At 37.9% G+C, this 57,671-nt stretch carries 60 protein-coding genes and 4 pseudogenes (2 of these 64 running past the window's edge); 33 read left to right on the forward strand and 31 right to left on the reverse strand.

The window, feature by feature from the left end:
- Together MK805_RS01875 and MK805_RS01880 are read left to right on the forward strand one after the other, a co-directional pair.
- On the forward strand, positions 1–326 hold the final stretch of the coding sequence (locus tag MK805_RS01875) for a helix-turn-helix transcriptional regulator (protein WP_240873504.1). 637 nt of this gene lie to the left of the window's left edge; 326 of the gene's 963 nt are visible here — the last part of the coding sequence; its start codon lies beyond the left edge, outside the window; its stop codon occupies positions 324–326.
- A 201-nt stretch (positions 327–527) separates the two neighbouring features.
- The gene (locus tag MK805_RS01880) at positions 528–1,301 is read left to right on the forward strand and encodes a type 1 glutamine amidotransferase (protein WP_240873505.1); all 774 of its coding nucleotides are present in this window, start codon (positions 528–530) and stop codon (positions 1,299–1,301) included.
- 221 nt (positions 1,302–1,522) lie between these two features.
- On the opposite strand, the gene MK805_RS01885 is transcribed toward MK805_RS01880, so the two are convergent.
- Entirely contained in the window at positions 1,523–1,660 is a 138-nt protein-coding gene (locus MK805_RS01885; RefSeq protein ID WP_420833038.1) for a hypothetical protein, read from the reverse strand.
- Between the two features lie 369 nt (positions 1,661–2,029).
- Here MK805_RS01885 and MK805_RS01890 point away from each other — a divergent pair, with 369 nt between their 5' ends.
- The 10 genes and pseudogenes from MK805_RS01890 to MK805_RS01935 form a co-directional block, all read left to right on the forward strand.
- Positions 2,030–3,526, forward strand: coding sequence for a malate:quinone oxidoreductase (locus tag MK805_RS01890; RefSeq protein ID WP_240873506.1), 1,497 nt, complete (start codon positions 2,030–2,032; stop codon positions 3,524–3,526).
- Positions 3,527–3,861: 335 nt separating this feature from the next.
- Positions 3,862–4,065 (forward strand): annotated as a pseudogene (locus MK805_RS01895) (RNA polymerase subunit sigma-70); the annotation flags it as partial.
- A gap of 235 nt (positions 4,066–4,300) precedes the next feature.
- Positions 4,301–4,642, forward strand: coding sequence for a nucleotidyltransferase domain-containing protein (locus MK805_RS01900; RefSeq protein ID WP_240873507.1), 342 nt, complete (start codon positions 4,301–4,303; stop codon positions 4,640–4,642).
- Positions 4,629–4,943, forward strand: coding sequence for a HEPN domain-containing protein (locus MK805_RS01905; RefSeq protein ID WP_240873508.1), 315 nt, complete (start codon positions 4,629–4,631; stop codon positions 4,941–4,943). The genes MK805_RS01900 and MK805_RS01905 overlap by 14 nt, the downstream gene beginning before the upstream one ends.
- A gap of 319 nt (positions 4,944–5,262) precedes the next feature.
- Positions 5,263–5,445, forward strand: a complete 183-nt coding sequence (locus MK805_RS01910; RefSeq protein ID WP_240873509.1) for a hypothetical protein — start codon at positions 5,263–5,265, stop codon at positions 5,443–5,445.
- Positions 5,446–5,575: 130 nt separating this feature from the next.
- Positions 5,576–5,743, forward strand: coding sequence for a hypothetical protein (locus MK805_RS01915; RefSeq protein ID WP_240873510.1), 168 nt, complete (start codon positions 5,576–5,578; stop codon positions 5,741–5,743).
- A 312-nt stretch (positions 5,744–6,055) separates the two neighbouring features.
- On the forward strand, positions 6,056–6,412 hold the full coding sequence (locus MK805_RS01920) for an ATP-binding protein (RefSeq protein ID WP_476712901.1): 357 nt from the start codon (positions 6,056–6,058) through the stop codon (positions 6,410–6,412).
- A gap of 441 nt (positions 6,413–6,853) precedes the next feature.
- Positions 6,854–7,021, forward strand: coding sequence for a hypothetical protein (locus MK805_RS01925; RefSeq protein WP_240873511.1), 168 nt, complete (start codon positions 6,854–6,856; stop codon positions 7,019–7,021).
- Positions 7,022–7,054: 33 nt separating this feature from the next.
- The gene (locus MK805_RS17990) at positions 7,055–8,674 is read left to right on the forward strand and encodes a recombinase family protein (RefSeq protein ID WP_240873512.1); all 1,620 of its coding nucleotides are present in this window, start codon (positions 7,055–7,057) and stop codon (positions 8,672–8,674) included.
- Positions 8,661–8,819, forward strand: a pseudogene (locus MK805_RS01935) (sigma factor); the annotation flags it as partial. The gene MK805_RS17990 and the pseudogene MK805_RS01935, both read left to right, overlap by 14 nt.
- Before the next feature lie 467 nt (positions 8,820–9,286).
- Here MK805_RS01935 and MK805_RS01940 read toward each other — a convergent pair.
- From MK805_RS01940 to MK805_RS01955, 4 genes are all read right to left on the reverse strand, one after another.
- Positions 9,287–9,700 (reverse strand): hypothetical protein, encoded by a 414-nt coding sequence (locus tag MK805_RS01940; protein WP_240873513.1) that lies wholly within the window; start codon positions 9,698–9,700, stop codon positions 9,287–9,289.
- Between the two features lie 364 nt (positions 9,701–10,064).
- Positions 10,065–10,847 carry a GntR family transcriptional regulator gene (locus MK805_RS01945; RefSeq protein WP_240873514.1) on the reverse strand — a complete coding sequence of 261 codons (783 nt, stop codon included), beginning with the start codon at positions 10,845–10,847 and terminating at the stop codon, positions 10,065–10,067.
- Between the two features lie 14 nt (positions 10,848–10,861).
- Positions 10,862–11,332, reverse strand: coding sequence for an NUDIX domain-containing protein (locus MK805_RS01950; RefSeq protein ID WP_240873515.1), 471 nt, complete (start codon positions 11,330–11,332; stop codon positions 10,862–10,864).
- A gap of 135 nt (positions 11,333–11,467) precedes the next feature.
- Positions 11,468–11,704 carry a hypothetical protein gene (locus tag MK805_RS01955; protein WP_240873516.1) on the reverse strand — a complete coding sequence of 79 codons (237 nt, stop codon included), beginning with the start codon at positions 11,702–11,704 and terminating at the stop codon, positions 11,468–11,470.
- Between the two features lie 461 nt (positions 11,705–12,165).
- On the opposite strand from MK805_RS01955, the gene MK805_RS01960 reads away from it, so the two are divergent.
- Positions 12,166–12,690 (forward strand): 3'-5' exoribonuclease domain-containing protein, encoded by a 525-nt coding sequence (locus MK805_RS01960; protein ID WP_240873517.1) that lies wholly within the window; start codon positions 12,166–12,168, stop codon positions 12,688–12,690.
- 674 nt (positions 12,691–13,364) lie between these two features.
- On the forward strand, positions 13,365–14,888 hold the full coding sequence (locus tag MK805_RS01965) for a recombinase family protein (RefSeq protein WP_240873518.1): 1,524 nt from the start codon (positions 13,365–13,367) through the stop codon (positions 14,886–14,888).
- 530 nt (positions 14,889–15,418) lie between these two features.
- On the opposite strand, the gene MK805_RS01970 is transcribed toward MK805_RS01965, so the two are convergent.
- From MK805_RS01970 to MK805_RS01980, 3 genes are all read right to left on the reverse strand, one after another.
- Positions 15,419–16,000: a hypothetical protein gene (locus MK805_RS01970; RefSeq protein WP_240873519.1), complete on the reverse strand. Its 582-nt coding sequence runs from the start codon at positions 15,998–16,000 to the stop codon at positions 15,419–15,421.
- A gap of 124 nt (positions 16,001–16,124) precedes the next feature.
- A complete protein-coding gene (locus MK805_RS01975; protein ID WP_240873520.1) occupies positions 16,125–17,096 on the reverse strand; it encodes an NADP-dependent oxidoreductase in 972 nt (323 codons plus the stop codon).
- A 135-nt stretch (positions 17,097–17,231) separates the two neighbouring features.
- A complete protein-coding gene (locus MK805_RS01980; RefSeq protein WP_240873521.1) occupies positions 17,232–17,663 on the reverse strand; it encodes an RrF2 family transcriptional regulator in 432 nt (143 codons plus the stop codon).
- An 821-nt stretch (positions 17,664–18,484) separates the two neighbouring features.
- Here MK805_RS01980 and MK805_RS01985 point away from each other — a divergent pair.
- From MK805_RS01985 to MK805_RS02025, 9 genes and pseudogenes are all read left to right on the forward strand, one after another.
- Complete coding sequence (locus MK805_RS01985) at positions 18,485–18,772, forward strand: hypothetical protein (RefSeq protein WP_240873522.1); 288 nt, start codon at positions 18,485–18,487, stop codon at positions 18,770–18,772.
- 84 nt (positions 18,773–18,856) lie between these two features.
- A complete protein-coding gene (locus MK805_RS01990) occupies positions 18,857–19,399 on the forward strand; it encodes a GNAT family N-acetyltransferase (RefSeq protein ID WP_240873523.1) in 543 nt (180 codons plus the stop codon).
- A gap of 731 nt (positions 19,400–20,130) precedes the next feature.
- The gene (locus MK805_RS01995) at positions 20,131–20,823 is read left to right on the forward strand and encodes a DUF421 domain-containing protein (protein ID WP_240873524.1); all 693 of its coding nucleotides are present in this window, start codon (positions 20,131–20,133) and stop codon (positions 20,821–20,823) included.
- A gap of 423 nt (positions 20,824–21,246) precedes the next feature.
- Positions 21,247–21,786, forward strand: a pseudogene (locus MK805_RS02000) (recombinase family protein); the annotation flags it as partial.
- Between the two features lie 959 nt (positions 21,787–22,745).
- A complete protein-coding gene (locus tag MK805_RS02005; protein WP_240873525.1) occupies positions 22,746–23,330 on the forward strand; it encodes a hypothetical protein in 585 nt (194 codons plus the stop codon).
- A gap of 345 nt (positions 23,331–23,675) precedes the next feature.
- On the forward strand, positions 23,676–24,173 hold the full coding sequence (locus tag MK805_RS02010) for a DUF2975 domain-containing protein (protein ID WP_240873526.1): 498 nt from the start codon (positions 23,676–23,678) through the stop codon (positions 24,171–24,173).
- Positions 24,174–24,183: 10 nt separating this feature from the next.
- On the forward strand, positions 24,184–24,402 hold the full coding sequence (locus MK805_RS02015; RefSeq protein ID WP_240873527.1) for a helix-turn-helix domain-containing protein: 219 nt from the start codon (positions 24,184–24,186) through the stop codon (positions 24,400–24,402).
- A gap of 361 nt (positions 24,403–24,763) precedes the next feature.
- The gene (locus MK805_RS02020) at positions 24,764–25,630 is read left to right on the forward strand and encodes a metallophosphoesterase family protein (protein WP_240873528.1); all 867 of its coding nucleotides are present in this window, start codon (positions 24,764–24,766) and stop codon (positions 25,628–25,630) included.
- 338 nt (positions 25,631–25,968) lie between these two features.
- Positions 25,969–26,463 (forward strand): DinB family protein, encoded by a 495-nt coding sequence (locus tag MK805_RS02025; RefSeq protein ID WP_240873529.1) that lies wholly within the window; start codon positions 25,969–25,971, stop codon positions 26,461–26,463.
- A 264-nt stretch (positions 26,464–26,727) separates the two neighbouring features.
- Here MK805_RS02025 and MK805_RS02030 read toward each other — a convergent pair whose 3' ends face one another.
- The gene (locus MK805_RS02030; protein WP_240873530.1) at positions 26,728–28,269 is read right to left on the reverse strand and encodes a recombinase family protein; all 1,542 of its coding nucleotides are present in this window, start codon (positions 28,267–28,269) and stop codon (positions 26,728–26,730) included.
- 48 nt (positions 28,270–28,317) lie between these two features.
- Here MK805_RS02030 and MK805_RS02035 point away from each other — a divergent pair, with 48 nt between their 5' ends.
- Positions 28,318–28,524 (forward strand): hypothetical protein, encoded by a 207-nt coding sequence (locus MK805_RS02035; RefSeq protein WP_240873531.1) that lies wholly within the window; start codon positions 28,318–28,320, stop codon positions 28,522–28,524.
- Between the two features lie 543 nt (positions 28,525–29,067).
- On the opposite strand, the pseudogene MK805_RS02040 reads toward MK805_RS02035, so the two are convergent.
- Positions 29,068–29,358: pseudogene (locus tag MK805_RS02040) on the reverse strand (sigma-70 family RNA polymerase sigma factor); the annotation flags it as partial.
- A 239-nt stretch (positions 29,359–29,597) separates the two neighbouring features.
- Between MK805_RS02040 and MK805_RS18100 the strand changes: the two are divergent.
- On the forward strand, positions 29,598–29,672 hold the full coding sequence (locus tag MK805_RS18100; RefSeq protein WP_420833045.1) for a MerR family DNA-binding transcriptional regulator: 75 nt from the start codon (positions 29,598–29,600) through the stop codon (positions 29,670–29,672).
- Between the two features lie 249 nt (positions 29,673–29,921).
- On the opposite strand, the gene argH is transcribed toward MK805_RS18100, so the two are convergent.
- The 5 genes from argH to MK805_RS02065 form a co-directional block, all read right to left on the reverse strand.
- On the reverse strand, positions 29,922–31,361 hold the full coding sequence (gene argH, locus MK805_RS02045) for an argininosuccinate lyase (protein ID WP_240873532.1): 1,440 nt from the start codon (positions 31,359–31,361) through the stop codon (positions 29,922–29,924).
- A gap of 18 nt (positions 31,362–31,379) precedes the next feature.
- Positions 31,380–32,108 (reverse strand): amino acid ABC transporter ATP-binding protein, encoded by a 729-nt coding sequence (locus MK805_RS02050; protein ID WP_240873533.1) that lies wholly within the window; start codon positions 32,106–32,108, stop codon positions 31,380–31,382.
- Positions 32,109–32,122: 14 nt separating this feature from the next.
- Positions 32,123–32,782, reverse strand: coding sequence for an amino acid ABC transporter permease (locus MK805_RS02055; protein WP_240873534.1), 660 nt, complete (start codon positions 32,780–32,782; stop codon positions 32,123–32,125).
- Between the two features lie 91 nt (positions 32,783–32,873).
- The gene (locus MK805_RS02060) at positions 32,874–33,692 is read right to left on the reverse strand and encodes a transporter substrate-binding domain-containing protein (protein WP_240873535.1); all 819 of its coding nucleotides are present in this window, start codon (positions 33,690–33,692) and stop codon (positions 32,874–32,876) included.
- 30 nt (positions 33,693–33,722) lie between these two features.
- The gene (locus MK805_RS02065; protein WP_240873536.1) at positions 33,723–34,673 is read right to left on the reverse strand and encodes a dimethylarginine dimethylaminohydrolase family protein; all 951 of its coding nucleotides are present in this window, start codon (positions 34,671–34,673) and stop codon (positions 33,723–33,725) included.
- Between the two features lie 331 nt (positions 34,674–35,004).
- Here MK805_RS02065 and MK805_RS02070 point away from each other — a divergent pair, with 331 nt between their 5' ends.
- Positions 35,005–35,688, forward strand: a complete 684-nt coding sequence (locus MK805_RS02070) for a DUF421 domain-containing protein (protein ID WP_240873537.1) — start codon at positions 35,005–35,007, stop codon at positions 35,686–35,688.
- Between the two features lie 82 nt (positions 35,689–35,770).
- On the forward strand, positions 35,771–35,974 hold the full coding sequence (locus MK805_RS02075; RefSeq protein WP_240873538.1) for a DUF1657 domain-containing protein: 204 nt from the start codon (positions 35,771–35,773) through the stop codon (positions 35,972–35,974).
- Between the two features lie 43 nt (positions 35,975–36,017).
- Here MK805_RS02075 and MK805_RS02080 read toward each other — a convergent pair whose 3' ends face one another.
- The 8 genes from MK805_RS02080 to MK805_RS02115 form a co-directional block, all read right to left on the reverse strand.
- Complete coding sequence (locus tag MK805_RS02080; RefSeq protein WP_240873539.1) at positions 36,018–36,722, reverse strand: DUF421 domain-containing protein; 705 nt, start codon at positions 36,720–36,722, stop codon at positions 36,018–36,020.
- Between the two features lie 7 nt (positions 36,723–36,729).
- Complete coding sequence (gene spoVAE / locus MK805_RS02085) at positions 36,730–37,080, reverse strand: stage V sporulation protein AE (protein WP_240873540.1); 351 nt, start codon at positions 37,078–37,080, stop codon at positions 36,730–36,732.
- The gene (gene spoVAD / locus MK805_RS02090) at positions 37,077–38,096 is read right to left on the reverse strand and encodes a stage V sporulation protein AD (RefSeq protein ID WP_240873541.1); all 1,020 of its coding nucleotides are present in this window, start codon (positions 38,094–38,096) and stop codon (positions 37,077–37,079) included. The genes spoVAE and spoVAD overlap by 4 nt, the downstream gene beginning before the upstream one ends.
- Positions 38,097–38,579, reverse strand: coding sequence for a stage V sporulation protein AC (gene spoVAC, locus MK805_RS02095; RefSeq protein ID WP_240873542.1), 483 nt, complete (start codon positions 38,577–38,579; stop codon positions 38,097–38,099).
- Positions 38,580–38,598: 19 nt separating this feature from the next.
- Positions 38,599–39,453, reverse strand: a complete 855-nt coding sequence (locus MK805_RS02100) for a YetF domain-containing protein (protein ID WP_240873543.1) — start codon at positions 39,451–39,453, stop codon at positions 38,599–38,601.
- Between the two features lie 19 nt (positions 39,454–39,472).
- Positions 39,473–39,679 (reverse strand): DUF1657 domain-containing protein, encoded by a 207-nt coding sequence (locus MK805_RS02105; protein WP_240873544.1) that lies wholly within the window; start codon positions 39,677–39,679, stop codon positions 39,473–39,475.
- Positions 39,680–39,938: 259 nt separating this feature from the next.
- Positions 39,939–41,039, reverse strand: coding sequence for a GerAB/ArcD/ProY family transporter (locus MK805_RS02110; protein WP_240873545.1), 1,101 nt, complete (start codon positions 41,037–41,039; stop codon positions 39,939–39,941).
- A 179-nt stretch (positions 41,040–41,218) separates the two neighbouring features.
- On the reverse strand, positions 41,219–41,725 hold the full coding sequence (locus MK805_RS02115; protein ID WP_240873546.1) for a PadR family transcriptional regulator: 507 nt from the start codon (positions 41,723–41,725) through the stop codon (positions 41,219–41,221).
- A gap of 198 nt (positions 41,726–41,923) precedes the next feature.
- On the opposite strand from MK805_RS02115, the gene MK805_RS02120 reads away from it, so the two are divergent.
- On the forward strand, positions 41,924–42,820 hold the full coding sequence (locus tag MK805_RS02120) for a mechanosensitive ion channel family protein (RefSeq protein WP_240873547.1): 897 nt from the start codon (positions 41,924–41,926) through the stop codon (positions 42,818–42,820).
- A gap of 210 nt (positions 42,821–43,030) precedes the next feature.
- On the opposite strand, the gene MK805_RS02125 is transcribed toward MK805_RS02120, so the two are convergent.
- The 5 genes from MK805_RS02125 to MK805_RS02145 form a co-directional block, all read right to left on the reverse strand.
- Positions 43,031–43,174 (reverse strand): hypothetical protein, encoded by a 144-nt coding sequence (locus tag MK805_RS02125; protein ID WP_240873548.1) that lies wholly within the window; start codon positions 43,172–43,174, stop codon positions 43,031–43,033.
- Positions 43,175–43,306: 132 nt separating this feature from the next.
- Positions 43,307–43,933 carry an ABC transporter permease gene (locus MK805_RS02130; protein WP_240873549.1) on the reverse strand — a complete coding sequence of 209 codons (627 nt, stop codon included), beginning with the start codon at positions 43,931–43,933 and terminating at the stop codon, positions 43,307–43,309.
- Between the two features lie 11 nt (positions 43,934–43,944).
- Complete coding sequence (locus MK805_RS02135) at positions 43,945–44,835, reverse strand: glycine betaine ABC transporter substrate-binding protein (RefSeq protein ID WP_240873550.1); 891 nt, start codon at positions 44,833–44,835, stop codon at positions 43,945–43,947.
- A gap of 48 nt (positions 44,836–44,883) precedes the next feature.
- Positions 44,884–45,537: an ABC transporter permease gene (locus MK805_RS02140; protein ID WP_240873551.1), complete on the reverse strand. Its 654-nt coding sequence runs from the start codon at positions 45,535–45,537 to the stop codon at positions 44,884–44,886.
- Positions 45,538–46,674 (reverse strand): ABC transporter ATP-binding protein, encoded by a 1,137-nt coding sequence (locus tag MK805_RS02145; protein ID WP_240873552.1) that lies wholly within the window; start codon positions 46,672–46,674, stop codon positions 45,538–45,540.
- 333 nt (positions 46,675–47,007) lie between these two features.
- Between MK805_RS02145 and MK805_RS18205 the strand changes: the two genes are divergently transcribed.
- The 4 genes from MK805_RS18205 to MK805_RS02165 all read left to right on the forward strand — a co-directional run bounded on the left by MK805_RS18205 (position 47,008) and on the right by MK805_RS02165 (position 54,121).
- The gene (locus MK805_RS18205; protein ID WP_476712902.1) at positions 47,008–47,505 is read left to right on the forward strand and encodes an NfeD family protein; all 498 of its coding nucleotides are present in this window, start codon (positions 47,008–47,010) and stop codon (positions 47,503–47,505) included.
- Between the two features lie 6 nt (positions 47,506–47,511).
- Positions 47,512–48,990, forward strand: a complete 1,479-nt coding sequence (locus MK805_RS02155) for a flotillin family protein (protein ID WP_275092319.1) — start codon at positions 47,512–47,514, stop codon at positions 48,988–48,990.
- A gap of 463 nt (positions 48,991–49,453) precedes the next feature.
- Positions 49,454–51,826, forward strand: a complete 2,373-nt coding sequence (locus MK805_RS17995; protein ID WP_240873554.1) for a helicase HerA domain-containing protein — start codon at positions 49,454–49,456, stop codon at positions 51,824–51,826.
- Positions 51,827–51,853: 27 nt separating this feature from the next.
- A complete protein-coding gene (locus tag MK805_RS02165; RefSeq protein ID WP_240873555.1) occupies positions 51,854–54,121 on the forward strand; it encodes a DUF8128 domain-containing protein in 2,268 nt (755 codons plus the stop codon).
- A 62-nt stretch (positions 54,122–54,183) separates the two neighbouring features.
- Here MK805_RS02165 and MK805_RS02170 read toward each other — a convergent pair whose 3' ends face one another.
- The 3 genes from MK805_RS02170 to MK805_RS02180 form a co-directional block, all read right to left on the reverse strand.
- Positions 54,184–55,179 carry an inorganic phosphate transporter gene (locus MK805_RS02170; RefSeq protein ID WP_240873556.1) on the reverse strand — a complete coding sequence of 332 codons (996 nt, stop codon included), beginning with the start codon at positions 55,177–55,179 and terminating at the stop codon, positions 54,184–54,186.
- On the reverse strand, positions 55,172–55,792 hold the full coding sequence (locus MK805_RS02175) for a DUF47 domain-containing protein (protein WP_240873557.1): 621 nt from the start codon (positions 55,790–55,792) through the stop codon (positions 55,172–55,174). Before MK805_RS02175 ends, MK805_RS02170 begins: the two co-directional genes overlap by 8 nt.
- 104 nt (positions 55,793–55,896) lie before the next feature.
- Positions 55,897–56,460 carry a VanZ family protein gene (locus tag MK805_RS02180; RefSeq protein ID WP_240873558.1) on the reverse strand — a complete coding sequence of 188 codons (564 nt, stop codon included), beginning with the start codon at positions 56,458–56,460 and terminating at the stop codon, positions 55,897–55,899.
- Positions 56,461–56,719: 259 nt separating this feature from the next.
- Here MK805_RS02180 and MK805_RS02185 point away from each other — a divergent pair, with 259 nt between their 5' ends.
- Positions 56,720–57,671 carry the 5' portion of an Nramp family divalent metal transporter gene (locus MK805_RS02185; RefSeq protein ID WP_240873559.1) on the forward strand. Its footprint extends 401 nt past the window's final position, so 952 of the gene's 1,353 nt are visible here — the first part of the coding sequence; the start codon lies at positions 56,720–56,722; the stop codon falls past the right edge of the window.

Raw genomic sequence — 57,671 nt, forward strand, 5'->3', positions numbered from 1 at the left:
CCTGCTCGACGAAAAAAAGATTAAGTAAGAAAAAGATTTTAGAAAAACTAAGTAAAGAAGAAGAACGAACCAACTTTGTCCTTGAACTTGGTCCAAAAGCGATTGCCCAGTTCAAAAAATACCATCCTTTAAAAGTTTCACTTTCCTATACAAATCCTTTTCAAACTACAGCCATTCTAAAGACTTTTATCAATGTGAATAATTCCGAAGAATTGACTGAAATAATAAATTGGCTGCTTTTTCTAGGTGAGGATATCAAGGTTAGGGAAGTGCCGGAAGAAATCTTAGAAGATGTACAAGAGAGATTAAGGTTATACTGTCCATAACAGTTGTCAGTTACCCCTTATTTTTGTTGATTGGTATGACTTGTGCCCAAGGCTTAGGTGCACATCTGCGCTTTTGGAACGAATAATGCAACAGGCTCTTATGGAAATCTGTAAATATATTTTTTCATAGAATACCTTTCTACGGTATAATTTGGATCAGGCAAGTGAAGTAGGGAGCCAAATGGCAGCTCTAATAAAAGAATGTTAGATTACATAAAAACCGTTCTAATATTTCTTGAAAGGAGTAAAAAATTGCACATTCACTTTGTTATTCATGAATTGTTTGAGGGTCCTGGAGCATTTCAAATATGGGCTGAGACCAGAGGATACAGTATTGGTTATTCAAGAGTTTATGCTGGTGAAAAACTCCCATTATCCATAGAAGGAATTGATCTATTAATTGTTTTAGGTGGTCCCCAGAGTCCGAGTACTACGGTTGAAGAGTGTCCGCACTTTGATGCGGTTTCAGAAATAGCATTGATAAATAAATGTATAAAAGCTGGTAAGGCTGTATTAGGGGTTTGTTTGGGAGCACAGCTTATTGGGGAAGCCTTGGGAGCTAAGTACGAACATAGTCCCGAAAAAGAAATAGGCTGTTTTCCCATAACTCTAACAGAAGAAGGGAAGCGAAGTTGTAAATTTTCCCACTTCGGCAGTCCTGCTGTTGTCGGTCACTGGCACAATGATATGCCAGGGTTAACCGAAGAATGCAAGGTAATAGCCTATAGTGAAGCCTGTCCGAGGCAGATTATTGAATACCAAAACCTAGTTTATGGCTTCCAATGCCATTTGGAGTTCAATCATGAATTGATGGAGCTTCTGATTGAGAATTCAGTAGCTGAATTATCCAAATCAAGTGATCACAGGTTCGTTCAGCAACCAGAACAACTTCGAAAAAATGATTATAAAGTAATGAATGAGAACTTATTTATATTTTTAGACAAACTCGTAATGGACTATACAAAATCTGAGTAACGGATGAAATTCAACTGGGACAGAGGGAGTTATTAGCAATTGGCTCCCTGATTCACCTGTCATCTAACAAAAAACACATAATCTCTATGCGCAGAGATCATGTGTTTTTTCTATTGCTACAAGGTGATTTCTTTCTATATTTTGAATCAGGAAATGCTATTTACCCAGTTGTAAGAGTAGCTTCCAGCATAGCGACACTATCTTTTATAGGTGTACTATTTTTAGACTAATGGTTTTATTATTTCAATCTCTATCTTTCCAAATTTTTCTGGTCTTCCTCTTACTCTAGCAACAATTTTTCTTACTGCGAATCTTTCTTGAATCAAGTTTCTTTCAAATTCAGCAAAAACTGCAAACAATGGTACATAAGTTGTTCTATTTCATTGGGACTTCTTGAATACTTGCTCCTTGTTTATAAAAATTATATCGTCCATAAAGATTAGTACGCCATAGGAAATTGAACTTATTTATAGTTGTTTGTAAAATAGAAGGTGAAGTATTGATCTCGTCCAAGTTTGGAAAGTCATGAGCAACATTTTATGGAGTTAGATGCCACAACAAAGAACCTTACAGATTCAAATAATGATTTGTTTAAAGATATTTCATTCTACAAGTAATTGTAATACGCTATGATATGGTCATATGGTGACAGAAAGGTGTGTGACTACGATTAGCTTGATGTAGCAACTTCATCTTTTCTGCAAATTTCAGGTAAAAGGTTGGTAAAAATGAGTAACAGAGAAACGAAAACAGATGTGATTTTAATTGGTGCAGGAATCATGAGTGCGACTTTGGGGACACTCTTGAAAGAATTAGTACCAGAATGGAAAATTACAGTGTTTGAGAAGCTTTCAAACGCAGGACAGGAAAGCTCTAACGAATGGAATAATGCAGGAACAGGACATGCGGCATTGTGCGAGCTTAACTACACGGTCGAAAAATCGGATGGATCTGTAGATATTAGTAAAGCGATAAAAATAAATGAACAGTTTCAGCTTTCCATGCAGTTTTGGTCTTATCTTGTAAATAAAAAGCTGATAAATAATCCACATGATTTTATCATGCCCTTACCTCATATGAGTTTTGTACAGGGAGAAAAAGATGTAATGTTTTTAAAGAAACGTTTTGAAGCGTTGTCGAACAACCCCCAATACCAAGATATGGAATTTTCTGATGATCCGGAAAAACTGATGGAGTGGATCCCGCTTATCATGCAAGGTCGTGCATCGAATGAACCTATTGCCGCAACAAAAATAGATTCAGGAACAGATGTCAACTTTGGTGCTTTAACTCGCAGGTTATTTGCCCACTTAGGGAGTAAAAATGTCGATATTCACTATAAACATTGTGTGAATAATATCAAACGTACAAGCGACGGATTGTGGGAATTAAAAGTGCGGAATCTCGAAAGTGGAGATCTAGAACGTCATACTGCAAAATTTGTCTTTATAGGAGGAGGAGGAGGAAGCCTACATTTACTGCAAAAATCCGGTATTCCAGAAGGAAAGCATATTGGCGGATTTCCAGTAAGTGGAATATTTATGGTTTGCAATAATCCTGATATTATCGCTCAGCATCATGCAAAAGTATACGGCAAAGCTAAGGTTGGTGCACCACCAATGTCTGTTCCGCATCTGGATACCAGATATATCGAAAATAAAAAATCGTTACTATTTGGGCCATTTGCCGGCTTCTCACCAAAGTTTTTAAAAACAGGTTCCATGTTTGACTTAGTAACTTCCATAAAACCAAATAATGTTCTAACAATGTTGGCGGCAGGTGCAAAAGAGATGTCACTGACGAAATACCTGATTCAACAAGTGATGCAATCGAAAGAACAGCGTATGGAAGAATTACGTGAGTTTATCCCGAATGCTAAAAGCGAGGATTGGGATTTAGTAGTAGCAGGACAACGTGTACAAGTTATCAAAGATACTGCTAATGGCAAAGGAACGCTTCAATTCGGAACGGAAGTAATTACTGCCGCTGATGGTTCGATTGCAGCATTACTAGGTGCTTCTCCGGGTGCTTCTACAGCCGTTCACGTGATGCTTGAAGTCATCAAAAGGTGTTTCCCTCATCAGATGAAAGAATGGGAACCGAAAATCAAAGAAATGATTCCCTCTTATGGTATGTCTTTGGTGGAAAACCCATCACTTCTGCACGAAATTCATACTTTAACAGCGCAGGCGCTAGGTCTAAGTGAAAAAGCAGCTGGTTTTTAGCCATCTTTGGAAAAAACCAAGGGGCATGAAGATTTAGTCAGGAGTCTTCATGTGCTTTTTCCCTTTACAAACACTCCTTCTCTATGAGGATTAGGAAACAGTACACCAATTTTAGATCGGTTTAAAATTTCCCCCTAGTTGACATCTATTAGATGGACGCTTGGGGGATTGCTTATTTACTAAATAATTTGAAAAACATGATCCATGAGAGCTTTTCGTTAGGTTACTTAGGAATATGAACATAACGGTTTATACCCATATTCTGATACCTCCCTGCATAAAAATAAGGATGTCAATTATAAATGAAAACATGTACAAGAAGCAGGGAGGTAACTATGCCAGGGATCATAACTGCTTTATCTCTTCTTATCAAAGAGATGATGGTTTTTGTTTCGTTTATTAAAAGCAATGCTTTTCCACAACCATTGTCCGAGCAAGAAGAAGAACTAAACTTAAAAAAGATGGCAGAGGGAGACAGCTTTGCTCGGAATCTTTTAATTGAACACAATTTACGCTTAGTGGCTCACATTGTAAAGAGATTGGGAACATGAAACGATGTAAAAAAATTGTGATGAATGCTGGGTTTGAGCTAGTAGTTGTCCCAGCTTCGAAGAACAATGTGGTGTGGGAGAGAAGAAGATTTTAGAGGAGAGGAAACAAAGGGTTAAACTTGAGTGAAAATGGGACAAGCAGTGAGCAAATGAATAATCCAGTTTGTAGTTTTTTGGAAACATGTTAGAATGAGGATAAGTTTTAGTCGGAGGTGGTATCAAAATGTCCCTACAAATGAGCGAAACGGATCAAAAAGCAATCAGAGAACTATACTCTGCCATTAAAAATGAATTTAAAGTAACTAAAATATTGCTGTTTGGTTCTAGAGCTAGAGGAGATGCTGATGCTTACTCTGATATTGATTTACTTGTATTGACGGAAAAGCCAAGAGACATAAAAGATCGCTATAAATTATCGGATATTGCAGCAGATATCAATATTGATTATGGTGTAGCAATTAGTTGTTTATACATGAATGAACAAGATTGGGAGCAGGAACTGGATATCAATCCTCTACTAAAGAAAAATATTCAGGAAGAGGGGATTGAACTTGTCTTACAGTGATAAAGCCAAACAAGCGATGCTTCGAAAAGCAGCAGAAAAGTTAGATTCTGCCAAAGATGATTATAAATCAGCAAGGTATGATAGCTGTATCAGCAATCTATACTATTCAGCGTTCCAGACAGTTACATCTTTACTTATTGCCCGAGGAGATTTGCTGAGTAAACATACACATGTACGAGCATTTGTAAACAGAGAATTAGCAAGTAAGGGTTTGATTGATAAATCACTGGCCAAATTATACAATAAACTAATGGATCTTCGTTCTGATGCGGATTACAACAGCGATGTTTTTTTTGATTAGGAAATAGCACAAGACCTTTTGACCGGGGTAGAGAAATTCAATCAAGCAATTATGCAGATCATACAGAACCAAGGAAAATGACTGTTAGTCAAATATTACAGTGATCCTATCTTATTTTTAGGGATTGCTTTTTTATTTTGAGGAGAATATCAAACATGATATTACATGAATTGAATCAAAAGTTAGGAAATTATTATAAAATTAGAAACATGAAAAAGCACCAATTTTGTGATAAGCACATCCTAGAAGAAAAATATGTAGAATGTCAATGTGGAGGACAAGGAATTATTGAATCTGTATTTGATAGAAGGAGTTAACCATGAAACAAGTCATAATCCTTAAGGAATATTCAGAGCATGAGCTTCAAAATCAGATAAATAGCTGGATTACAGCGAATCACAAAAAGTATAGTATTTTGGATATTAAATTTGTTGGGATTGACAAAGGAAATCACTCAGATTTCGCAGCGATGATTATCTATGAGAAGAAGAATAGCAACTGAACGACGAGTCGTGATTTATCCTATAAATGGAAATAACCCTGCGGACTAGAGAGCGAACTGTCTCACTTCTCTATTATGATTACAGGAGGTTATTACTTGAAGCAAAACAAACAATTAGGTATAAAAATTAGTGGCACTATCTTTTGCAGAGGATGGACATACAAACATTAATCATGATGAATTTTTGGATAAATTTATTGAATTTGTGGAGAAAAATAATTGGTTGTTTGGAGGAGGAACAAAGCAAGTTGATAAAGATGGAGAGGCAGTAAAAAAAAGAAATATCTGTTATCCATAAACTACTGCTGACAAGATCAAAGTTAAGACCAAATCGCTTCTGTGTCATCACAGTACTAGTCAATTGCAAGCCGCCTACACTCATAATACGATCAATTGATACTCGCGCGTGAGATTACAGTGTCGATTCTATCGGTTACTCCTTTATATGGTGTAGCCTCTTTGCCATATTAGATATTATTTATCTACAGCGTTATTGATTACATCCCTATCCGTATAAAAAGAAAATTACACGTTTAAGCCAATATTAGAAAAAGTATAACTAAAAAAAACTCATCATACATTGCTGTAGAAAGCTTATTCATCTGTATTTATTGATGTAACTCAATTATTTGGTATCACAAAGAGTACATTTAAGGATGGGAACCGAAAGACAGATCAAGATTACATTGAGGCAGCAATCAAAGCAGATCTATTAACTCTAGATGAAATTGGTCTATCTGCTTTAACCGATTATGAATTTCGCATTTTGTTTCAAATTATAAATGGAAGAAAAGGTAAACTCACCAACTTTACTAGCAATCTTAATTTAGATCGGCTAGAGAGTTGGTTTTCTTATGATCGAAATGGTAAACCATTGGATGCTGATGGAAGATTGTTTGATCGATTAGTGGGAGTACATTGCCTATTGCTATTCAAACGAATTCTTATCGAAAGTATCAAGCATTAGAACGAGTAAAAGCGATGCAAAGGGATTATTGAAAAAAAGGAGTCTAGCGGGAAAAAGGACTGGTTAATTTGTTAAAGTGGTGACCTGCACCTTCGCTAGAAGGATCAAAGGTACAGGTCTGGTACCTCAGTAAGTTATTTCAGAGGGTACCTTAACCCTTAGGAGGATAAGGAGGTTGTATGGGCTTTTGTGGCATGGGCTTTGGAGAACCCGGCCTACTTGTTCCGCCCGGCTTCTTATTCACTGATAAACTCCTATGGATTCAAAGCCATCATTGGCTCGTATATTTTAGCAATACAAAACAAATTGAGCTAGTGGAAAAAAGATCCTAATTTTAGTATTAGAGTTTAATGTAAGATCATTTGGCAACAAATTTCTCAAAACATAGGACAAACGTAAAGATTCATACATTTGTATATATCAAATAAAGGCGGTGTTTGGATGAAACGAAAAACAGATCCCGTCCAATTTGTATGGGTTCAAAACCAGCATGAGAATCATTCAGCAGAGTTAAAAGAATCTCTAGAAGCAAAGAAGCGAGTGATTCAAGTATTGATGGAAATGGCACTAACAGAGCAACAAGAAAAGCCCATTCATCTGCTTGGATAAAAAAGTACTTTAAATGGAGAGGAGGGAAGAGGAGTGAAAACAGCCGTCTACGCTCGTGTATCTACAGGATTACAGGCAGTAGAAGGGACGAGTTTGGATACGCAGGTGGAGATGTGTACAGAAAAGGCACATGCATTAGGGTTATATCAGTTAGAGATTTACAGAGAATCCGGTGCATCAGGGGAAGATATCGAGCGGCCAGAGATGGACCGTCTTCGGCAGGATATCGCACAGGGGAAAATAGGTAAAGTGATATGTGTTCATCCTGACCGCTTAAGTCGTAATTTAGTGGATAAATTGATCGTATGTGGAGAGTTTGACCGTCACGAAGTAGAACTTATTTTTTGTGATGCAGAATATCAAAATACACCAGAAGGCCAGTTGTTTTTCAATATGCAATCTGCTATTGCTCAATATGAGTTATCGATGATTCGAAAGCGAACAAGCAGAGGAAGATTAAAGGCGGTCGAGAAACAAAAGAAGATTATGCCGATGCGTTCTGCTCCTTTTGGTTATGATTTGGTTGATGCGCAGCTGATGATCAATGATACAGAAGCAAAGGTTGTTCGTCAAATATACAAGTGGTATGTGTATCAGCATCTTACGTATCGAGAGATTGGCCACAAATTAGGTCAATTGGGTATATTACCAAAGCGAAAAGAGAGTAAAAATTGGAATCGATCGTCTATTTATCGAATTTTATCGAGTGAAGTATATATAGGAATCTACCGTTATAATCGCCGCAAAGTGAAGAAACTGAAAGGAGAAAAAACAAGCAATGGGAATCCAAAAAAAACATATGAATACAGGGATGCTTCCCAGTGGATTTCCGCCGAAGTTCCAGCTATTATTGATAAAACCCTATTTGAATTAGCACAGCGGCAGAAGGAAAAGAATACGACCAACAAAGGGAATAACCGATTTTCGTATTTGTTCAAAGGAATGATCCGCTGTGGTCATTGTGGACGAATGTGGAGCGGTACGACTTACTCTGGTAGAATAAATAAGCAAACAGGGAGAAAAGAGCGGTATCGCTGTTACCGATGTCCCAATAAAAACCCTCGGAAATTTGGCGCAAGTGTGGAAATATGCCCAACGAAAACGCTTCGTGCAGAAGTGATAGAAGAATATATATGGAATTTTATCATTCGTTCCATTGTTGATAAAGATGAGATTGTGAATCAGCTAAAAGAAGCATCAACTCAGCATGACCAGAGATTAGTCGATACGATAGAGGCAATGAAAAAACGGATCACCGAAAGGGAGAAAGAGCGGGAAAAAGTAAAGATTATGTTTGCCCGTGATGTGATCACCGAAGACGAAATGTTTCGTGATTTGAGTAAAATAAACAAAGATATCAACAGTTTGCAGACAGAGCTACAAAAGCTCCAGTATCATCTAAAGGTACAGCAAACAAATGAAGAAGAGAAAGAACGACTAAAATTGGTGATTGATTTCTTAGGAAGGTTAGTGGAGAAGGAAACGGATATTCCGTTTGAAAAGAAAAGGTATATCATTCAATCTTTGATCGACGAGATCATCCTAACTTTTGATGAAAATCAAAGCAACTGTGAAGTAACCTGTGTTGGACACTTGGACACATTACTCGGTCGAATTGACATCGTTTCACGTTCACAACATGAAAAAATTTGAGAATACAGGAGAAGATGCAGAAGATCTTATATCCATTGGGACGATTGGTTTAATTAAAGCGATTGAATCCTTTCAACCAAACAAAGGAACCAAGTTAGCAACCTATGCTGCTAGGTGCATTGAAAATGATATTCTAATGTCAATAGTGGTGCGTAAGCAGGGCCTAGATAAATTGATGGTTCCATGTGAATGCCTTCGACACTCACACGGAACCGAGAATCCTGCTGGACGGTCTTATGGACGAGGAGTTTGAGACGCCTCCAAATCCTTGTCGAGTTCACGGAGAACTTCTTGCCTTTGCTGTGGAGTCATCTCCCTCAAGGCTTGCTGAGTTTCCGCATACACAGCAGGATCCGGGGATAGAACCCCATCCCTCAACTTTTCCAGGAGTAAGGCACCAATTCGCACATTGAGGGGCCAATCTGGGAATTACTTATAAATCAAGTTAATGTTCAGTAAAAAAGATGTGGTCATTTAACTGTTCATTGAATATCGAACAGAGTAAATGACCACATCTTTTGTTAAAAAACGTTAATTTAAAGATCGGTTGACCATATACAAACAACCTCAGTTTTGGTTACAGAAAAAAATACAGATGTTATACTTTAAGTATTACCACATGATATAGTTAGCCAAAGATCCATCCCCATCACATTTGTTATTGTTGTTAAAACTGTACCAGTAGTTATCGTCACATTGTAGATAGAGTCGATACTGATTAGTTAAACCATAAATTTTGCCACTATAAACCCCTTGACTGGTTCGTTTTCCTCGTTTAATAATAACTCCTGTTTTTGTATCTTTTATATACCATTTCATGTCGATATTATTGTGTGTGGCAACTTGCCATACGATCATATGTTTGGAAGTCACGGATAATGCTTGTGAGTAAGCGTGATTACGTGTTTTGTAAATACTAACATAAACAGACCAGTTACCTGTGGCAGCAAGAGTGTTGGATTGAATTGTAAAGACAAATACAAGTGCTAAAACGGCAGCAGTACAAGATATCCAGAATTTTTTCATAAATGTTCCCCTTTCATAATAATCTTTTCAGATTAACGCTAATTATATACTTTTAAAATATAATTTCATATAGAATTTGTGTATTTTATTATAATTTATCTACGCTAAGACATTCTACGAAATAAATTCGCTTAACGTAGGGTTTATTACAAAATGTTGGTGATACCCCAAGTAGGAACAGCCATTCTTCATTCGGTTATGTATTTTATTTCCAGAGTGGCCCCTCAATGTGCAAATCGGTGCCTTACCCCTTCCAGGTCCATAGATTTCTCCAAGGATCGATTAGCTGGACAATTACTACTGTATCACAATATATCAGTAGTCTATGGGCTCCATGTAAAAAAGCTAACACGAAATTAAAGTGTTAGCCTACATTTTTTCTATGAATTGAGTAAGTATAGGTAAAATCGTGTAAAGATGAATTAGCAATAATTTTGCTATACTCAAAAAGTACTTTTTCGTCTTTCCCGTTGATACCCCAAATCCAGCGATCCATTTCTACCACTGGATTAGTACGAGATATATTCAGTAATGAGCATTCTTGTTCATTCGGCATTCTACAATTTAAACTTTCTGTTACTTCGGATGCATGAAGACCTTTATAATCTCTTAACCAATCAAACAAAGGAATTTTATGATCTTCTTGTCCTTCCAGCTCTTTTGTCAGTGATCCTAATAAATAAGTGGTAAGGATCCGATATGGGATACGATCAACTACTTGAATTCGATATCGTTTAAGTACTTCTTCATCCGGTTTAATATTCATTTTCTTGCCGATTTCTACCCCGGCAGGTGTGATCTTAGATGGCTCCAGATAACGAATGGATACTTCTCTTCCTTGTTCTCTAGCAAGGTGAATGAATGATCCAACCTCTTGTAGTTCAGGACCACTGTTTTTTGGAAAGGAATCAACATTACCCATTGTCATTTTTTGTACTGGAAAGCGGACGAATGCCCCGCTATTGGGAACAATATCAATAAAATTTTCTTGTTGTAACCTTTGTAAAGCAGCACGAATTGTCCCCCGACTAGCTTTTAATTCTGTTGCTAAATTTCGCTCCGAAGGTAGCTTCTGTCCTGCTATATATTGATCTTTTATTTGATTTCGTAACACAGTTACCACTTCATCAAGTTTTGCTTTCTCCATTTCCTAATCCCCCCTTATCTTATAAATGCTGTTTCTCTCGATTCTAAATAATCATTGATTCGTACTCTCTGGGCTGGATGCATTTCAAGTTCTTCTATATTATTTAGCGAAATAAACTCTACTTCTTTTGATTCTGAACTTACTTCCATTGATCCACCTATGATTTGACAAGCAAAACATATGGAGAACTGTTGTCTTATTTCCCCATCTGAATAAGCAATGACATGCTTAGGATCAGTATAGATTCCAATGCATCTTAAAACTTCTACATCATATCCTGTTTCCTCTTTTACTTCTCGAATGATTGTCTCCTCGATCGATTCACCAATTTCCATTCCTCCTCCAGGTAAAGACCACAAATTATTATCCCGTCTCTTTTGTAAGAGAATTCTATTTTTGTCGTCTATAACAACAGCGGAGGCTGCTGGAACTATTGAATTTGGTTTTGGTGAATCGGCTTCGTGATAGTAGTCTTTTCGTCCCATAATATCCCTTCTTTTTTAAGTGATTTATACCAGATAAGGAAGTGAGGCGTATTACTTGGGAAAAACAGCCCTTATTCTTGGGATAGTTATCTTTTTTGTGGCACCAATAGACAACCCTATATGAATTGGCAAGCTTTATTCCCTTGGCGTGAAAAACTTCCCTTTATCTTCTTTGGGCATTTTTAGCAGTGTTTCCAAAGGTTTTTCATTCTCATTATTGCTATATCCATGGCTTTTGGGGTTCAGTACACTCCGGGGTTCTTCTATTTCTGGGATCGCCAAAGGCCACGGCGACAAGGAAATTAGATGAACACTCATGACCACAAACCCGTGGGGGGACTGACTTAGATTCGGCTTTAGTGTTTCGCCCATAAGCGATTCTCTAGCCTGTCTGAGCGGTTCCCGGTGCTAATAATGGAATACCCATAGAAAAAACAGGAAGGTAGCTTACCTCCCTGTTTTTGTTGTTTTATTCCGCAAACAAACTCTGATGTTGCTTTTTCTTCCACACAAATTGATAAAATACATATAGCAAGAACAGCTAAGAGGATTTTATTTAACGGATGAAGCAAGAGTGTTGGAGCTGATTGATAATAAGACAATTATTTGATTGGGTCGTTTTGTTATCTAGTCTTATTTAACAGAACAATTCAAGTGGACAAATAGATTTATTGATGAAAATTCTATTGATTCGGTATAATAAATTTAATCTCTGTTTGAAGCTCAGAGAAAAAAGCCCGTAGGGCCTTGTTTAATCGCAGTAACAATCCTTAGGGAAACCCGTAGGGTATAGGCTGGCACCAGACCAGCCAAAGACCCCGAAGGATTGCATCATGATGAACATCCAGTCTATCCGCGATGGAGTGTTCTTCGACTTGGAGTTCAATGGCCTGGAGATGATCTCCATCGGCTTTGTATCTCCGACGGAGGAGTACTACGCGGTGTCGGCTGAGGTCGACCAGCAGAAACTGCTGGCCGACCAGTTCCTGGTGGACAACGTCTGGGCGCATCTCCCCACAAGGGAAGGCTCGCTTGACCTGTTGCATCCCGATGTCAAGTCGTTGGAGATCATCGCCAACGACATCGAGGCGTACTTTGAGCGGAACAAGGGTCGTGAGTTGTGGGGATGGTGCCCCGCTTACGATAAGGTGATTCTCGATGGGATCTTTGGAGGTATGTTGAACTCCAAGGCCCCGATGTACGCACATGATGTCGAAACTGTCCGGCTTCTTCTCGGTAACCCCGAGCGGCCAGAGCAGAAGGCGGGTCTCCACAATTCCCTTGAGGATGCGCGGTACCAGCGCGACCTCGGGTTGTGGCTCGCCGACCGACTGGAGGAGAAGTTCGGTTTCCGATAGTCGGTACCGGGCAGTGTTGGTGGGGCAACCCACCAGCGCTCGCCCGGAGTCAAAAATAATACAAATTAAATAGATAAAGCTACTGATATTATGCTCCGTCAGTAGCTTTTTGCTGTGTTGCTGTAGAGTTAGTACCTAATGATACGATTATTCGGCGGATAGCAAACAGGAGGCGACGAGGTTTCATCCTAGGATTGATCCGCCCGAAGATTAGGTAACATCAACTGGTGTTGTTGCAGCCTTCCGCCTGATCTCTCCGACCTTGAGGAAGCTAGGGAGGAGGAAATGCAGATTCTTTAGCGATTCCCGCACCTTATCGCCGCTTGGACGGGTGATGATCTTCTCACCCACGCCGATCTGCAGCTCCTGTCAGCTCTGTGCGGAGGGACGTTAGTTCGGCTTTTCTGAAAGGAGACGAACAATGAAGAAATCTAAGTATCAAAACGTCATCAAATCCCATCATTAGAGAAAAACTTCAGATGAGATAGTGAATAGGGTATTTAATGATGCAGTTGATAGGCATCTGGCGCTGTAGGACAAGCATCTCTCGCATACCTATATATTAGGTGGTGATGAGATGCTTGTTGTTATGGTACAAGGTGAATTAGCGGACAAACTTCGCCGGAATTGCTACAATTTCCTTATCGAGAAATACAGAAGGGAGAAGTTATGCATTGATTGGAATTTACGCACGTGTGAGTACAGAAGAACAAGCGAAGAAGGGTTTCAGTCTCCAGGATCAGATAAAGGAATGCAGGAAGAAAGCAAACAGTTCAGAGATAATTGAATATATAGATGATGGTTTTTCTGGTGAGTTTATTGATCGTCCAGCACTTACGCAATTGAGGGAAGATGCCCGTAAAGGGTTGATAAACAAGGTTATCTGTCTCGATCCAGACCGTTTATCAAGAAAACTAATGAACCAGCTTATCATTACAGATGAATTAGATAAAAAAGAAATCAAGTTGGAATTTGTAAATGGTGAATATGCGAAAACTCCGGAAGGAAATTTATTTTATAGCCTCCGAGGTGCAATATCGGAGTTTGAGAAAGCAAAGATAAAAGAGCGTACAAGTCGAGGACGTAAAGAAAAAGCGAAACAAGGAAAAGTACTTCGAGATTTTATTATATATGGATATACATACAACAAGCAGACAGAACAATTAGAAATCAATGAGGAAGAAGCAAAAGTAGTAAAACTAATCTTCGATCTATTTACTAAACCGAATGATAAGGTAAAAGGAATAAATGGTATTGCAAAACTTCTCACAGCTCAAGGCATACCAACCAAAAGAGGTGCTAAAGTTTGGCATCGACAAGTGGTGCGGCAAATCATATTAAATCCTGTTTATATGGGCGAATTTTATCAGAATAAGTGGAATACAGAAGGGATGCTGGGTAACCAATTCCGCTCCAAGGAAGAAAAGGTATCCATGAAACTACGATCAAAAGAAGAATGGATAAAAATTTCTTGTCCTCCTATAGTTGATGAAGCTACTTATCACCATGCACAAAAATTAATAAAAGATTCGAGAAGACGTTTTGCGAAAGAGAGTTTATATTCGTATTTATTAAGCGGGCTATTACGTTGTGGGAAATGCGGTAATACCCTAACTGGAAGAAAGGCAAGAAATTGGGGTAAATACGAGTTTGAGTATACGGATAAGAAAAATTATTCTGGAGCAAAACATCCAGGTTGTGGTTTTCGTATGAAGTGTGAGGAACTGGATACATATGTTTGGAAACAGTTATTAGAGTGGTTGGATCAGCCAGATGAGATTACAGCTACTATTGCAGATCGACTCACTCCAGAAGATGAAATTGCAACATTTGAACAAGTAGAAATGGAAAGATTAGAGCGAGAGATTGAAAAGACGAAAAAGGCAAGGAAAAAGGTATTAAAACTATTTGCATATGCAGATGATGAGGACATGACAGAAGAGGAAATAAAACAATCCATTCGAGAGCTGAAGGATAAAGAAAACGAATTGAAACAGAAGTTGTTGAAGTTACAGCAGAAAGTGAAACAAGATGAGGAGCATCATTATACAGCGGAAGTATTGAGGGAAGCAGCGGAGTATTATTTAAGCAAAAAGGGTGAACAAGAGTTAACACTTGAAGACAAACAACATCTAATCCGCCAAGTGGTAAGGGAAATAGTGCTGTATGATGATCGTGTAGAAATCTACACGTTTTAAATATATTTCTAACTAAGTCATATAATGAGTGGCGATGGTGTTGTGCTAAGAATCTGTTGATATTCCAGTAAAACACCACCGTTGCCTCTTGCAGCTCGGATCTCTTCTTGATCGCGGACAGTCGATGATCAATACGTTCGAGTGCCCTCGTCCGCAACTTCAGATCGTTCGACTCTTCGATTTCCTTCAACTCCTTGAGCCCGTAGTAAGCTTCTTGGAGGTTGAGACTTCACCATGGAAATAGGAAGGTTATCCTAATTTCTGTAGTAGTGCATAACTACAGTGCAGATACGAACGTTCTTTATAAGGATCAGACTGTGTTCATATATAAAACACAGTCTGAAAATACTGGATAAACTTGAATTCTGTTCTTGAGGTGATCTTTTATTACTTGAGATCATTTTTCAACAAACCAACAAAAAATTAGCTATACTTTTAACCAGTTGTAAATATCCAGATGATGGGGGATGAATTTCAAATATGTATGATTCTGATCCCCCAAGCCCATTGAACTCAACAGTATTATTAATTTACTGTGTACTATCTAAGAAGACATGGTAGGCATCCAGGTATGCTGCAAGTAATAACGGCAGTGTAGGATGGGTTTCGTGCTCCATCAGACAGTATCGTTCGCTTTCCCAGATACTAGATCTTGTCCAGGAAGCTTTGATTTTGCTTGCGATATCCTTTCGTCCAAAAAGCCGTCCTCCTAGAGAATCATTTCGCTCGGTGCGCCAAGTCCAATAACGATTTCCCTCGATAGCACCAGCGGCTCCAAGCTCTTCGATTTGATGCGCCGTTTTAGCACGATCGACGTTCAACAGGATTGTGCGGGTCATCAGTGACATTGGACTCAACGACCAGCGTTCAGCTAGCATCGGGACTACTGGTTCTTCGCATATCAGAAGCCCATCTGTAGCTGATTCCGTAAGCTCATCTTGAAAGCATACTCGGATCTGAAATCGACCATTTTGACAAACTTCAGCAGCAAATGCGTCAATCTCCTCAAACGAACGAATACTGATATGGTGTCCTTCTTTATTGATATCGATCACCTCTCGCCAGTAGGAGTCTAGTGCAATCGTTACATATAGAAGAGACTTGTTTTTCATTGGGTAATTTAATCACACCTCACGAAATATTGAATAATTTGTAAACTATTTTTTTATCAAACCTAATTTCATCCCTTTCGAAGGATTAGGCAAAAATCCGCTAATTGGTGTATGTGATTAGTATTTATGATTTATCTATTTGCAAAACAATTTTTCCGCGTACGTGTCCAGTCTCCAACAATTGGTGTGCTTGACGAACCTGTTGAAGGGGAAGCACGGTTTGAATTTGAGTAGTAAGCATTCCCAAATCCACAATCTTGGCGATCTCAATCAATTGGGATGCGTTCGGTTGAACAGAAAAAAAGTAACTTTTAATCTCTTTTTCGATCGCGAGCTTACTGTTTAATTCAGACTCCAAATTTTTTACAATAGAAACAAAAGTACCCTGTGGTTTTAATACCCTTACAGAAGGTTCTAAACTTATATCAGCGCTTGTAGTCGGAATACCATATAAAACGAGATCTACTTCATTATCACCGACTACTGCTTCTAATGATTGGCTGGTGTAATCAATAATTGTATCTACACCGAGTTTGCGCAAAAATTCAACATTATTAGCTGAAGCTGTCCCAATGACATGTGCTCCTTTCCATTTTGCCAACTGTACTGCAATATGCCCTACACCACCGGAAGCTCCATGAATAAGGATAGTTTGACCCGACTGAAGATTTCCTTTATCAAAAAGAGCTTGCCACGCTGTAAGCGCGGGCATAGGCAGTGCAGCTGTTTGTAAATGATCCATTGAAGATGGTTTTAAGGCAATTTGGCTCACGGGTGCTGTGGTAAATTCCGCATATCCTCCTCCGATATAAGGGAATCGAATCATTCCATATACTTCATCCCCTATCTTAAAATCTGAAACACCTTTCCCGATTTCTACGATTTCTCCAGAAATATCATAGCCAAGAATAATTGGGAATGGATTCGAATCCCAGATCGATTTCGCTAAGCCTTGTCTTCCACGAAAATCAGCCGGATTCACACCTGCAGCATGCACGCGGATAAGCACTTCTTCAGAATCAGGTGCTGGTTTAGGAACCTCTTCAAAATTCAATGTATCGACATCTCCATATTGATGAATCTGTATAGCTTTCATAATAAGCCCTCCCGTTGATCGCCATTCGATATAATTGTTACTATTACAATCACAGTTTAATCCGATAACTGTTACTGTGTCAAGCTCAGTAAAAAGAAAAAAATAAAAAATCCCCTTTCACAAAAGAAAGGCGGATTATACAAGATGATCGATGATCGATTCTTGTTCGTCTAACATAGAAGCGATTGTATATTGTTCTAAAATAACGAGTAGAGCCGCTTCAAATTCATCAGATATTTGATTTAATATATACTGAACTTGTCTGTTTTCTTGCAGACTATCAGTCTTTTCTGATGGATTGACTTGTTTCACTGCAAGATATACTTCAGAAAGTTTAATATGATGAGCTGGTCGTGCAAGTCGATATCCACCTGATCGCCCTTCACGAGCATTCACAATGTTAGCGGGAAGAAGCTGGGACATTACTCTACGAAGAAATGCCGCGTGTGTTTTTAGTTCTTGCGCAATTGAACTACTAGAACAGGATCCATCCGATTCGGCAATTACTACTACGGCTTGAATCGCAATACGAAACCATTTGGGAATGGTAAATAAGTTTGAGTCCATGAAATCTACCTCCAGATCCATTGTAGCCACAATAATGCTCAGATTTCAATGATGATTGAACTTTACCTATCAACTATTATCGTTAATTTTGAAAAGAACTACTCTCACATTCATCCAACAGAATCGGTACGTTGTTCATATTGTGGTTGGATCTCTATTTGATTCAGAACGCAAGAAAGAGCATGTTATTGATAATAGAGTTGATAGAATGCTTCCAAAACTCAAAAAAGGGGACACGATTCAATTGAAATGTGGTCAGTATGGAGTTGTATAGTACATCAATCGTAGAATTAAAACATTATCAAGTGATATGTAAGGATGATTATCATGAGTTGGTTCCGTTTGAGGATGTGAAAAAAACCGTCAGTTTTTCATAGATGAATTGACGGCTTTTTTTATCTATATATGGAACTTATATTGTATTCGGATCCGGGTAGCGGAGTCACATTGCTGAATGCGAAAGTCTCAACAGCTACCCGGCGCCTCCGTTTAACTAGAAGGTGGCGGAGACTGGATGGACATCAACAATTCCCTCTAAGGAACTTGGTATCTGTTCTTATTACTCAACCTTTCCTGCATGTATCTGGCACGCGGGAACGGTCTTCCCGTCTTTTTTTCCAATGGATTGGGCTGGCGTGCGACCACAGAATGCACACTTGGATCGCGTTCCGCTACCCTTTTTGACCATTGTTTAATACCCCTTAGTTGGGTTGAGAGACGGTTAGATATTTATCATAACGATCTTTGAGGGAAAAGAAAATGGATCGAAAAACATTCAGAAGAGGAAGAAATCAATAACATATAAAGGGAGAAGGATGATCATGGAATTTACAATGAGCCAATATGTTGTTAATACCGGAGTGGTAAAGGATAAGTATCTTCATCTCCGAAAATCTGTAGATCTTGATTTTATCCCACAAATAGGTATGTCCCTTGCCTTGGATGGAGATGGTTTCGAGCATGACGTTGAGCGAGTCATTTATGATGTGAAACAAAAACGTTTTACGATTGTTTTTGAAGATATTCGTGCACTCAGTTCGAACCAGTTTGATAGGTTTGTTAGTAAATTGAAAAGTAGTGGTTGGAAAGAACTTTATAAGCAACTGTGAAAAGAAAACCGATAGATGGTATCTATCTATCGGATGAATCAGCTCGAAAGGAGACGATCGAATTTGGATAATAATGACAAAACAATGAAACAATTTTGTGGACGCTCAGATGATGCTGAAAAAAACTTCAACTTTCAGCCACACTTGAAGAGCGAACTTATCGAGATCAGACCTTTAAAGGAAGATGATTTCACAGAGCTTTATGCTGTAGCATCGGATCCATTCATTTGGAAGCAGCACCCACAAAAGAATCGTTACAAAGAAGATGAATTTAGGATCTTCTTTCGTGATGCCTTGAACTCAAAAGGAGCATTGGTGGTGATTGACAATAAGACAAACCGTTTAATTGGGTCTTCCCGTTATCATGACTACAAAGAAGAGCGAAAGGAGATCGAGATAGGGTGGACATTCCTTGCCAGATCCCACTGGGGAGGCACATATAATAAAGAACTGAAACGGCTTATGTTAGCACATGCGTTCAAGTTTGTTGATACCGCCATTTTTTTGGTTGGGCCGAACAATTTCCGGTCACAACGGGCTGTAGAGAAGATAGGAGGAGTATTGTCAGGAGAGCGGCAAGACGCAAATGGATTGAAGAGTCTTATCTATCGGATTAAAAATACATAACGATCAACTGAAATCTTAGCATGATAGAGCTTTGAGAAAGTCATCAAAAGACTAGTCGAATAAGATGAAAATAGCATATATCGCTGTAGTACAAGCATCTCATTTAAGCCTATATATTAGTTGGTGATGAGATGCTTGTTGATACCGGGTGAATGAGTGATAAACTCCGTCTTATTTTCTAGTTCCTATTGCTAAACTTTGGAAGATGGTTGCTCTAATATTACCAAGATTGAGATCCAATCAACTTAAATAATCCTGAGTATCCCCGTCACTTAACATAAAACCACAGGATCTCTATGCACTTTGAGATCCTGTGGTTTTTACTGCTATTTATGGGTGTTTGTGCTAGTTTTTTTCTCGTAAAGGTTTTTCATTCTCATTATTGCTATATCCGTGGAAGTTCTCACCTTCTTTGGCCTTTGTATTGATATAAACGGGATCATTAGATCTCGTTTATATTTATATTTCGTTATTCGAACTCTAAGGAGTCAAATCCGAAAAATATAGCTCGGTAATATGATGAGAAAAAAAGAAGACTATTTTATACATAGGAGTTGATCGAATGATTCCAAAACTCAAAAAAGGGGACACCATTCAATTGAAAGATGGTCGTCGTGGAGTTGAGGAGTGTTGAAGGAGTGTTGTTTATTGAAAGTGCTGAGATGAATATGATACCAGTAAAAATGGTAAAATTAGAGAGTATCAAATACTTGTCCTTATATATGGGGTGAATGATGTCTGATTTAATAGAAACCATTATAAGAACCATATTATCTGTATTCTTACTCATAATAAGCATTCATATAATTGGAAAACAACTCATTTCCCGTATGACTTATTTACATTATATTGTTAATATCACTTTAGGTTCAATTGCAGCTAACATCGCTTTTGAAACTAAACTTAACTTTTTTAATTTAACAGTTTCTCTTACAGTCTTTGTGACCCTTTCTGTTCTGTTGTCTCATCTTGCTTTAAAAAGCCATACCTTTAAAAAATGGATTATTGGACAACCTATTACCCTTATCGATAAAGGGAAAATTCTGGAAAAAAATCTATCTAAAACCAATATGAGTTTAGAAGTATTGACTCAAAATCTAAGAAAAAAAGATATTTTTGATCTGGATGAGGTAGAATACGCAGTGCTGGAAATGGACGGTGGATTGTCAGTTTTAAAAAAAACAATGTATCTTCCATTAACTCGAAAAGACTTAGCATTCCAGAAATCTGACATTTCATTTCCAGTAGAATTGATTGTGGATGGAGAAATAATATTCAAAAATTTAATGAAAAAAAATTTAACTATGAAATGGTTAGAAAATGAATTGGCTAAACGAAAATTGGTATATAACAATGTTAACTACATGGTACTTGGTACAAATAATCAATTGTATATTGATCTATATCAAGATCATTTGAATTAGTATTGGGGCATGAGAGCAGCATCCGAACGATGAATCCCAATTTGCAAAAGACTGATGTGTTTTTGGAAGATAAATAAAAAGGTGGAATTCCCGCCTTTGCATTTTGTGATATCTCATATCAAATCACCGTTCTTCTCGTTCATATTTCTTTTGTAATGATTTGGGTTCTCTTCTGAAATACTCTGGAAGACCGTCTTCTATTATCTTCTGGCGTTGTAGTAACTGTTTTAAAAAGACACGTGGAAAGTCTAGAAGAAGACAAAAAATAGCATATGTCGCTGTAGTACAAGCATCTCTCGCATACCTATATATCAGGTGGTGATGAGATGCTTGTTGTTTTGATACAAGGTGAATTGGGGAATAAGCTCCGTCGGAATTGTTATAATTTTCTTATCGAAAAGTACAGAAAGGAGAAGTTATGCGTTGATTGGAATTTACTCACGAGTGAGTACAGAAGAACAAGCGAAGAAGGGGTTCAGTCTCCAGGATCAGATAAAGGAATGCAGGAAGAAAGCCAACAGTGCAGAGATAATTGAATATATAGATGACGGGTTTTCTGGTGAATTTATTGATAGATCAGCCCTTACGCAATTGAGAGACGATGCGCGTAAAGAGTTGATCAACTAAGTCATTTGCCTCGATCCAGACCGTTTATCAAGAAAACTAATGAATCACCTTATCATTACGGATGAGCTAGACAAAAAAGAAATCAAGTTGGAATTTGTAAATGGTGAATATGCGAAAACCCCAGAAGGGAATTTGTTTTATAGCCTGCGTGGTGCAATATCGGAGTTTGAGAAAGCAAAGATTAAAGAGCGTACAAGTCGAGGACGTAAAGAAAAAGCGAAACAAGGAAAAGTACTTCGAGATTTTATTATATATGGATATACATTCAACAAGCAGACAGAACAATTAGAAATCAATGAGGAAGAAGCAATAGATGTAGTACAGCTGTCAACCGATCAGGTTGGCTGTTTTAATTTAAGATAACTAAGCGCTTTTACTTGCAGATGTTTCTCTAAATGTTGTCAGGATAGATTAAAAGCGTGATGATTAAAGAAGAATAGTGAAGCTTTTGTGTAGCAACATGTAAAAACAAAAACAACTCCCGTCGATTGCTCTGAACGAAATATTAAGGATCGCCCTATCAACTATAGACATTAGAATAGTTATTTTTATTTCTAAAGATAAACACTGTTCTTTATGTAGCAGTAGTTTTGTATTTTTTCCAAGAGTTTTTTTAGAGTTAGAAAACTAACCAACATTTTGCTTTCTTCTCTGGCATCTGGCAAGCGCAGTTTTATGTAACTTAATTTCTTCCTGATTTTAGTCTTCCCTCAAAAATCGATAAATTCTGGAAAAAACAGCAGATCATGAGTTGTTGTTTCTTTCTAGATATTTTGGCACTCCTTCAGAGCGAGTGTTCGAACGGTGGCTTTGAGATTATGGAGATTGTAAAAGTAGACTACTGAGGACGATGCAAAATGTCCTCTATATTAGAGAACATTTTATAGTGGGAGAGGTGATGTAAATAGATGGTTTCAGTTCATGACAGGCTAGTATATCAACATAACATCATTAAATGAAACCTTTGCCAAATCCAAAACGAGGTAAAATGAATTTAAGGGCAATTAAAAATAAGAAGATTAGCATCGAATCACCTCCTCCTATCAGTATCAATAGCTATATATCTTATGTGGAAAGTTTTAATTTTGTAAAGGTATATAACCTGCTTTATTGTTATAAATTTAATTTTGGAGTTGAGATATGCACACGGGTGGTATATTCATTTTGGAGAGGTACGGAAATATGCTAGAAACCAGCCTCCGACGCTTGAGGAGTAACGTAACCATATAAGTGGTATGTGAACGATTCGAGGCATGAGGGCCGATCTATAAGTGATCAATGTAAGGGGATTTTTGATGCAAAAAAAACCAACAGCATATGAGATAGAAGCAGCAGCAAAGCGTGTACAGGAGTTAATAAGGAAATACCGAGCAGAGAAACTGGATGAGGATGAAAGAAAGGTGATAAACGAAGACTACCAGGTGGGAGATATCTTGCGGATAGCGTGCACTCCAGCTACCGCACAGGTTGTAGATATTTCACCCCATTATATGTGGGTGGACTGGCCATGGGAGAAGAAGATTGATTCCGACTCAAAGTATGGATGGATTGGACTAGAGGCATTTCCTATCGATCCAGATTCGGATGAGTGGTTGGAAGGGCTGTTTTACACATATCCTGCACCTCATCATCTGACAGTAGGTGACACATGTCTTGTCAGTATTCCGGAGACTTTTGTAGCAGTAATCAATATCATTTACCATGATCCACCACTAGATATCGGTCGGCTGCCTCGACCACATACCACTCTTGTTGTGCGACGGATCGATAATCTGGAGCCGATTATCAGAGATGATGATGTTGAAGAAGACAGTGGTATTCCAATCGAACTGGATTCAGCGGCTCCGATTTCGTTGGAAGTTGTGTTTCGAGCTAATTGACATTACACCCTAATGATAAGGTAAAAGGAATAAATGATATTGCAAAACTTCTCCAGCTCAGCTGCATCTTAGCACTTAACTTTCATGCACCACTATTGACATTAGTATAGAAATTCTAATGCACTTACGTTCGTTAAAAAAAGCACGGAAAGATGTATCCTTACATGATCCGATCGGAACGGATAAAGAAGGAAATGAGATACCTTTGACCTTATGTATGTGATCGAAGGTATAAGAGTTCCTTTGACCTTATGGTAACTGGCAATAACAATAATAATATAATAAAAAACAATACAAATTTATTGTAAAACGATAAATTAATGCTAAAATTATATTGCCTTTTAAATGAGTGAGGTGTTTATTTTGAGGGAAGTCACAACGTTGTTTTTAAAAATAACTGTTTTTATTATAGGACTACTTGTTCTTGCTTTATGTATATTTTTAGTGCCCCATATGGCGAATTTTGCAGCAAAATTGTATCCAAATATTGCCCCAATGAAATATCTCGTTTTCATGGTGATGTATGGAGCGGCTGTGCCTTTTTATCTTGCTCTCTATCATGCTTTCAACCTTTTACGGTACATTGACGAGAGCACAGCGTTCTCAGACTTATCTGTAAAGGCGTTAAAGAACATAAAGTACTGTGCGATTACAATCAGTGGTTTGTATGTATTAGGCTTGCCACTCTTTCATTTTATAGCGAAGAAAGTTGACCCTCCTATTGGATTATTGGGACTCATCATCATTTTTGCTTCGTTGGTTATCGCCGTTTTTGCTGCTATCCTCCAACGGCTTCTACAAGAAGCGATTAACATAAAATCAGAAAATGATTTGACGATCTGAGGTCGAGGATATGACGATTATTATTAACATTGATGTGATGTTAGCAAAACGTAAAATGAGCGTAACGGAGCTTTCGAAGAGGGTTGGAATTACTATGGCAAACCTTTCTGTTCTGAAAAATGGGAAAGCAAAAGCGGTTCGTTTTTCAACATTAGAAGCGATATGTAAGACTTTGGATTGTCAGCCAGGTGATATTTTGGAGTACAAAAGCGACGAAGACACTCAATAAAAAAATTTATTTAATGGGGGGTCGATAGAGGATTTTAAGGAATCCTGCATTTCTAAATAACTTTCTTACTATTTGGCCCAGTGACAGGGTTCCCACCATAGACCGCAAAGTAGCATGAAGATGTAAATGATTCTTTCAATTCGAATGATCTTCTTTTATGAGTAATCAATTAGAATCAAAAATAGTTATTCAGATTGGAGGAAGAGCCTATTGAAGGGGAATTGGAGTCCGGATGAGTTACTAGAACATTAGAATCAAGTGGATTTAATTTGTTACATAAATTGGTAACTATCTGACTGACTAGAGGAGCAACCCTGTCACTAGGCGTAATTTGTAAAGAATACATGAAAGAGGTGTTAGCTTGAAGATTGCATTTGTAGGAGATATTCATGGGAGGGTATTTCACACATTAGCTGTTTTAGCAACTTTACAACAAAAGACAAATCACCAACTCGATATGATTATTCAAGTTGGTGATTTGGGAGCATATCCTTTTCCTACTCAAGAAATGAGAAACGAAAAGTTTATTTTAGAGGATCCAACTGAACTTGATTTTAGTAAGCTTATTCATGCAAAAGGAGAATTACTTGATAATCTATATTTGCTAAAAGAAGAATTGCATACACCTATATATTTCATTAGAGGAAATCACGAAGACTTTCATTGGTTAAATGAAATAAGTAAGAGTAACATCACAAGCGTTGACAAAACTGGTTTCTTCTCTTATGTAGTTGATGGTACTACGATGAAAATTAATGATTATCACATCTCCTTCTTAGGTGGAATTGAGACGGAACAAGAAGATGAAACATCCATAAATGAAGAGGTATATGACAAGTTATTACATAGCCCAGTCGGAGAATTAGATATTCTAGTGACTCATGATGCTCCATATGGAATAGGGATTAGTTTTACAGGACAGGTACAAGGCTCAAGAAAAATATCGACTCTTATTGAAAGAATAAAACCAAAATACCTTATTTCAGGTCATTACCATCACTTAAATGGTCCTAAAGTATACAGTAAAACAACATATTTAGGTTTAAATATATTGGTTCCACCTATTCGTAGGGATAGGTCAAGAAGAGTCCAATCTGACAGTATTGCGATTTTAGATACATCGTTGAACACGATGGAGGTTCTACAAGAAGAATGGATTTCTCAGTTCTCTACTATGAACTTCGACTTCAACCAATTTGTTCAACAATTTAAAGCAAATCTTCTCTAAGATTCTTATTGTCACTTCGGTTTAATTTGATTTCTCATAAATAGAACATTCAAATTGGAAGAATGATCTATGCTACTTTGCGGTTAATGGTAGGAACCCTGTCACTGGGCCTATTTCTTAAAGATGTTGTAAAAGTAAGCACATCAAATAAACCCTTTTAGGTTTATTTTTTAACTACGTTGCAAGATGAGTAGAAGTGTTATAATCATAATCAACATCCATTCAAGACCATTTTTCTCTTATATCGCTGGGTGCTTCTTCTGACCGCATATGATACTAAGTTCTAATTATCAATTTAGTTTTTAGTCATTACATATTTTCATTTAAGGAGGACTCGTATGGACAAGAAGGCATTTTTATTGCACGGATGGGAAATTGGTTACGACAAAGAAGACTGGTATCCGCCGTTGGCCGAGGTGCTCAAAGGCGTTACGGCGGAGCAAGCGAATTGGAAGCCTGAAGACGCTTCGATCAATACGATCTGGGAGAATGTTCACCATTTGACGTTTTACAAGGAACGGTTCCTGAAGCGTCTAACGGGTGAAGAAGCCGAGAATCCTCAAGGTGTGACAAACAACGACACATTTGCAGTCACTTCCGTGGAACCGTCAGCTTGGGAAGAATCTGTTAAGAAACTGGACGACCTACATCAATCGATTCGCAATATCATTGCTGGGTACAGCGATTATGACTTAGAGCGCGAAGTTCCGGACCCTGTCGACATGTGGTTATACAGTCTCATTCTTCACGATGCGTATCACACCGGACAAATTATACAAATCTGCAAACTTCAAGGATCTTGGCCGGCTAAGCGGTCATTTGGACAATCCTGAAATAAATTCACGCGATAAATAGAATCCAGAGACAATAATCCCAGTAGAGGAATAGTAAAGACACTGATGGGATGCCTTGCATCTGACCCCATATTTCGCTTTTGGTTGCTTAATCCCATCGGCTCAAGCCATAGTCATAACATCAGAAAAAACGCTATTCTTTCTATTGGAAAGGATGGCGTTTCGCAATGAATAAACCAATTTCTCCAAGTCTGAATAAGAATATAGTAATTAACTAACCAATAAGGAAATATTGCAAAGGTATTAAAGTTTTGGATAGATATCAAGTGTGAAATCGTTGCCTGCTTGCCATTTTTCTTTGTTGTAGATGCACTTATCCAGAACAGATTTGAGCAGGTTGTTTTTTACTTTGGGATCAGAAGTGTTTTTGTATAAATCCATGACGTTCTCAATCTGGGGGATGATTTTTACTTTTGCAACCATTCGATCGTTTTCAAGTGAGAGTTCATTTTCAATTTGATTGATTTTCTTTTTTGTTTCTGCGAGCTTGTCTGTAATATAGTTGGACCGCTCGATATAAGTATCATCATCATAAATGCCACGTTCCAATAGATCATGCAACCGTCCCTTTTGATCGTTTAAATTTTTCCACTCTTGTTCCAGATTCTTGAGGCTTGTCTGATAAACTTGGATTTTATTTTGAGAGGGTTCATCTATACTTCCTTGTTCCCACTGCAACTTATACTGACTGAGCCATTCTTTTAAATGAAGCATTAGTGTCTGCTCTACATATTCAAACCGAGTACTTTTGTTATTGCAAATCGTGTCTTGACAGATGAGATGAGGTTTTTGTTTATTGGTTGGTCGTAAAACCATGGATGAATTACATTTCGCACATCGGACCAATCCTGCTAAGGGATTTGTTATCTTGTTATTTGCTCGATAAGGAACATGGGATTTATTTTTTAAAATACCTTGAGCTTTCTGATACAATTCTTCGGATATCAGAGGTTCATGTTTTCCTTGCGCTTCTATCCACTCGGATTGTGGGCGCATTTTTGCTTCTCTTCGTTTCTCTGGGTCTTTTGATTTTTTGTATGCGGTTTTCTTCCACTGCACTTTACCCGTATAGACTGCATTTTTAATGATAACAAGCACACTAGACCCTTTCCATGGGATGCCTGTATAACTTCGATATCCTAGTTCATTGAGTTTATTTGCGATTTTCTTTGTGCCCATCCGTTCACTGGGATCATCAGAGGTATACCATTCAAAAATCATTTTGACTACTGGAGCTTGTTCCGGATGTGGTATAAGAAATCGACTTCTGCCTTCTTCTTTAATTTCATATCCATAGGGAGGGCGAGTTCCAATATAGTTGCCCTCCTCAACAGAGCGAACCCGTCCACCCTGTAATCGACGAGTAATAATTTTTAACTCTTTACGAGCCATAAAAGCTTCAAACTCGCTATATTCTTCATCCCATTCATCATGCAGATCATACGTTTTCCGAGGGGTAATAATCTTTGTATCTGCTTCTTTAAATGTTTCTAATATTAATCCCTGTTCCTTCATGTTTCCGCGACCAAGACGGTCCATGTCCATGACAAGTACAGCATCATACTTTTTTGCTTCTACTTCTCGCAACAGTTCCATCATTTCTGGACGATGAATAAGACTTTCCCCAGATACAATTTCTTGCCTGATTTTAATGATGTTTAGGTTTTGTTGTTTCGCAGCTTTTAATAATGCTTTCTTGTGTTTTTCCAGCGTTTCGCCTTCGCCTCTTTTTTCTGCTTCCACGTCTTCACGTGATTTTCGTAAATAGATACAAGTTCTATTCATAGGGTTGTCCTCCAACCTCTTTCGCATAGGATGAAACGAGGTGATCCTGTGCCACCAAAAGTAAATATCATTCCGCCAGTGATGAGTAATCAAGAACGGTTTCAAAAGTGGGAAGAAATCAATCTGATAATCTGTCAAATATGGAATATGATAGAAAATAAACACAAATTATGTATTATTCATAACTATAACACCGATAAAGAAGGACATCAAAAAATAGATAAGGAGGGTAAAGATAAAAAGTGTATCAAATGAGACCATGACAGGTTTCTCAGCTTATTTTTACACCTATGGTATTGGATTCAAAATTATTTTATGGATAGAACTTGGTTAGACAAAGAGATTGTTCTCCATTGTGATTGAAAATGGAGAACAAAAAATGTAACATGGAGCGAACTGATCACTTTTGTAACCTTGCTTGTGGGGGGTTGCTGGATTGCCAATCCTGATAGCCTCATTTGTTATCTTCATTTTTAATAAATAAGGGAAGCCTTTGGGCTGCCCTTATTTATTTCTTAGAAATGTTGAGTCATGCTGCGTCTATATGTGGTGCTGTATTTTCTTTGCTTCAACTATTCAAATAGCAGATAGAGTAGGAGGGAGTGACTAACTACCGACTTTCACACCACCGTATGTACTGTTCGGTATACGGCGGTTCATCTATGTCGAACGATGTAAGTAGTAATGTTGTATCACACTTTTAAATCCTAGAGATTCCCAGTAGGCATTCCCTAGAGCTCGATGTAGCACTGGATTTCCAGATGTTCGCAAGCTGCATAGAAAAAACAGCAGTGTTTATCACTGCTGTTTTTTCCATGGCTTCCGATAAAATTCATGAAATAACTTAATTAACGCCCGCTTCTCAATACGTGATACATAGGACCGAGATATTCCTAATTCTTTTGCTATCTCCCTTTGTGTTCTTTCCTCTAAACCATCCAATCCAAACCGATTCCGAATTACCTCTTGCTCCCGATCATCCAAAATGTGCAGATGGTTCATGATTCGTTTCTTTTCAATTTTCATTTGAACAAGGTCTACAATCTCATCTCGCTCTGTACCCAAAATATCCAATAAGGTTATTTCATTAACCTTATCCTTATATAAATGATGGCTTTATATAGGAGAGAGAAGAATAGCGTGGGTAGCAAAGATTGAAAAACGATTTTGTTCATACAGTTTACACGTAAATAACCATTCCTAATGTCACTAACGTTGAAAATTTATATTAGGATAAAATAAACCACTAATCAAATCACTTGACCTTGACATTGATGTCAAGGTTTATAATAAGTACAACAAATAGATAAAAGGAGGCTTTTAAACCTTTGCGTATTGGTGAACTCGCTCAGCTAACAAAAGTAAGTCCTCGGGTATTACGATATTACGAAAAAAAGAAGTAAATTGCACCAACACGATTGATTAATGGTTATTGGGAATATAACTCCATGGCAATTCAACAAGTCAAAATAATTCAAGTTTACTTAAGTCTAGGATTTACTACAGACCAGATCTCCCCTTTTTTTGATCCTATGTATCACGAATTGTGAAGCGGGCATTGATCAAGTTATTATAAAAAGTTATGAAAAAACAGCAGGGATGAATCACTGCTGTTTTTATAGGACTTGGTTATTTTAGAAAGAAGATATCAATTAAGAATGTCTTGGTAACCAATTGCTTAACTGAGTTTGTTTTTTGTGTTTATGGACCCAATCTTTGTTTGTTTCTATCCATTTTTGAAGTATATCTAATTGGAGTTCCACTTGATTTCGAGCAGTTCCACCTAAGACATTTCGTGCATTCACAACGGTTTCTACTTCAAGAGCATGATATACATTTGATTCGATCAATGGGGAAAATTGTTTGAATTCCTCTATAGAAAGATCTGATAAGAATTTGTTTTTTGTGATGCAATAGAGAACAGCTTTCCCTACGATCTCGTGAGCCTCACGAAAGGGGATATTGATTCGGACTAGATAATCAGCTAAGTCAGTTGCATTGGCAAAATCATGTGTAACTGCTTTTTTCATTTCCGCTTGATTGACATGCATACTCTCTATCATTGGTGCAAGTATTGTTAGTGCTCCTTTTAAAGTGGTGAGGGTATCAAACATACCTTCTTTATCATCTTGCATATCTTTGTTATACGTAAGTGGTAACCCTTTTAAAATAGTCAGCATACCCATAAGATGTCCATAAACTCGTCCTGTTTTACCGCGAATCAATTCAGCAACATCTGGATTCTTTTTTTGTGGCATAATGCTGGAACCTGTACAATATGCATCATCCAGTTCAATAAAAGAGAATTCTTGGCTACTCCAAATAACGAGTTCTTCGCAAAGACGGGAAAGATGCATCGCTTGTAGGGAAGCTTGAAATAGAAATTCTGCAAGGAAGTCTCGGTCACTCACTGCATCCATGCTGTTGCGGTAAACGTCATCAAAATGAAGTATACCAGCAACGTATTCTCGATCAATTGGAAAGGTGGTACCTGCTAATGCGCCTGCTCCAAGTGGGAGTATATTGATTCGTTTCCAATTATCTTGGATACGTTCAAAATCTCTTTGAAGCATATTTACATAAGCGAGTAAATGATGACTTAGGAGAACAGGTTGTGCTCGTTGCATATGAGTATAGCCTGGCATAACGGTATCCAGATGATTTTTTGCTTGGTTTAGAAGTGCAGTTTGAAGCAGAAGCGTTTGCTCTGCGACTTCAAGTGTTTTTCTTCGCAAATATAAATGTAAATCTAATGCTACTTGGTCATTCCTACTGCGTCCAGTGTGCAGTTTTCCAGCTAGAGGACCGATTTCTTCTCTTAACATTTTTTCGATATTCATATGAATATCTTCGTTTTCAATGGTGAAAGTATATTTTTCCTCTTGGATTCCCTCATATACTTGATGTAATCCGTCTATGATTTGTTTCACTTCATTGTTATCAATGATTCCACATTTCCCTAACATTTGAATGTGAGCCAGACTTCCTACGATGTCTTCTTCCCATAATTGATAATCAAATGGAATAGAAGCTGTAAATTCTTCTACTAATTCATTGGTTTGTTTAGTAAAGCGTCCTCCCCAAAGTTTCATCGCTTTCACCTCTCTTTACTAATGATTTAGTACTTTATTTAAGAAGTCTTTACCGCGATCACTTTGTGGCTGGGTGAAGAATTGTTCAGGCGGGGCTACTTCAACGACTTTCCCATCAGCCATAAACACGATTTGGTTACAGATCTCACGAGCAAATCCCATTTCATGGGTAACGACTACCATGGTCATTCCTGTTGTCGCTAACTTTCGAATTGCATCTAATACTTCTTTAATCATTTCTGGATCAAGCGCAGAAGTAGGTTCATCAAATAACATAATTTTTGGATCCATAGCTAGTGCCCGGGCAATGGCTACCCGTTGTTGTTGCCCACCGGACAACTGTCCGGGAAAGGAATCTACTTTGTTTCCAAGTCCTAACGAAGATAACAATTCTTTAGCACGTGTTTCTGCTTCTTTTTTAGAGACTTTTTTCACATAGATGGGAGAGTAGGATACATTTTGAAGTGCAGTGAGATGCGGATATAAATGAAAATTTTGGAAAACGAACCCTATTTCAGATCGTAATGTGTTGATATCTGTTTTTTTATCATGTACAGAGATCCCATCGACTAGAATTTGTCCTTCCTGAATTTCTTCTAATGCATTTATCGTTCGGATCAATGTACTTTTTCCAGCACCACTTGGCCCGATTAAAGCAAAAATTTGTGACTTAGGTATTTCTAATTCTATATTATGGAGTACTTGATGCTTGCCATAGTATTTATTGACGTTTTGTATGTTGATCATTGCATATCCTCCATTTATTCTGCTACCTTGTATTTTTTCTCTAAAAATCGAATCACTTGGGAAATGATAAAGGTCATTGCAAAATAAAGCAAAGCGATAAATGTCCATACTTCCAAGGAACGAAAGGTGGTACCTACAATATTTTTTCCGGCTAAGGTTAGATCAGCTACCGATATGACAGAAACCAAGGAGGAATCTTTAATCAAGATAATAAACTGTGAAGCCATCGGCGGTAAGACTTTACGAAATGCTTGTGGAAGGATGATCAGTCTCATTGCGGTTATATAACTCATTCCTGATGATCTTGCAGCTTCCATTTGTCCTCGTGGAACAGACTCAATTCCAGCACGAACAATTTCAGCGATAAACGAACCAGAAAAGAAAGCGAGGCCGACAATTGCGGACCAATAAGCACCTAAATGCAGAAACTGGTTAAGTACAAAATAAATCCAAAGCAGTAAGACCAAAAGAGGTACTCCACGAATAAATTCAATATAAGTAGTAGCTAGAAAAGAGATGAAATGATTTCGAGATATTCGCAGCAAACCAGCAAGGATGCCGATAGGGATACTAATTAATAGAGCTAGTGCAGAAATTTGAAGCGTTAACCAAAGTCCCTCGAGTATCGCATCCATATTCTGGGGGATGACGCTCCAATCCAAGTTATAGTCCATAACTTCAGGTCCTCCTAATATAAGTTAATTCATAGAATAGGAAGAGTATAGTTTCCCAGACTCTTCCTATTTAAAAGTGGCGAAAGGGGTATTATTTCTTTTTCTCTATTTGATTCATCCAATCAGTAGATTTAAACCATTTGTTAATGGATGCTAAATCGTCAGGACTATTTCGGTAGGATTCAAGGAATGAATTTAACCATTGAACTGTTTTTAAATCATTTAATTTGACACCAATTCCTAAATTCTCGGAAGATATTAATCCACTTACTTGTTTTACTTTATTCGGATTCATATTGATAAACATTTTAACCGCAGGTTCATCGTAGATAATTCCATCTGCTTGTCCTTGTGTCATTGCCATACCAGCAGATGGGAAATCGGGATAGTCAACGACTTTTGCTTTTTTGAAAATTTGTTTTGCTAGTAGCGCACCTGTTGTTCCTTGAGAAACAGCAATCGTTTTTCCTGCTTGATCCAGCTGTTGATAGTTTGTTGTGGTAGAATCACTTGTTGGTACCATCAAAGCTTGTCCAGTTGCATAGTAAGGATTCGAAAAACTAACACTTAACGCGCGATCTCCACGAATGGTCATACCAGCGAGAATCATATCAATATCGCCAGTTTGTAATGCTGGAATTAGTCCGCTGAATTCATATTGCTTAAACTCTACTTTTACATTTAGTGCTTTGCCAATAGCTCTAGCTAAATCCATATCGTAACCGACGAAATTTCCTTTTTTATCTTTCATATCAAAGGGTAAGTATCCAGGGGCAGTACCGATCACCAGTGTCTTTTTCTTCACTATGTTATCAATTGTCGATGCTTCATTAGAGCTGCCGTTTCCTCCGCTACAAGCTGTGAGCAAAACTAGAAAAAGAGAAATAATAAGTACGAGATACTTTTTCATTTTTTACAACAATCCTCTCTTTTGTTTTGATTAAATGGAAAGGGGATTTCGCTTTAATGGGGCTGTCATACAGTGAATCGCTCCCCAGCCTTTCATAATCTCATCCATTTTGACTTCGATTACTTTTATTCCGGCTTCTTCCATTTTCGCCTTTGTTTCAGGACTTCCTGTGGGTATAACTACTTTACCTGGTTCTAAAGCTACGAAATTCACAGAAAAATTCGACTTTACTTCTTCTATGTTGGTAGCTTCCACAATCGTAAAATCTCGATCTAATAACGCTTTCACAACATCATAGGGAACTTGCCAAGGAAATAATACGGCTGTTTTTTTATCAGCGATATTTAAAAGTCCATCGATATGTGCATGGCCATATGGGATTGGGAAGTGAATAAAATCGGTTACACCAATGTTTCTCAATTCACTTTCTACTTGTTTTGCCCCGGACTCATTAGCACGGGCCCCTGTTCCAATGATGACTGTATGACGGTCCACCCACATCAAACAAGCACCATCAAAAATACCATCACCATTTATGGTTTTAATAATGGGAACACCTAGCCTGCTCAATGCCGTAGCAGCGTATCGTTCTTCCCCGCGTCGAGCTTTGATTCCTGGTCGACAAACAATTGCCCCTTCTGGTGTCATAATGACTAAATCACGCATATATAGTGCATTTGGTCGATCATTTCGCATCTCTTCTGCATAATGAACTTCGATGCCATTATCTCGATATATTTGGGCTAAGGCATCTTGTTCTTTTCGCGCATTCTCTGGGTTCATAGAAGCTTTCCAGCGGAAATCTTGGTAGTTCTCATTTGTTACAATTTCAATTTCGCTGCCAGGTCGTCTTAGTAAAACAGATCGTAAGCGTCCTACTTCTGAGTCACAATACCAATCTCCCCATAATTCTTTTTTTTCATCGAAAAAAGAATTTTCAGGTGGAAACCATCGCTCGCCTTGAACATGAAATTTTGCCAAGTACTTTCCTCCTAAAATTATTTTTAGAATTTTATATTTAAATGATTGTATATAATTATCATGGAAGAAGGTGCTTTTTGTCAATAATAATAAATATTCATAGATAATTTTACCAAAACGGATGGTGGAATTAATTGATTTGCGGTACTAAGAGGAGATATATTTAAATATTTATTTATAAATCGATAAAATGAAATGGGTTTCATGAATAAACATCCAATTAAAAAGATAAAAATATATAAAATGAAATATTTTATAAGGACATTTACATAGAAGAATATTTTTGGTAATTTAAGCAACACTAAATTCAGGTGATGATATGGACAAATACATGATGCAATTATTTTGGGAAGTACCCATTATCTTTATCGCATTATTGCTGTTAACAAGACTCCAAGGGAAAAAAGCAATCTCACAACTTACTTATTTTGATTATATTACGGGGATTATTTTAGGGGATATTGCAGCAGTTCCTTTAGTGGATGAGGGTGTTCCAGTAACTAGAGCCTTGCTTTCTTTAGCATTATTTGGAGGTCTTTCGATTCTGGCTTCTTACTTAGGTACAAAATTTCGGAATGTCCGTCTCTTAGCTGAAGGAGAACCTGTGACAATTATTAAAGATGGTAAAATTCTCGAAAAAAATATAGAGAGAATTCGTTTGGACCTTGATAATCTTCGCATGTTATTACGGAAAAAAGATGTTTTTTCCGTCGCGGATGTTGAATTTGCAGTGATGGAGACAGATGGATGTTTATCGGTTCTTAAAAAAACAGCACAAGGTACTCCAACTCGAAAGGATTTAGGTTTAAAAACAAAACAGGAAAAGCCGGGGATAGAAATTATTATTGATGGAGTATTCGATGAACAGAAATTAAAAGAAGCAAAGTTAACAAAAAAAGATGTACAAAATATATTAAAACAGCACAAGATCAAAGACATAAAAGAGGTAAGTTATATGGAGATTACCGGGGATGGAAAAGTGTATTTAGATCGCTATCATGATCAGCTTCACTAGATCACACTATTACATGGAATATTTTTCACGTCTTTGCAAAAAATAATGATAGAAATTAAATTTTAAATAAAGGGTGAGCTTCATGACAGTAGGAACAAAGATTCAACAAACCATTGCAAGTGCAGAGTCAATCGCTGCAAGCTTAAAAGGATTTGCATTAGATACAGACAATCAACAAGCGAAACAAACCTATCAACAGCTATCTCAGCAAATGGAAACAGTAGTTCAAGAGTTAAAAACACGTGAACAACAAATCATGAGTGAAGAGCCACAGTATAATCAATAACTTTCCAAAAGTCGTCTATCTGAGGATAGTCGACTTTTACCTTTTAATTTGTATAATTATTTTTGGTTTTGGGATGATGACCTTTTCCACTGTCCACATAAATACTTGATTCATAGTCCATTATGGATGCATATGTAACTTGACTTATATCAAGAAATCCTTTTTTTTGTAATTCTTGTTTTAGCCAATCTACATCTTTTTTAATTAATGACAAATTATGATGCTGTATCTTTCCGTCTATAACCAAAGAAAGCGCTAATCCATGATAATTTGCTTCTATCTTTAAATCGTTACGTGTTACAGGATAGTATTTTTCCCATGGAAACACACTCACTGCACCTGTAGGTTCCAAAATGGCATATTGAATGGAGCGTATATCCGAGTATCCTTTAGAGCGAATGGTAGATAACAGTTCAGATAAAGAAAATTGACAACGCTGAAGATTTTCTTTCACGATTTTCCCATGCTTGATCAGAATGGTTGGTTCTCCTAGAATGAATTGATTTGTTCGCTGATAGAGTGTCAACTTTCTAAATATCACATGTATAATGACAATCAAAGCAATGGCCAGTATGGTGCTAAATAAATCATCTACGATAATGGGTTGTGTTGCTAATGCAGCAATAATGACAATAGCCATCAAATCATGGGGAGCAAGTTGACTTAATGTTGCTTTGCCCATTAACCGGATTGCTGCAATTGCAATGGTAAATAAGATAATAACCTTAACAATATATAGCAAGTCCATAACCATCTTATCCTTTTGATTTGAATAGTAATGAAGCTAAGAAAGCAAACACGATAGCTGAAGATATTCCAGCACTTGTCACCTCGAAGATACCCGTTATTACCCCGACAAAACCATCTTTAGAAGCCTCTGCAAGTGCACCATGTACCAAAGCATTGCCAAAACTGGTAATGGGAACGGTTGCACCTGCACCTGCGAAATCAATGAGAGGTTTATACCAACCTAATCCGCCTAAAATGGCACCAACCACCACTAAAGTACTGGTGGTATGAGCAGGTGTGAGTTTGAATCCATCCATCATAAGCTGACCAATAACACAGATCAGTCCTCCAATAACAAATGACCATAAAAAAATCACTGTGACCTTCCGCCTCCTTCTGCTTCAAAGGCTACTGCATGTGCAATACAGGGTATGCTTTCTTTTTGCTGATAACTGATGGGTGATAGCAAAGCCCCTGTTGCCACTACTAATACTTTATGAAGTTCTCCTCTACGCATACGGTTGAGAATATGTCCAAATACAACACAAGCAGCACAAGCACAGCCGCTTGCACCCGCTAACACAGGTTGATCTTCCCGATAAATTAATAACCCACAATCTCCAAACTTATCTTCTGCGACTTTTAAGCCATGTTTTTTTAATAGATCAGCAGCTATACGGTGTCCGATCTTTCCTAGATCACCTGTTAAAATCAAATCGTAAGCGGAAGCAGTTATATTTAAATCCCGGAAGTGTGCTTCTATCGTATCTACAGCTGCCGGTGCCATCGCTACTCCCATGTTAAATGGATCTTGAATTCCCATATCTACAACACGTCCGACTGTAGCAGAAGTCACCTTTATGCCTGTTTTTTCTGAAGTAACCACTGCTGCTCCAGCACCTGTTACTGTCCATTGGGCAGTTGGTGGTTTTTGGGAACCATATTCAGTAGGATAACGAAATTGCTTTTCGACGGAAGCATTATGACTAGATGTTCCTACTAGTACACGTTTTGCATAGCCACCATCTACTAATAGTGAACCTAAAGCAAGGCTTTCCATCGAAGTAGAACATGCCCCAAACAAGCCTAGATAGGGTATTGTTAAAGTGCGAGCCGAAAAATTGCTGGAAATTACTTGGTTCATAAGATCTCCAGCTAAATAAAATTGCATGTCATCTTTTTTATATCCAGCTTTATCAATCGCTTTTTCACAAGCTTGTTCCAATAGTTTTTTTTCAGCCTTTTCAAAACTATCTTCTCCAAGCCACAAGTCACCATGTAGAATATCAAAATCATCGGCTAGAGGACCCTGAGCCTCAAAAGGGCCTCCAACGGCGGCGGAAGCGGAAATATAAGGAGTATTGGGAAATACCCAAGTTCTACCTTGTAACACTTAAAATCCTCCTAAAAACTGTGAAATAACCACTTTTATAATTCCGATTACAAATGCAGCAAATACGCCAAAAACAATGACTGAACCCGCTAATTTAAACATATTTCCTCCGACTCCAAGTACATATCCTTCTGAGCGATGCTCGATTGCCGCAGATGCCATTGCATTTGCAAAGCCTGTAACAGGAATAGCGGTACCAGCACCTGCTTTTTGTGCGATATGATCATATACTCCTAAAGCCGTTAGCAATACAGAGAGGAAGATGAGAGTAGCGACAGTAGGGTCACCAGCTGTTTCTTTCGTAAAGCCAAAATATTTAATGTAAAATGTGGAAATCAATTGTCCAAGGAGGCATATAGCACCTCCATAAAAAAATGCACGAACACAATTTTTAACGATTGGCCGTTTTGGTTCTCTTTGTTTCGCAAAATCTTGGTATTCTTGTTGTACTGGTGTCAATTTCTTTTTCTTTTTATTGGACATGTTGATCACTCCGTTTTTTTTATTTCAACATTGGTTTTAGATCGTAAATAATCAAGGTTAAATCTTCTGCACATTGCTGATACATTTGTTTCGCTGTTGTATCATTGGTTTCCAGCGAAAAGCTTTCACAATCTGCTTTTGCTTTTTCTAAAGTAGTGAGCAATAATTGCCGTGTAGAGGCTTGTGGAATTTGAATGACATCATCAAATAAATCAAGGTATAAGTCACCCAATGTATCAATTTGAGCAATGAATACATTGTCAACAGATACTCCGATTTTATCTAGTTCGGTATGGAGCCACCCTCGATTCAAGCCCATAGTAGTTAAAGCCTCATCCATAATGGTTCCATCTAAAATTACAGTCTGAACCCCTGTACTTGGAGACACTTCAATACCTACATCTTTAGGGGTTATAGGTTGACGATTTGTTTTTAATAAAGCATTTATTTCTCCATTTGATTCCATAACCGCAAATTCTACATCCGATACGCTGAATATTTGCTTACTCCTCAATTGTTGTAATAAATCTTCAGGTGAGTATCGAAGTTTCATTAATTGATCTTCCATTATTTTTCCATCTTTCATCACAACAGCTTCTCGTCCGTGAATGAAATCTCGTACCCATTTGCTTTTTAAGGATAGAAAACTAAGGCCAATCCCTAGTAACCCCCAAGTTAGCAATGCAATTGAGCCTATTACGATAGGAACGAGATTTAAGGATATTGCAGCTGCAATAACTCCTATTGTCATCGCGAACACAATATCAAAGTAAGTCATCCTTGAAGCAACTTTTCTCCCAAGCACTCTTGTTAGAACAAGGACAAGCAAAAGAAAGACGATAGAACGAATAATAATCTGAAGCCAATCTGGCACTTTCGTATCTCCTTTCTAGCTAAAATCCTTTGTAATTTGGTTCTTCGAACTCCATTTTTTGAACGCGTTTCTTCAATCGATTGATCACAACATCTAATTTTTGTGCATTATAACGAAGGGACTGAGCAGCTTCTGCCTTTTGAGTGATCTGTTCCAGTGTCTCCATAGTTGACTTTGCTCCTTCTAAACTGACCAATGTCTGTTTTACTTTTGCGTATGTAGTCATTTGTCTCTCCTTGCCCAAACCTCGTTTTTGTCAATTATTTCCTATGGGATAAGTTTTAAACAAACAGGTGTTAGATTGATCTTGAAACAGACTAGTGGTTATATCGGAAATACAGAAGTGATATGGAAATGTTTTTGTTTGAGGGGACGAATACAATATAAAATACCAAAAGCAGTTTGATATTTCGCTTTCACAAGTTGAGTAGTTAAAAGAAGTTTTTATAAGAAGGAGATTAGGTAATCAAAAAATGAATGTATTATCATTTATGATTTATAGAACACTTCTTTTTACAGATTGTAATTAAGAACAATGCAGTTGGAACCAGAATAATGAAACATGCACCAATATAACCAAACAGATTACCAAAATGAAATAAATCATTTATGTTTTTTGGAGACATCGTAATAAGATAAATAATCGGTGCAGTGAAATAAATAATAGAAACCATTTCTATATTCGCTAGTTGACTAAAACCAATTACTGCAAAAAAATAGCTAACGATAAAGGAAGTAAAGATTTTCAAAATCCAAATGGCAAGCATGAAGGTTTCAAATCGTTCAAATAAAATACCAGTGTATTCAAACTGACGAAACACTTCAATAACAGGCCATGTTTTAATAACAGTTCCTTCTACGCCTAGACTTCCAATAGTCAAAAGAAAGGTTGTAACATAAAAAAATAAAGGTATGACAATACCTATGATGGATACTTTGACGGCTTTTTGCGGCTCCTTCAAAAAGGAAAAGAGAACAAGCATGGATTCCATTCCTGTTAAAGGGAATAGAGTGACTTTCATTCCTTCCATTACAGGTATTAATCCAGATCCCATTACAGGGCGTAAGTTATTCATTTCAAAGGTTTTAAAACTAAGCAGAAAAACCAAGACAAAAATGAAGATCGTCGGAGGTAATAAAATTTCAAAAAGACGGACAATAGGGTTGATCCCTCCTACTATTAGATAGACTCCAAGGCAAATAAAGGGTATTGCAATTGCCGCCGAAGGAGTTGTAGGAAGTAAATAAAGTTTAGTTAATTCGGTCATTCCGCGGACCTCATACGCACACCAAGATAAAAAATACAGAGAAAAACAGATACTAAGCAGCTTCCCCAGCCATTTCCCAATAATCTCTTGACTAAACTGATAAATTGATTTTTGAGGAAATCGTTGACAAAGCTTTACGATAATAATGGCAAATAAGATATGAATCAGTTCTGAGATCAGTATCGATATCCAACCATCAGCGTTTCCTGTAGCTTCTGCGAGGTTTCTTGGTAATTGGAGAATGCCAAGAGATAAAGTATAGGAGACAATAACGGCAATAGCTTGTGGAGTAGTAATTTGGTCTTTCCGATTGAACATTGTCTCTACCTCTTTGTCCTAGGAAATTTCGGTAAACATTGGTATTCAGTTTTTCCTCAGCTAAGGTTTAATATGTGAGAAATCTATTGTTGCAGGCAGAGAAAATTTTTTAAAAGGAAAAAAATAAGAACAACCAGAGGGGATAACATGTTATCTCTCTTTTTGTTCTTCATAACAGTTCATATTTTTGATAGTAAATTATCAATCCATTTTATTTCTTGCTGCAACCGAATAGTAGAAAACTGGATTACTTCATAAGTATATATGTTTTTTTCGATTGGATAATCAGCAGGGGATCTTTTGGCTAATAGGCTTGTTAGGTATGATTTTCTCATGTTTAAAATATGAAAACGATCCACTCTTTCAATACGGTCAAATAAAGCAACTCTTATTAAGAACTCTATGTCATTTTTGGCATTTTTAGGGTGGAAATCTTTGATGATATCACAGAGCAATATTCTACCCATGTCTGTTATATAATAAACATGTCGATTGGGTTTTCCGGCTTGTTCATCTGTTTTTTTGAAGATAGCTCCTTTTTCTTCAAATCGACGTAAAGATGGGTACAACAAATTATGATTAACATCCACTAAATCGCCAAGCTGATTTTGGATATTTTTTTTGATCTCGTAGCCATATTTAGGGGAAAGTTCAATTTGATATAATACTAATAAATCGATATACATATTTATCCTTCACTTTACTTTTGCTTTTTGAACTGTTTTCATCATAACAAGTTGGATAAATGAGATCAATGAATGTGTTTTCCTTTTTACACTTTTTATAAGAAGAATAGATAAGTATTTTATTAGTCTATTCGTCCTTGGTGTAAATCTATATAATGATAATAGTTTTATTCTATAAAGTCGGAGGTCCATTTTTCCGTGTTTGAAAAGCAAACAAAGATAGAAATCCATACGGAGTCCTTGATAAACCAAACAAAGTCAATCTGGAGCAATATGATAAATCATCCTGTGTCATTTCTTCTTATTCCGCTAGTGAAGACAATTTTGATCGTTTTGTTAACGGTTATGGCTGCTAGATTCATGGATCGATCAATGGATTGGCTGTTTCAACAAAGCAGAGTGAAAGGGAACCAATCACATACCTTTCATAAACTAATGAAATCGATAAGCAGGTATGTAATTTATTTCATCTCCTTTATTACCATTTTAATAAATATGGGATTTGATCCGATGCCTGTTTTTGCCAGCGCAGGAATTTTAGGATTAGCCATCGGTATTGGTGCCCAAAATTTAGTAAGGGATATAATATCAGGGCTATTTCTTATTTTTGAAGGTCAATTAGAAGTTGGAGATGTAGTTCAAATAAATAATGATATTATTGGTACAGTGGAAGAGGTAGGTCTTCGTATCATCAAGATTCGTGAATACAATCAAAGACTTCATTATTTACCGAACGGAGAAATCATGCAAGTTACGAATTATAATCGTGAGAAAATGAGGGCAATCGTTACCGTAACGGTTCCTTTTGAGATAAATATGAATAGAATAGAGAAAATTTTATCTTACGTTTGTGATGATATTTACGAAAAATATGCTGCGTGGCTCTTAGAAAAACCAGAGGTAATGGGTATTACGAACATAGATCAATCAGGTGTTCATGTTACGGTTACTGCCTTATGTGTACCAAGAGAATATATCAAAGTGGAGCGGCAGATACGGATAGAAGTAATTTTGGCTTTTCAACGCAATGGAGTAGAGATCAGTTATCCAAGCCAATTAATCTTGCAGCCTGCTCAGTCGGTTTATGATACATAGTACTACCAGAAATATATGATGCTTTGGTTTTGAATGTATATTAAATAATAATGAAAGACAGCAGTGGCTGCTGTCTTTGTCTATCGATTCCATTGAAGTGTTGATCCGCATGGTTAACATTTTATCTGAATTATAGCAACCTATTTTTATCGAGGCGGTGACTCTTATGATTAATAAGATTAGAGTCACCACCTATACCTTCTTCAGACTTCATTCACCATCGTCATTGTTTTGATTCTGCTGCGAGCTTGAAGGAATACCATTGGATGTTTCACCACTGTTACTCAATCTCATTGCTTCGCTGGGAATCTCTGGCTGGGGCATGGTGTCGTAGTTGAAGGGTTGGGTTGTCATGTTGTGTCTCCTCAATCAGGTCTTTTTGTCACCTGAGTTTTTTGGATACAATAAAAATATATCATTGTTAACAGAATAGTTTCAATATGAAGACTGTCTCTGCTTTTGTTATATAATAGGTGTTTTGATACCTTATTCTACGCGTGTTTTCTTCTCTGCTTTTCCCAGCAAATAATCCGCTAATATTGCCAAGATTGCCGTGATAATTGCACTGCTATAAATTTTGACTGGGTCACGCAAGTTTATCCCCGAATAGATTTCCTTTCCTAATCCTTCTCCACCAATGAAGGGAGCAAGGGTAGCAACTCCGATGGCGATAACTGCTGCAAGCCGGATGCCAGAAAAGATAAAGGAGAGAGAAAGTGGAATTTGTACCTTACGCAGAATTTGAAACTTAGTCATTCCCACTCCTTTGCCAGCCTCTAAAATACTCTGATCTACTTCCTTTAGTCCCACATACGTATTGCGAATGATTGGCAAAAGAGAGTACAAAAATAGTGCAATTACTACCGAATAAAATCCAATGCCGAATATAACCATCAACATGGCCAGTAATGCAAGGCTAGGAAAGACTTGGATTAAGTTTGCAATGGCTAAGATATATTTTCCTGCTCTTTCATTTTTAGCAGACAAAATTCCAAGTGGAATGCCGACGATCAATGCTAATAGCAAACCAAACGCCACCATGACAATATGTTGGCCAATAAGCACGAGTAAGTTATCCCAGTTGTGTTGAAAATAGCGGATTACCATGTCCATTTTCTCTCACCTCACTTCTTGAGTAGTCCTTGTTGCTGCAAAAATTCTTTTGCTACTTGCTCCGGTTCTTGCATATCAATGTCTACTTTTGCATTTAGGGTGCGAATCGTATTGATATTTATCTTCCCGCTTAATTTTTGGAGAGCTTTGTCTATGTTAGGGTATTTTTTCAGCGTGTCTTCTAAGACAACAGTAGATGCATCATAAGGTGGAAAAAAGTGTCGATCGTCTTCTAAAGTCACAAGATGATATTGTTTAATCCTAGCATCAGAGGAATAGGCCAAGACGATATCCATTTGCTTGCTTGCGACTGCTTTGTATACTAAGTTAATTTCCATTGGAAATACATTTTTAAAGGATAAGCCATATGTTTTGACAAATGGTTTGTACCCGTCATTGTCTCTTTCCATCCAAGAAGTGTCTACACCAAGACGCATATTTTTGGATACCTTTTTTAGATCAGAAATCTTTTTTAAGTGATATTTATCTGCTACTTCTTTGGTTACGGTAAAAGCATATGTGTTTTCAAACCCGAGAGGATTATACCATTTAAAATGATAGTATTTGGAAAAGCCACGTTGAGCTTGAGCCAGTACTTTTTGTTTATCCTTTGTCTGCTGGATAGGAAACCAGTTATTAAAGATCTCACCTGTATAGAGGGTGCCTAATTGAATTTCATTTTCTCGCAATGCATTGACAATAAAAGGGCTGGAAGAAAGATCTGTCTTTACATCGACATTTACATTGGAATTTTGTTCGATTAAGTATTTGTACATATACCCTAATATTTTAGTCTCTGTAAAGGTTTGCGTTCCTACGGTGATGGTGTCTTTTGAAGAGCATCCAGCTAGCAAGATCATAAATGATAGTGCGATAGGAAGTAATGCTTTTTGTAGTTTCATATGTATACAACAGTATCCTGTTGGACTACCTCCTGTTCTGCTGAGAACCTATGCTGATTGTTCCCGGCTTGTAGTTTGTTTGGTTAAAAATTTCTCCAAGAGTCCAAGGAGAAAGTCGATTACAATTGCTAAAATCATGGTAGTAATAGAAGAAGCAAAGATGAGTGGTTTATCATAAACACTCAATCCTCCATAAATTAATTCACCAAGTCCGCCAGCACCAATCAATGTGGCTAAAGTTGCCCAGCTGATAATATAGATGGTGGTTAAGCGAATTCCCGACATCAAGTAGGGAATAGCCAGTGGCAATTCGATCCGGAATAATCGTTGCCTTCCATCGTAACCCATGCCTCTTGCAGCTTCGATGATACTTTCATCGATGGATTCAAACCCTGAATAGGTATTGCGTAAAATAGGAAGCAAGGAGTACAAGAAAAGTGCAACGATAGCTGGAAATTTTCCGATTCCTATCAGAGGGATCAATATTGCTAATAACGCTAAGCTAGGTATCGTTTGAAAAACGTTTGTGATGGAAAATGCAATGGTTCTAAGCCATGTATGTTTTGTTTTCACTAAGTAAATTCCTAAAGGTACAGCGACGATAATTCCAAGTAATAGAGCTGTTCCAGAAATAATGAGATGCTGGATCATGGCGCTGAACAAATCACTTCCACGGGTAGCAAATATTTTTATATATTCCATTTATGACCCTTCATTTCCATTTGTAGAATAAATATCGGAAAGGTGACCGACAATGGAACCTCTCGTGACCAATCCAATTAAAGTCTGGTCTTTTTTTACGACTGGCACATAAGGCAGTTTGTGTTCATCCATCAAATCGATTGTCTGGTTGAGCAGGGTGTCAGGAGAAATGACATGTTCAAAAGTATGCATAATATCCCCTACACGTTTGCTTTCATCACGGAATTGTTGAATCACATCATAAATTGTGATGTAACCTTGAAGCCGATCATTTGCATCGACAACGATCAAAGAATCCACTTGTTTGCGTTCCATGATTTTGATAGATTCCGCAAGCCCTTTTGAGGGGAGGATGGTAACGGGTTTACGAGTCATGACTTCTTCTGATTCGGGAATTGCTTCAAATTGTGCCAGTCTTTTTTTACCGATAAAGTTTTTCACAAAGTCATTGGCTGGTCGGCGTAATATTTCCTCTGGAGTTCCTTCTTGCAAAATTTTTCCGCCTCGCATAAGGACGATTTTATCTGCAATCCGAAGTGCTTCATCCATGTCATGAGTAACAAAAATAATGGTTTTCTTGATATCTTTTTGCAAATGTATCAATTCATCCTGTAATTGTTCTCGACTGATTGGATCAAGTGCACTAAAGGGTTCATCCATTAAAATAATGGATTGTTCAGCAGCAAAAGCACGGATAACCCCAATACGTTGTTGTTGCCCACCGCTTAACTCCGAAGGGTACCGATTTCGATATGTATTTGGTGCAAGTCTAACCATCTCCAGAAGTTCATCTACTCGTTTCTGGGTGCGTTCTTCATCCCATTCTAAAAGACGAGGAACTACTGCCACATTGTCTGCGATTGTCATGTGAGGAAATAATCCAACATGTTGAATTACATATCCAATGCTTCTGCGCAATTTAACAGGACTGATAGTAGAGATATCTGCATCATTGACAAGTACTCGTCCTTTTGTTGGATCAATCAATCGATTGATCAGCTTCATAGTAGTAGTCTTTCCACATCCACTTGGGCCGATGAATACAGTTATTTCTCCTTCTTTGCAATGTAAATTTAAATTTTTTAACACGGTATGGCCATTATGATATTGCTTGTAAACATTTTCAAATTTGATCATTCGTTCTCAACCCGTCCTTACTATTGTAAAAGTTTCTGTCCGTTATAAAATAAAACGATTCTCTCGATTTTCATTATGCTGTTATTGTGTCCCGAAGAGGATAAAAAGATGAGGGATTGATTTGAAACATCTGCATAGGAGAGGTGGTATTTCGCAGAACGAATAAAAATCTTTTAAACTAATGGTAAATGTTTTTATATTATTATGCAAATCAGTGACAATTATCTATTATTAAGAAATTTACAAACAATTAACATTGTATAGAAGTACGAAGAAAAATATTTTGTTTTTCTATATAATAAAGATAGAGAGAGGGATGAGAAAAATATTGATATTTTATTTGGGGTATGTTTTTTAATTGGGATTGTTTTTTGTTTATTCAGTTTCTTTGTTGGGGATTTTTTTGGTGATATATTTCATATTCAAATCCCATTCTTACAGCCCATATCACTATTTGTAGGGCTAACCATCTTTGGTGGTGCAGGCTTTATTCTCACCAATTGGACATCGCTAAATTTAGAGCAGATACTCATTTACTCAGCTGGTTGTGCACTGTTTGGAGTTGCATTTTACTATTATTTGGTGATTCGTCCAGCAGAACGAACTGAGAGCTCTACCGGGTTTAGTGTACAAGATTTAATAGGGAAACATGGTGAAGTCTGGATTGGGATACCTGTTGATGGATTTGGCGAAGTGCTGATTACCATGGCAGGTGGTAATACAAATCATATCGCAGCAAGTATGGATGGCAATCTGATTCCCGAAGGTACCAGAGTGATTGTCCGAAATGTGAAAGATCAAATTATTTATGTAGAGATTTTGGAAGGATGATTCTATTTGTTAATTTTGCAAACTGCGGGAATCGTTGTAGGAGTTATTATTATTTTTTCCATTGCTTTTTGGGCTAGGTACAAAACAGTCGGCGCTGATGAAGCAATGATTGTAACCGGTAACATCTTAGGAAAGAAAAATGTACTTGCTGATGACTCTGGTCGGAAGATAAAAATTATTCGCGGTGGTGGTGCTTTTGTAGTTCCGATTTTCCAGCGAGCAGAAAAATTAAGCTTACTATCTCATAAATTAACGGTACATACACCAGAAGTCTATACCGAACAAGGTGTTCCCATTATGGTAAATGGTGTGGCGATCATCAAAATTGGTAGTTCTTTGGAAGATGTGGCAACGGCTGCCGAACAATTTATGGGGAAAACAAATGAAATATTAAATGATGAAGCCCGCGAAGTATTAGAAGGTCATCTCCGTGCGATTTTAGGAACGATGACAGTAGAAGAAGTGTACAAAAATCGCGAAAAATTTGCTCAACAAGTGCAGGCAGTAGCTGCTCGTGACTTGAAAAAAATGGGTCTGAGCATCGTTTCTTTTACAATCAAAGACGTAAAAGATAAAAATGGGTATTTGGATGCCCTTGGACGTCCTCGGATTGCCATGGTCAGAAGAGATGCAGATATTGCAGAAGCAAATGCGATCCGTGATACAGAAATTCAAACCGCAAAAGCACGAGAAGAAGGAACAAAAGCTTCCTTGATTTCAGAGACCAACATCGAAGAATTTAAAAAAGATAAGGAATTGAAAGTAGCTGCATTTAAGATTGAACAAGATAAGAAAAAAGCCGAAGCAGACCAAGCATATTCCCTCCAAGGCAACAAAAATAAACAACAAGTTGTCGAAGAGGAAATGAAGATTGAATTAGTTCGGAAGCAAAAACAAATTGAGTTAGAAGAGAAAGAGATTTTACGTCGAGAAAAGCAATATGATGCAGAAGTACGTAAAAAAGCGGATGCAGATCGTTATGCGAAAGAGCAAGAAGCAATAGCAAATAGTTTTCAACAAGAGGCTCAGGCAAATGCAGAGGCTGCTGCGATAAAAGCAAAAGGGCATGCTTTAGCAGAAGCGGAAAAAGCAAAAGGTTTTGCTAAAGCAGAAGTTGAAAAAATGGAAGGGACAGCAGAAGCCGAAGTTATTCGGGCAAAAGGGTTAGCTGAAGCAGAGGCCAAACAGAAACTTGCAGAAGCCTTTAACAGGTATGGACAAGCAGCTGTTTTAGACTTGATTGTAAAAATGATTCCAGAACTGGCAAAACAAATCTCCAGTCCCCTTCAAAATATTGACAAATTGACAGTGATTGATTCCGGGGGCGGAGAAGGAGCTACAAAAGTTAGCAATTATGTTACTCAGTTAATGGCTCAAACTCCGGAAATGGTGAAGCAAGTATCCGGAATTGATATCGAAAAGATGTTAACAAATTGGAATTCGAATCCAAAGCCTCCCCAAGAAGAGGATGAAGAAAGAGAGTAGGTAGTTTAGGGTGGTTATCTATTGGATAGCTGCCCTTCTTTGTCTCATTTTATAGTTAATTTTCGTGTATAACCTATATATGTTAATTTATGCCTTTTGCTAATAGGTTGTAATTGATCTAGTAACAAAACAATGATAATTTTAAGATATATTAACTTTCGAACGTGAAAAAATGAATAAATGAGTAGGAGCCTGTTGCATTATTCACCTCAAAAGCGCAGATGTGCACCTCAGACTAGGGCACAAGTCTCGCTACGTCGCTTTGAGTGGGTGGAGCGTCCTTTGTGTTTTTCAACAACAGACGCGGAAAACATACACATCCCGGGGTTCCCCACTCGCGAAGCGGAACCGGAGGTTCCAAAGTAATACTTTTTGGGGTGGATCAGCGACTTTATTCAGAGTTCAAAATAGATTTATGCAACAACCTCAGTAGAAATAAATTGGCAGGAAAAGGAGGAAGACGGTGAATAGGTTTTATTTGTTTCCACAATTGCGGCCTAAAGGGAAATATTACCAATTGAAAAGAACTCCAAGCCCAGGTCAGCCATCTTCCCAACAAAAATTGGCTTGGGATGGAGTGATTGAATATCTCACCCTAAAAAAGTGGTTTCGAAGGTTCCCATTTCGTTTCAAAGAACCTTGGATCTCTTGGGAACTACATGCTAATGGATCAGAATTAAATTATTACTATTGGGCCCCTGATGCCACACATGGCTATGAAATTGCTCAGCGGCTTGCTGTTGTTGATCCAACTTTAGAAATTACACTTGCAGAAGCTCCAGAGCCTTTAAATTTTAAACAAGCACACTATGGATACAAAATGCAATTTGAAAAGAATTTTTGTTTGCCGACTGGATGGGATGCTTCGCTCGAACAGGCTTTACATGAATATTTAAGTAAATTAAAAGAGAACCAACGCATAGTTTGTCAATTTCTAGTAAGACCTGTATATGATTACCAAGTCACACGTTCTTTTACCAAAGCATTGCACTCCCTAGAACGAAGGGGAGGAGATACAGACGAAAAAAACCGCCTTCATACGGCGATATTTCAGAAGCAGCAACAGCCAAAGGCAGAAGTAGTTATTCGTTTACTCAGTTTTGCAGAGACACTGGAGGAAAGCAAGCAGATATTAGAGCCTTGTGCCCAAATTCTATCTGTATCGGATTCAGCTGAAAGTAATTATTTAAACTGGAGAGAATGGTGGAGAATGATCCGCCCCCTATTTCGGTATGAATTTGAACATAAATTGTTTCCCTTTCGTAAAAAACAAAATGCTTTAATAATGGGGTCAAGTGAGCTTGCTAAGTTAATTCACCCTCCCAGTTACACACCATCATCGAAAATGACATGGTTAGGCGGTAAGCGAATAGCAGAACCGCTAGACGTAAGAAACCAACAAAATCAAGATAAGGGAATTAAGATTGGGACGATGGAAAAAAACTTAAATATCCGTTCCAATCGGTTATCTATTCGAAATTTAGAGAGCCATTTTGCTGTTTTTGGCTCAGCTGGCACAGGAAAAACCACTACTTTGCTCAATGTGCTGGTCGATTACATGAAGGAGAGAACAGATGAAAATCGGCTAGGTTTCACGGTGATGGATATACAAGGAAAGTTAGCGAATCAGTTGCTAGAGAGAATTCCTAAGTCTTTGCATCATTTGGTGAAAGTCATTCGCTTTAAAAGAGGACAATATCCGTTTAACTATTTTGATATCGATTACGCGAAAACAGATTATGAAAAAGCTAGAATTGTATTGGAAATTTTCCGTAGACTTGGAAAAGATTATTGGACACCATTTGTTTCCGATCATTTATTATATGGTGCCCAAGCCTTGTTGAAACTAAACCGGGCGACGTTGTTTAACTTGCAATTATTAATAGAAGATAATGATTTTTGTCAAAAAGTGATCCGAGAACTCAATCCAGCTCATCCCATAGAAGCATCTATGGCAAAATTTTTGCAGCGCTATCTGCAAAATCCAGAAGAGAGTAACTGGAAAGAAGAATTTTTCAATAATTCGATGATCACTCGTTTAAGGGAAATCAATATGTCTGGAATGAGTAATACACTCAATCATTACTCCAATGGAATTCGATGGACGGATGCACTAAATGAAGGACACTTTCAAATTTTTGATCTTTCTGGGTTGAATTCGGGAGACCGTCCAAGAATGGGCGTTTCCGTCATCACAATGTTTCATTGTGCTATGCTTATCCGGGAAAAACAGCGAACCAATGGAGAATATATACCACTGCATCCCCTAGTGCTTGATGATGCCAGTATTTACTTAAATCAAGCATTTGGAGATTTAGAATACTTCCTGCATGAGGCGAAAAAATACCGAATGCCGCTTTGGATGGGGTTGCCGGGAATTACAAATTATATTAATCAATCAGTAGCAGAATCTATCTTCCGAAATGTAGAGACGATCCTAAGTTATCGGGTAGCAAATGCCACAGATGCAGATTTTATTTATGAACATATGCACACGTTGGGCTTGGAGTCCCTTGATTTCCAGACGCTTGACCCTTTTTATGGTTATTTACAGATGGCAATCAATAATGAAGGTCAACGGACTTATGCGTTTACAAATCGAGGATATCTTCCTGAAACTCCTGTTTCTACCCAAGCGGAAATAGATGAGCTCGAGATGGGTTACTTAGGCGAAATCAATAAACGGGAGCAAGAATGGGAGATGCAGCCTTGGAAGCCTGGAAGTGAGCAAGTAGAAAAAGTGAATCAAAAGGCCGCAGGGTTAGATGGAATCGATGAATATATTCAGATATTATATGGCAATTCTCTAGGTGCAAATTCAATCAAACCCTTTTAATCATGAAATACATGTGGAGGTACCAGAATGAAACGATTTCATCTTATGCCTTTTGCGATTCCGAAAGGAGTATACTACAAGCTAAACATTCAAGCTGGTGATAAACCAAAGTACAAGCCAATGGTTCAAGTATGGAATCAAATGATCCGATTTATGAAACGACGTTGGTATGAACGTTTACCTTTTCTGATTCAGGAGCCTTGGGTTGCTTGGGAAATTCATGGTCATGCAGGAATTACACAATATGGTTGTTGGGCGTCAAACAAACTATATGGGGAGAGAATGGTTGACTCCCTGCAATCAGCCTATCCCGATATTCAAGTACATCCATCTGAAAAACCGCCAGCAATTGATTATACCCGGCCTCATTCAGGGGCTCGTCTTCTATTGCAATATGATTATGCTCTGCCCTTAAATGTTGCCTATCCTGATGATTTAGAAACACATGCAAATTTATTGGAATTGATCAGTCAACTGAAAGAAGACCAATCCGTGATCTGTCAATTTCTCATTCGTCCTATGTATGATCGTCAAGTAGAGGGTTCTTTCTCACGAGCTATCAGGGATATTAAAAGAGATAAGCGTGCTCCAAGCGGGGAAAATCAGTTGTATTTGCAAGCATTGCAAGCAAAAAAGAGTCGGATGAAAGCGGAAGTGGTTATCCGAATTTTAGCATTTGATCGAACGAGAGAAGAGGCAGATCAACTTGCAGATCAGTGCAGCAAAGCGTTCAGCTGGATGGAACACTCTCATTTTAACCGCTTTCTTGTGAGGGAATGGTGGCAAACGATTAAACCATTATTTCGCTTTGAATTCTCCAATCGCCTTTTTCCATTTCGGCTGAAAAAAAATGTGGTGGTACTAGGTGATCAGGAATTAGCTGGATTGGCCCGGGTTCCTGCAATGCCGCGGACAGCCTTTATCCACAATCAAAATATGCAGCTGCCCCTAGCTCCAAAAGAAATACAAACATATGAGGGAAAAGCCGATACGATATATTTAGGTATAAATGCTCGTGGCCCCATCGAAAACAAGATTCATCTTCCTATTGATCATCTGGCTGAAAATATGGTCATTTTTGGTCGAGATGGCATGGGGAAAACGACATTTCTGCTCCATTGGCTGCTGGATTTTTTAGACAAACGGACAGATGAAAATCGTTATGGCTGCACTGTACTGGATATGGACGGTACATTAGCTGATCGTCTATTGACGAAACTTCCAGAGAAGCTGCACCCTCATGTGACTACAGCCCGCTTTCGAGATTGGAAGTTTCCTTTTAATCCTTTTGATATTGACTTTCCCCAAGCAGAGTATGGTTATGTCGGAGAGATTTTACGGCGCTTGGATGCAGAATTTTGGGGTCCTCATGTACCGGATGGTTTTATGATGACTGCTACAGCCTTAGATTTATTGGATCAGGGATCTTATTGGAATATGCAGCGTGTATTTGAAGAACCAGAGTACGCTAAAGCGATATACGACGGGGTTCCAGAGGACAGCGATCGAAATCGATCGTTGCGGGAACAATTGAGAAAATATATTCATGCGGAAACAGGAGTCGTCAACTGGCCAAAAGAGTTGATCCGAAGCCCTTCTCTGACTCGTTTGCGTCTATGGAATTCAGGTCCGATGGGGCGGATTTTAAATCAGCGGACAGACGGCTTTCGCTGGTTAAAAGCGATTAATGAAGGCCGTATTCAAATTTTAGATCTAGCTGGTCTTACTTATGACCAAAAAAAATTAATTGTATCAAAAGTCTTTATGTTTTTTGAAATATTTTCTTATCCAAGAGAGATGAAACGGATGAGAGGTCAATATTTACCGCTTCATCCAATCATCCTAGACGAAGGTTCCTACTTTATTCATGATGTCATGCCTAATCTGTATGGATTTTTAAAAGATTTCACCCATAATCGCACCCCGCTGATATTGACTGCATCAGGTGTCAAAGATTATTTAAGTTCCCAAGTTTTAGATAGCTTGTTTCGTCAAGTTGGCAATGTTGTTTCGTTTCAAGTCTCTCCCACTGATGCAGAGGTGATTGCTAGGGGAATGAAAGATCGAGCAGGACAAGTAACACCAAAAGATTATGAATGGATTTTACCTCACCACGCTTATATGAAATTGGTTCCCAAAAAGGATGCAATTTTTGTTAATAAGACACCGAAACTTGAGATTGTACCAGATGAAGAAAAGATTCAGCATTTGTTAGATCAATCGTATGAGAGAGCAATGGAATATGAGTTAGAAAGAAGAGAAAACAAGCCAAGAAAACATACACCTATTGTTTGAATAGGTGTATAGCAAAAGAACTCATCCAGCAAATGGGACAAGTTCTTTTTGCGTGTAGAAGATTACAATCCGAAAAGGGTAAGCAAATGAAACAAAAGAAAAGCAATAATTGCAGTTATCGGTAATGTAAGTATCCATGCATAAATGATTTTAGTGGCAATACTCCAGCGGACACTTCGAATACGATCTGCTATCCCTACCCCGATAATAGCGCCAGTAATCGTATGGGTGGTACTGACAGGTACACCGATTTTGGCAATGGTAGTCAGCAGTATCGCTGCTCCAGTCTCCGCAGCAAATCCTTGGGGTGTTTCCAATCGACTAAGCCTAGAACCTACAGTTTGAATGACTTTTGCTCCTCCAATAGCAGTTCCTAGTGCCATAGCAAGTCCACAAGAGATCATCACCCAAAAAGGCACACTAAATTCTTTATTGTAATGTCCAGCCACGAGCGCCATTCCGATGATACCCATTGCTTTTTGAGCATCAGATGCACCGTGGCTAAAAGCCATAAACGCAGCAGAAATCAACTGCAAAGGGCGAAATGTACGCTTAACTTTGGATGGTTGTTTATTGCGAAAGATACTACGAATGATCTTAATGATAATAAAGCTGATCAATGCTCCTAGTACAGGAGAGATAACTAGCCCTAGAAGAATAATGAGAATTCCATGAATCTTGAGAATACCGACACCTTTAAAGGCAACAGCAGCACCGATTAGACTGCCGATTAGGGCATGCGAAGAGCTGGTAGGTAGTCCCATCAATACAGTAACCACATTCCAAACAATTACGGAAAGGAGTGTAGCTACAAGCACAACTAGGGAGATATTTTTCGGATCGACTATATCTTTTCCGATCGCTTTTGCTACTTCAGTAAAAAAGAGGGCTCCAACTAAATTTAACACAGCTGCCATCATAATCGCTTTAGCTGGGGAGAGTGTTCTTGTTCCTACAACGGTAGCTATTGCATTTGCGGTGTCATGCCATCCATTTGTAAAGTCGAAGGCTAGAGCTAAGATGATGACAACGATGACTAATAAAGTAAGCTCAGGCATACTTCATAACCACTCTTTCCATCACATCCATCAAATCTTCAAATGTATCGCTGACATCTTCTAGCCTTTCATATATTTCTTTCATTTTAATAAGGTTTAAAAGGTCTACTGGTTCTTCGAATAACGTATGTACACTTTCTCTCATGAGGCGGTCGCCTTCGTTTTCCAACTCATTTATTTCAATAGATATCTTACGAATGGTTTGAAAGTCCTTTTTTTCCAAAGCTACAAATGCTTTATGCGACAAATTGGCACATTTGACAAGGCTGTCTGCAAATTGAATGAGGTAAGGCGTAGTTTTGTCTATTTTATAGTAAACAAATCTGGCGGTACAAGCTTCTACTTCGTCTAGTACATCATCGAGGTGTCCAGCTAAAGCCATTATATCTTCACGGTCGAGTGGAGGTACAAAAGTTTGATCCAATTCTTGCAGGATAAGGTGAGTATATTCATCCCCTTTGGACTCTAAGTCTTTTATAATCTCTGCATATTTTTCTTTCTCTTGAAGCGTTTCCACATTTTCGCGAAATAACTTAACAGCTTCAACTATATTTAAAGTTGCATCTGTTAATGTTTGATAAAAGAAACGATCTTTTGAGCGATTAAATAGCAAGTTAATTCCTCCTGATAAATAAATTCCTGTAATATATCTTACCTATCTAATGTAATAGAAAGACACCATCATTGGTTAAAAATAAATAAAAACTTAATCATACCTTAACAGTCCATAGTGCGTGCTTTTTGATTTTTCCCTATTCCTAACAGCCTTATTCCAATCCATCCCCCTATGAGGATACCAAAAGTATTCATCAGCAAGTCATCGACATCAAAGACCCCAAGTCCAGTTATACCTTGAATGATTTCTATTATAAGCATGAAAATCAAACCACATAAGGAAGAAAGTCGTAGAGATTTCATGAGGTAGACAAAGAATAACCCCATCGGTACGAACAGTAATGTATTTCCTCCAAAATACCAGATCAGATTTTTTAGTGACAAATTTTGCAGAAGTTCCACCATATGTACAAAAGGGGTAAAATTCCAACCAGAAATGGAGAAATTTCTAGAACGAAACAACAGCAATGTACTCATCCATGACAAGTAGCTAGAACCGAGTAAGTAATAGCCGTTAGGGAAAGTTCGTTTTATTATGACAAAAAAGAGTATAAGAAAGAAAGGGGTAGTGCTGATGAGCGTGAGATGTGCCTGTGTATCGGTAAGCGATTGAAAGATCATAAAACTGAGCAAAGTACTGCACGATAAACTTCCCAAGAATGCCAAGTAATAAAAGAGAATCCCCAAATCATCCCTCTCCCATCTCGTTTTCCTAAAAAGAGAAATATAATTTTAACTAATCTATATCTTACTAAAAACCAAGAACAAAACTCTTTGTTTTTGAATAATTTTTGACTAAAGTCGATTTTTCCTCTACACAAAATGAATGGTTTGGATTATAATTTAGCCAAGGGCAACTTTTTTAGTTATGTCAAATAAAATTGTTATAGACAAATAAATGCAAGAAAAGGGGAGGGAATAAAAAATGGAATCAGCAACAGTGAAAGACAAAGTACCATCAGGATGGAGAAAAGAAAGAGCAAATCCATCTTTGCGTGAAGTGCACCGCACCATGCCAGTGCCTAAGAAAGGCTCAGTATTTCGCAAGTTTTTGGCATTTGTCGGCCCTGGTTACTTAGTTGCTGTTGGCTACATGGACCCAGGTAACTGGGCGACTGACCTTGCTGGTGGGTCGAGTTTTCTATACACTTTGCTTTCCGTCATCTTACTATCCAATTTAATGGCTATCTTATTGCAAGCTTTATCAGGCAAATTAGGAATTGTTACAGGCAGGGATTTAGCCCAAGCGTGCCGCGACCATTACAGCAAACCTGTTTCTTTTGTTTTATGGATATTATGTGAGTTGGCAATTGCGGCATGTGATCTTGCGGAACTGATTGGCTCTGCGATTGCACTTAACCTCTTATTTGGGATTCCTCTCTTATATGGGGTAATCATCACCGCTGGCGATATTTTGTTTGTATTGTTCTTACAAAACAAAGGATTTCGTCATATTGAAGCACTCGTGATGTCTTTGATTGCTATTATTGGTTTGTGTTTTGCAGTTGAACTTGTACTTGCTTCACCTGATATGTCTAAAGTGGTTCACGGTTTTGTTCCAAGTGCAGAGATTGTTACAAATCCAGCGATGCTCTATATTGCGATTGGTATTTTAGGTGCTACCGTCATGCCGCACAATTTATATCTTCACTCTAGTATTGTACAGACGAGAGCCTTTGAGGAAACACCAGAAGGAAAGCGAAGTGCGATCAAATTTGCGACATGGGATTCTTCCATTGCTTTGATGTTTGCACTGTTTATCAATGCAGCAATCTTGATCTTATCAGCTGCAACCTTCCATGGAACAGGGAAACCAGTAGACGACATCAGTCAAGCATATGAACTACTGACTCCTCTCCTTGGAACATCGATTGCTA

It is taken from the genome of Shimazuella soli (assembly GCF_022511585.1).
Classification (GTDB): domain Bacteria; phylum Bacillota; class Bacilli; order Thermoactinomycetales; family Thermoactinomycetaceae; genus Shimazuella; species Shimazuella soli.

What these genes read in the sequence shown, in the direction of transcription:
- MK805_RS01880 (WP_240873505.1), top strand. Translation starts at nt 528, where the DNA reads ATGTTAGATTACATAAAAACCGTTCTAATATTTCTTGAAAGGAGTAAA.
- MK805_RS01890 (WP_240873506.1), top strand. Translation starts at nt 2,030, where the DNA reads ATGAGTAACAGAGAAACGAAAACAGATGTGATTTTAATTGGTGCAGGA.
- MK805_RS01900 (WP_240873507.1), top strand. Translation starts at nt 4,301, where the DNA reads ATGTCCCTACAAATGAGCGAAACGGATCAAAAAGCAATCAGAGAACTA.
- MK805_RS01910 (WP_240873509.1), top strand. Translation starts at nt 5,263, where the DNA reads ATGAAACAAGTCATAATCCTTAAGGAATATTCAGAGCATGAGCTTCAA.
- MK805_RS01925 (WP_240873511.1), top strand. Translation starts at nt 6,854, where the DNA reads ATGAAACGAAAAACAGATCCCGTCCAATTTGTATGGGTTCAAAACCAG.
- MK805_RS01940 (WP_240873513.1), bottom strand. Translation starts at nt 9,700, where the DNA reads ATGAAAAAATTCTGGATATCTTGTACTGCTGCCGTTTTAGCACTTGTA.
- MK805_RS01945 (WP_240873514.1), bottom strand. Translation starts at nt 10,847, where the DNA reads ATGGAGAAAGCAAAACTTGATGAAGTGGTAACTGTGTTACGAAATCAA.
- MK805_RS01950 (WP_240873515.1), bottom strand. Translation starts at nt 11,332, where the DNA reads ATGGGACGAAAAGACTACTATCACGAAGCCGATTCACCAAAACCAAAT.
- MK805_RS01955 (WP_240873516.1), bottom strand. Translation starts at nt 11,704, where the DNA reads ATGGGCGAAACACTAAAGCCGAATCTAAGTCAGTCCCCCCACGGGTTT.
- MK805_RS01960 (WP_240873517.1), top strand. Translation starts at nt 12,166, where the DNA reads ATGATGAACATCCAGTCTATCCGCGATGGAGTGTTCTTCGACTTGGAG.
- MK805_RS01970 (WP_240873519.1), bottom strand. Translation starts at nt 16,000, where the DNA reads ATGAAAAACAAGTCTCTTCTATATGTAACGATTGCACTAGACTCCTAC.
- MK805_RS01975 (WP_240873520.1), bottom strand. Translation starts at nt 17,096, where the DNA reads ATGAAAGCTATACAGATTCATCAATATGGAGATGTCGATACATTGAAT.
- MK805_RS01980 (WP_240873521.1), bottom strand. Translation starts at nt 17,663, where the DNA reads ATGGACTCAAACTTATTTACCATTCCCAAATGGTTTCGTATTGCGATT.
- MK805_RS01985 (WP_240873522.1), top strand. Translation starts at nt 18,485, where the DNA reads ATGGAATTTACAATGAGCCAATATGTTGTTAATACCGGAGTGGTAAAG.
- MK805_RS01990 (WP_240873523.1), top strand. Translation starts at nt 18,857, where the DNA reads ATGAAACAATTTTGTGGACGCTCAGATGATGCTGAAAAAAACTTCAAC.
- MK805_RS01995 (WP_240873524.1), top strand. Translation starts at nt 20,131, where the DNA reads ATGATGTCTGATTTAATAGAAACCATTATAAGAACCATATTATCTGTA.
- MK805_RS02005 (WP_240873525.1), top strand. Translation starts at nt 22,746, where the DNA reads ATGCAAAAAAAACCAACAGCATATGAGATAGAAGCAGCAGCAAAGCGT.
- MK805_RS02010 (WP_240873526.1), top strand. Translation starts at nt 23,676, where the DNA reads ATGAGTGAGGTGTTTATTTTGAGGGAAGTCACAACGTTGTTTTTAAAA.
- MK805_RS02015 (WP_240873527.1), top strand. Translation starts at nt 24,184, where the DNA reads ATGACGATTATTATTAACATTGATGTGATGTTAGCAAAACGTAAAATG.
- MK805_RS02025 (WP_240873529.1), top strand. Translation starts at nt 25,969, where the DNA reads ATGGACAAGAAGGCATTTTTATTGCACGGATGGGAAATTGGTTACGAC.
- MK805_RS02030 (WP_240873530.1), bottom strand. Translation starts at nt 28,269, where the DNA reads ATGAATAGAACTTGTATCTATTTACGAAAATCACGTGAAGACGTGGAA.
- argH (WP_240873532.1), bottom strand. Translation starts at nt 31,361, where the DNA reads ATGAAACTTTGGGGAGGACGCTTTACTAAACAAACCAATGAATTAGTA.
- MK805_RS02050 (WP_240873533.1), bottom strand. Translation starts at nt 32,108, where the DNA reads ATGATCAACATACAAAACGTCAATAAATACTATGGCAAGCATCAAGTA.
- MK805_RS02055 (WP_240873534.1), bottom strand. Translation starts at nt 32,782, where the DNA reads ATGGACTATAACTTGGATTGGAGCGTCATCCCCCAGAATATGGATGCG.
- MK805_RS02060 (WP_240873535.1), bottom strand. Translation starts at nt 33,692, where the DNA reads ATGAAAAAGTATCTCGTACTTATTATTTCTCTTTTTCTAGTTTTGCTC.
- MK805_RS02070 (WP_240873537.1), top strand. Translation starts at nt 35,005, where the DNA reads ATGATGCAATTATTTTGGGAAGTACCCATTATCTTTATCGCATTATTG.
- MK805_RS02075 (WP_240873538.1), top strand. Translation starts at nt 35,771, where the DNA reads ATGACAGTAGGAACAAAGATTCAACAAACCATTGCAAGTGCAGAGTCA.
- MK805_RS02080 (WP_240873539.1), bottom strand. Translation starts at nt 36,722, where the DNA reads ATGGACTTGCTATATATTGTTAAGGTTATTATCTTATTTACCATTGCA.
- spoVAC (WP_240873542.1), bottom strand. Translation starts at nt 38,579, where the DNA reads ATGTCCAATAAAAAGAAAAAGAAATTGACACCAGTACAACAAGAATAC.
- MK805_RS02105 (WP_240873544.1), bottom strand. Translation starts at nt 39,679, where the DNA reads ATGACTACATACGCAAAAGTAAAACAGACATTGGTCAGTTTAGAAGGA.
- MK805_RS02110 (WP_240873545.1), bottom strand. Translation starts at nt 41,039, where the DNA reads ATGTTCAATCGGAAAGACCAAATTACTACTCCACAAGCTATTGCCGTT.
- MK805_RS02115 (WP_240873546.1), bottom strand. Translation starts at nt 41,725, where the DNA reads ATGTATATCGATTTATTAGTATTATATCAAATTGAACTTTCCCCTAAA.
- MK805_RS02125 (WP_240873548.1), bottom strand. Translation starts at nt 43,174, where the DNA reads ATGACAACCCAACCCTTCAACTACGACACCATGCCCCAGCCAGAGATT.
- MK805_RS02130 (WP_240873549.1), bottom strand. Translation starts at nt 43,933, where the DNA reads ATGGACATGGTAATCCGCTATTTTCAACACAACTGGGATAACTTACTC.
- MK805_RS02135 (WP_240873550.1), bottom strand. Translation starts at nt 44,835, where the DNA reads ATGAAACTACAAAAAGCATTACTTCCTATCGCACTATCATTTATGATC.
- MK805_RS02140 (WP_240873551.1), bottom strand. Translation starts at nt 45,537, where the DNA reads ATGGAATATATAAAAATATTTGCTACCCGTGGAAGTGATTTGTTCAGC.
- MK805_RS02145 (WP_240873552.1), bottom strand. Translation starts at nt 46,674, where the DNA reads ATGATCAAATTTGAAAATGTTTACAAGCAATATCATAATGGCCATACC.
- MK805_RS02165 (WP_240873555.1), top strand. Translation starts at nt 51,854, where the DNA reads ATGAAACGATTTCATCTTATGCCTTTTGCGATTCCGAAAGGAGTATAC.
- MK805_RS02170 (WP_240873556.1), bottom strand. Translation starts at nt 55,179, where the DNA reads ATGCCTGAGCTTACTTTATTAGTCATCGTTGTCATCATCTTAGCTCTA.